The organism is Streptomyces sp. NPDC001604, assembly GCF_042893475.1.
Classification (GTDB): Bacteria; Actinomycetota; Actinomycetes; order Streptomycetales; family Streptomycetaceae; genus Streptomyces.
Window position 1 is genome coordinate 1 of the sequence record NZ_JBIAUY010000023.1, and the last position, 55,922, is coordinate 55,922.

The 55,922-nt window shown below is 70.5% G+C and carries 49 protein-coding genes and 2 pseudogenes (1 of these 51 running past the window's edge); 29 read left to right on the plus strand and 22 right to left on the minus strand.

The window, feature by feature from the left end:
• Nucleotides 1-445: 445 nt before the first annotated feature.
• The 4 genes and pseudogenes from ACFY1E_RS40995 (at nucleotide 446) to ACFY1E_RS41010 (ending at nucleotide 2,798) form a co-directional block, all read left to right on the plus strand.
• Nucleotides 446-1,282: an MBL fold metallo-hydrolase gene (locus ACFY1E_RS40995; protein WP_389085843.1), complete on the plus strand. Its 837-nt coding sequence runs from the start codon at nucleotides 446-448 to the stop codon at nucleotides 1,280-1,282.
• 432 nt (nucleotides 1,283-1,714) lie between these two features.
• Nucleotides 1,715-2,392, plus strand: a complete 678-nt coding sequence (locus ACFY1E_RS41000) for an N-acyl homoserine lactonase family protein (protein WP_389085845.1) — start codon at nucleotides 1,715-1,717, stop codon at nucleotides 2,390-2,392.
• Between the two features lie 9 nt (nucleotides 2,393-2,401).
• Nucleotides 2,402-2,575: pseudogene (locus tag ACFY1E_RS41005) on the plus strand (DUF664 domain-containing protein); the annotation flags it as partial.
• Nucleotides 2,576-2,618: 43 nt separating this feature from the next.
• On the plus strand, nucleotides 2,619-2,798 hold the full coding sequence (locus ACFY1E_RS41010; protein WP_389085848.1) for a hypothetical protein: 180 nt from the start codon (nucleotides 2,619-2,621) through the stop codon (nucleotides 2,796-2,798).
• A gap of 35 nt (nucleotides 2,799-2,833) precedes the next feature.
• Here ACFY1E_RS41010 and ACFY1E_RS41015 read toward each other — a convergent pair whose 3' ends face one another.
• Nucleotides 2,834-3,292 (minus strand): MarR family winged helix-turn-helix transcriptional regulator, encoded by a 459-nt coding sequence (locus ACFY1E_RS41015; RefSeq protein ID WP_389085850.1) that lies wholly within the window; start codon nucleotides 3,290-3,292, stop codon nucleotides 2,834-2,836.
• An 89-nt stretch (nucleotides 3,293-3,381) separates the two neighbouring features.
• On the opposite strand from ACFY1E_RS41015, the gene ACFY1E_RS41020 reads away from it, so the two are divergent.
• The 6 genes from ACFY1E_RS41020 (at nucleotide 3,382) to ACFY1E_RS41045 (ending at nucleotide 9,198) form a co-directional block, all read left to right on the plus strand.
• Entirely contained in the window at nucleotides 3,382-4,485 is a 1,104-nt protein-coding gene (locus ACFY1E_RS41020) for a substrate-binding domain-containing protein (RefSeq protein WP_389085853.1), read from the plus strand.
• 540 nt (nucleotides 4,486-5,025) lie between these two features.
• Entirely contained in the window at nucleotides 5,026-6,723 is a 1,698-nt protein-coding gene (locus ACFY1E_RS41025) for a purine-cytosine permease family protein (protein ID WP_389085854.1), read from the plus strand.
• Between the two features lie 377 nt (nucleotides 6,724-7,100).
• Nucleotides 7,101-7,316: a hypothetical protein gene (locus tag ACFY1E_RS41030; RefSeq protein WP_389085857.1), complete on the plus strand. Its 216-nt coding sequence runs from the start codon at nucleotides 7,101-7,103 to the stop codon at nucleotides 7,314-7,316.
• Between the two features lie 81 nt (nucleotides 7,317-7,397).
• Nucleotides 7,398-7,745 carry a DUF1775 domain-containing protein gene (locus ACFY1E_RS41035; RefSeq protein WP_389085859.1) on the plus strand — a complete coding sequence of 116 codons (348 nt, stop codon included), beginning with the start codon at nucleotides 7,398-7,400 and terminating at the stop codon, nucleotides 7,743-7,745.
• A gap of 458 nt (nucleotides 7,746-8,203) precedes the next feature.
• Nucleotides 8,204-8,419, plus strand: coding sequence for a hypothetical protein (locus ACFY1E_RS41040; protein ID WP_115913793.1), 216 nt, complete (start codon nucleotides 8,204-8,206; stop codon nucleotides 8,417-8,419).
• A 119-nt stretch (nucleotides 8,420-8,538) separates the two neighbouring features.
• Complete coding sequence (locus tag ACFY1E_RS41045; protein WP_389085861.1) at nucleotides 8,539-9,198, plus strand: zinc ribbon domain-containing protein; 660 nt, start codon at nucleotides 8,539-8,541, stop codon at nucleotides 9,196-9,198.
• Between the two features lie 223 nt (nucleotides 9,199-9,421).
• On the opposite strand, the gene ACFY1E_RS41050 is transcribed toward ACFY1E_RS41045, so the two are convergent.
• Entirely contained in the window at nucleotides 9,422-9,784 is a 363-nt protein-coding gene (locus ACFY1E_RS41050; RefSeq protein WP_389085864.1) for an ArsR/SmtB family transcription factor, read from the minus strand.
• 135 nt (nucleotides 9,785-9,919) lie between these two features.
• Nucleotides 9,920-10,993: a TerD family protein gene (locus tag ACFY1E_RS41055; protein WP_389085866.1), complete on the minus strand. Its 1,074-nt coding sequence runs from the start codon at nucleotides 10,991-10,993 to the stop codon at nucleotides 9,920-9,922.
• A 247-nt stretch (nucleotides 10,994-11,240) separates the two neighbouring features.
• Here ACFY1E_RS41055 and ACFY1E_RS41060 point away from each other — a divergent pair, with 247 nt between their 5' ends.
• The 8 genes from ACFY1E_RS41060 to pstB all read left to right on the plus strand — a co-directional run bounded on the left by ACFY1E_RS41060 (nucleotide 11,241) and on the right by pstB (nucleotide 22,338).
• Nucleotides 11,241-11,507 (plus strand): GlsB/YeaQ/YmgE family stress response membrane protein, encoded by a 267-nt coding sequence (locus ACFY1E_RS41060; protein ID WP_115910834.1) that lies wholly within the window; start codon nucleotides 11,241-11,243, stop codon nucleotides 11,505-11,507.
• Between the two features lie 420 nt (nucleotides 11,508-11,927).
• A complete protein-coding gene (gene pstC, locus ACFY1E_RS41065; protein WP_389085868.1) occupies nucleotides 11,928-12,977 on the plus strand; it encodes a phosphate ABC transporter permease subunit PstC in 1,050 nt (349 codons plus the stop codon).
• Between the two features lies 1 nt (nucleotide 12,978).
• Nucleotides 12,979-14,211 carry a phosphate ABC transporter permease PstA gene (gene pstA / locus ACFY1E_RS41070; RefSeq protein ID WP_389085871.1) on the plus strand — a complete coding sequence of 411 codons (1,233 nt, stop codon included), beginning with the start codon at nucleotides 12,979-12,981 and terminating at the stop codon, nucleotides 14,209-14,211.
• A complete protein-coding gene (locus ACFY1E_RS41075; protein WP_389085873.1) occupies nucleotides 14,211-15,851 on the plus strand; it encodes a phosphate ABC transporter substrate-binding protein PstS in 1,641 nt (546 codons plus the stop codon). The genes pstA and ACFY1E_RS41075 overlap by 1 nt, the downstream gene beginning before the upstream one ends.
• The gene (locus ACFY1E_RS41080) at nucleotides 15,848-18,442 is read left to right on the plus strand and encodes a hypothetical protein (RefSeq protein ID WP_389085876.1); all 2,595 of its coding nucleotides are present in this window, start codon (nucleotides 15,848-15,850) and stop codon (nucleotides 18,440-18,442) included. The genes ACFY1E_RS41075 and ACFY1E_RS41080 overlap by 4 nt, the downstream gene beginning before the upstream one ends.
• Before the next feature lie 116 nt (nucleotides 18,443-18,558).
• Complete coding sequence (locus ACFY1E_RS41085; protein WP_389085878.1) at nucleotides 18,559-20,541, plus strand: Ig-like domain repeat protein; 1,983 nt, start codon at nucleotides 18,559-18,561, stop codon at nucleotides 20,539-20,541.
• 80 nt (nucleotides 20,542-20,621) lie between these two features.
• A complete protein-coding gene (locus ACFY1E_RS41090) occupies nucleotides 20,622-21,512 on the plus strand; it encodes a sortase (RefSeq protein WP_389085881.1) in 891 nt (296 codons plus the stop codon).
• Between the two features lie 10 nt (nucleotides 21,513-21,522).
• Nucleotides 21,523-22,338 carry a phosphate ABC transporter ATP-binding protein PstB gene (pstB, locus tag ACFY1E_RS41095; RefSeq protein WP_389085883.1) on the plus strand — a complete coding sequence of 272 codons (816 nt, stop codon included), beginning with the start codon at nucleotides 21,523-21,525 and terminating at the stop codon, nucleotides 22,336-22,338.
• A 39-nt stretch (nucleotides 22,339-22,377) separates the two neighbouring features.
• On the opposite strand, the gene ACFY1E_RS41100 is transcribed toward pstB, so the two are convergent.
• The 3 genes from ACFY1E_RS41100 to ACFY1E_RS41110 form a co-directional block, all read right to left on the minus strand.
• Nucleotides 22,378-23,541, minus strand: a complete 1,164-nt coding sequence (locus ACFY1E_RS41100; protein WP_389085886.1) for a PP2C family protein-serine/threonine phosphatase — start codon at nucleotides 23,539-23,541, stop codon at nucleotides 22,378-22,380.
• A gap of 193 nt (nucleotides 23,542-23,734) precedes the next feature.
• Nucleotides 23,735-25,126: an ATP-binding protein gene (locus ACFY1E_RS41105; RefSeq protein WP_389085888.1), complete on the minus strand. Its 1,392-nt coding sequence runs from the start codon at nucleotides 25,124-25,126 to the stop codon at nucleotides 23,735-23,737.
• Nucleotides 25,107-25,832, minus strand: coding sequence for a response regulator transcription factor (locus ACFY1E_RS41110; RefSeq protein ID WP_389085891.1), 726 nt, complete (start codon nucleotides 25,830-25,832; stop codon nucleotides 25,107-25,109). Before ACFY1E_RS41110 ends, ACFY1E_RS41105 begins: the two co-directional genes overlap by 20 nt.
• Nucleotides 25,833-25,984: 152 nt before the next feature.
• Between ACFY1E_RS41110 and ACFY1E_RS41115 the strand changes: the two genes are divergently transcribed.
• Both ACFY1E_RS41115 and ACFY1E_RS41120 read left to right on the plus strand, forming a co-directional pair.
• Nucleotides 25,985-26,740 (plus strand): hypothetical protein, encoded by a 756-nt coding sequence (locus tag ACFY1E_RS41115; protein WP_389085893.1) that lies wholly within the window; start codon nucleotides 25,985-25,987, stop codon nucleotides 26,738-26,740.
• 141 nt (nucleotides 26,741-26,881) lie between these two features.
• The gene (locus ACFY1E_RS41120) at nucleotides 26,882-28,774 is read left to right on the plus strand and encodes a propionyl-CoA synthetase (RefSeq protein ID WP_389085895.1); all 1,893 of its coding nucleotides are present in this window, start codon (nucleotides 26,882-26,884) and stop codon (nucleotides 28,772-28,774) included.
• 87 nt (nucleotides 28,775-28,861) lie between these two features.
• Here the strand turns inward: ACFY1E_RS41120 and ACFY1E_RS41125 are convergent, their stop codons facing one another.
• From ACFY1E_RS41125 to ACFY1E_RS41145, 5 genes are all read right to left on the minus strand, one after another.
• Nucleotides 28,862-29,758, minus strand: a complete 897-nt coding sequence (locus tag ACFY1E_RS41125) for an intradiol ring-cleavage dioxygenase (protein WP_389085897.1) — start codon at nucleotides 29,756-29,758, stop codon at nucleotides 28,862-28,864.
• Nucleotides 29,755-30,810, minus strand: a complete 1,056-nt coding sequence (locus tag ACFY1E_RS41130) for a maleylacetate reductase (protein WP_389085899.1) — start codon at nucleotides 30,808-30,810, stop codon at nucleotides 29,755-29,757. Before ACFY1E_RS41130 ends, ACFY1E_RS41125 begins: the two co-directional genes overlap by 4 nt.
• A 2-nt stretch (nucleotides 30,811-30,812) precedes the next feature.
• Nucleotides 30,813-32,603, minus strand: coding sequence for an FAD-dependent oxidoreductase (locus ACFY1E_RS41135; protein ID WP_389085902.1), 1,791 nt, complete (start codon nucleotides 32,601-32,603; stop codon nucleotides 30,813-30,815).
• Between the two features lie 157 nt (nucleotides 32,604-32,760).
• A complete protein-coding gene (locus ACFY1E_RS41140; RefSeq protein WP_389085904.1) occupies nucleotides 32,761-33,711 on the minus strand; it encodes a helix-turn-helix domain-containing protein in 951 nt (316 codons plus the stop codon).
• 393 nt (nucleotides 33,712-34,104) lie between these two features.
• Nucleotides 34,105-34,569, minus strand: a complete 465-nt coding sequence (locus ACFY1E_RS41145) for a hypothetical protein (protein WP_389086227.1) — start codon at nucleotides 34,567-34,569, stop codon at nucleotides 34,105-34,107.
• A 181-nt stretch (nucleotides 34,570-34,750) separates the two neighbouring features.
• Between ACFY1E_RS41145 and ACFY1E_RS41150 the strand changes: the two genes are divergently transcribed.
• Nucleotides 34,751-37,198, plus strand: coding sequence for a SpoIIE family protein phosphatase (locus tag ACFY1E_RS41150; protein ID WP_389086208.1), 2,448 nt, complete (start codon nucleotides 34,751-34,753; stop codon nucleotides 37,196-37,198).
• A gap of 8 nt (nucleotides 37,199-37,206) precedes the next feature.
• Here the strand turns inward: ACFY1E_RS41150 and ACFY1E_RS41155 are convergent, their stop codons facing one another.
• Nucleotides 37,207-37,482 carry a hypothetical protein gene (locus ACFY1E_RS41155; RefSeq protein ID WP_389085906.1) on the minus strand — a complete coding sequence of 92 codons (276 nt, stop codon included), beginning with the start codon at nucleotides 37,480-37,482 and terminating at the stop codon, nucleotides 37,207-37,209.
• Nucleotides 37,479-38,300, minus strand: a complete 822-nt coding sequence (locus ACFY1E_RS41160; protein WP_389085909.1) for a phytanoyl-CoA dioxygenase family protein — start codon at nucleotides 38,298-38,300, stop codon at nucleotides 37,479-37,481. The genes ACFY1E_RS41155 and ACFY1E_RS41160 overlap by 4 nt, the downstream gene beginning before the upstream one ends.
• 82 nt (nucleotides 38,301-38,382) lie before the next feature.
• On the opposite strand from ACFY1E_RS41160, the gene ACFY1E_RS41165 reads away from it, so the two are divergent.
• Entirely contained in the window at nucleotides 38,383-39,198 is an 816-nt protein-coding gene (locus tag ACFY1E_RS41165; RefSeq protein ID WP_389085911.1) for a helix-turn-helix domain-containing protein, read from the plus strand.
• Here the strand turns inward: ACFY1E_RS41165 and ACFY1E_RS41170 are convergent.
• From ACFY1E_RS41170 to ACFY1E_RS41185, 4 genes are all read right to left on the minus strand, one after another.
• A complete protein-coding gene (locus tag ACFY1E_RS41170) occupies nucleotides 39,182-41,239 on the minus strand; it encodes an alpha-L-fucosidase (RefSeq protein ID WP_389085914.1) in 2,058 nt (685 codons plus the stop codon). The two genes, ACFY1E_RS41165 and ACFY1E_RS41170, sit on opposite strands and share 17 nt — an antisense overlap.
• A gap of 237 nt (nucleotides 41,240-41,476) precedes the next feature.
• On the minus strand, nucleotides 41,477-41,980 hold the full coding sequence (grpE, locus tag ACFY1E_RS41175) for a nucleotide exchange factor GrpE (RefSeq protein ID WP_389085916.1): 504 nt from the start codon (nucleotides 41,978-41,980) through the stop codon (nucleotides 41,477-41,479).
• 2 nt (nucleotides 41,981-41,982) lie between these two features.
• Nucleotides 41,983-43,851 carry a molecular chaperone DnaK gene (gene dnaK, locus ACFY1E_RS41180; RefSeq protein ID WP_389085918.1) on the minus strand — a complete coding sequence of 623 codons (1,869 nt, stop codon included), beginning with the start codon at nucleotides 43,849-43,851 and terminating at the stop codon, nucleotides 41,983-41,985.
• A 52-nt stretch (nucleotides 43,852-43,903) separates the two neighbouring features.
• Nucleotides 43,904-44,284, minus strand: coding sequence for a J domain-containing protein (locus tag ACFY1E_RS41185; RefSeq protein ID WP_389085921.1), 381 nt, complete (start codon nucleotides 44,282-44,284; stop codon nucleotides 43,904-43,906).
• A 349-nt stretch (nucleotides 44,285-44,633) separates the two neighbouring features.
• Between ACFY1E_RS41185 and ACFY1E_RS41190 the strand changes: the two genes are divergently transcribed.
• Nucleotides 44,634-45,854, plus strand: coding sequence for a peptidase S8 (locus ACFY1E_RS41190; RefSeq protein WP_389085922.1), 1,221 nt, complete (start codon nucleotides 44,634-44,636; stop codon nucleotides 45,852-45,854).
• A gap of 94 nt (nucleotides 45,855-45,948) precedes the next feature.
• Here ACFY1E_RS41190 and ACFY1E_RS41195 read toward each other — a convergent pair.
• Nucleotides 45,949-46,074 (minus strand): annotated as a pseudogene (locus tag ACFY1E_RS41195) (AbfB domain-containing protein); the annotation flags it as partial.
• Nucleotides 46,075-46,288: 214 nt separating this feature from the next.
• Between ACFY1E_RS41195 and ACFY1E_RS41200 the strand changes: the two are divergent.
• From ACFY1E_RS41200 to ACFY1E_RS41215, 4 genes are all read left to right on the plus strand, one after another.
• On the plus strand, nucleotides 46,289-47,722 hold the full coding sequence (locus ACFY1E_RS41200) for an amidase (protein ID WP_389085924.1): 1,434 nt from the start codon (nucleotides 46,289-46,291) through the stop codon (nucleotides 47,720-47,722).
• Nucleotides 47,723-47,748: 26 nt separating this feature from the next.
• Nucleotides 47,749-47,967 (plus strand): hypothetical protein, encoded by a 219-nt coding sequence (locus tag ACFY1E_RS41205; protein ID WP_365844041.1) that lies wholly within the window; start codon nucleotides 47,749-47,751, stop codon nucleotides 47,965-47,967.
• 143 nt (nucleotides 47,968-48,110) lie between these two features.
• Entirely contained in the window at nucleotides 48,111-49,598 is a 1,488-nt protein-coding gene (locus ACFY1E_RS41210) for a flotillin family protein (protein WP_389085926.1), read from the plus strand.
• Between the two features lie 95 nt (nucleotides 49,599-49,693).
• The gene (locus ACFY1E_RS41215) at nucleotides 49,694-50,140 is read left to right on the plus strand and encodes a type II toxin-antitoxin system PemK/MazF family toxin (protein WP_389085929.1); all 447 of its coding nucleotides are present in this window, start codon (nucleotides 49,694-49,696) and stop codon (nucleotides 50,138-50,140) included.
• Between the two features lie 40 nt (nucleotides 50,141-50,180).
• On the opposite strand, the gene ACFY1E_RS41220 is transcribed toward ACFY1E_RS41215, so the two are convergent.
• The 3 genes from ACFY1E_RS41220 to ACFY1E_RS41230 all read right to left on the minus strand — a co-directional run bounded on the left by ACFY1E_RS41220 (nucleotide 50,181) and on the right by ACFY1E_RS41230 (nucleotide 52,904).
• Nucleotides 50,181-51,557: a phosphatase PAP2 family protein gene (locus ACFY1E_RS41220; protein ID WP_389085931.1), complete on the minus strand. Its 1,377-nt coding sequence runs from the start codon at nucleotides 51,555-51,557 to the stop codon at nucleotides 50,181-50,183.
• 238 nt (nucleotides 51,558-51,795) lie between these two features.
• Nucleotides 51,796-52,227, minus strand: coding sequence for a hypothetical protein (locus ACFY1E_RS41225; protein ID WP_389085933.1), 432 nt, complete (start codon nucleotides 52,225-52,227; stop codon nucleotides 51,796-51,798).
• On the minus strand, nucleotides 52,227-52,904 hold the full coding sequence (locus tag ACFY1E_RS41230) for a helix-turn-helix transcriptional regulator (RefSeq protein WP_389085935.1): 678 nt from the start codon (nucleotides 52,902-52,904) through the stop codon (nucleotides 52,227-52,229). Before ACFY1E_RS41230 ends, ACFY1E_RS41225 begins: the two co-directional genes overlap by 1 nt.
• Before the next feature lie 106 nt (nucleotides 52,905-53,010).
• Here ACFY1E_RS41230 and ACFY1E_RS41235 point away from each other — a divergent pair, with 106 nt between their 5' ends.
• A complete protein-coding gene (locus ACFY1E_RS41235) occupies nucleotides 53,011-53,412 on the plus strand; it encodes a cupin domain-containing protein (RefSeq protein ID WP_389085938.1) in 402 nt (133 codons plus the stop codon).
• A gap of 154 nt (nucleotides 53,413-53,566) precedes the next feature.
• Here the strand turns inward: ACFY1E_RS41235 and ACFY1E_RS41240 are convergent, their stop codons facing one another.
• On the minus strand, nucleotides 53,567-54,397 hold the full coding sequence (locus ACFY1E_RS41240) for a TIGR02452 family protein (protein ID WP_389085940.1): 831 nt from the start codon (nucleotides 54,395-54,397) through the stop codon (nucleotides 53,567-53,569).
• A 288-nt stretch (nucleotides 54,398-54,685) separates the two neighbouring features.
• On the opposite strand from ACFY1E_RS41240, the gene egtA reads away from it, so the two are divergent.
• Nucleotides 54,686-55,922, plus strand: partial view of an ergothioneine biosynthesis glutamate--cysteine ligase EgtA gene (gene egtA / locus ACFY1E_RS41245; RefSeq protein WP_389085942.1) — the 5' portion only. It continues 83 nt past the right edge of the window; 1,237 of the gene's 1,320 nt are visible here — the first part of the coding sequence; its start codon is at nucleotides 54,686-54,688; its stop codon lies beyond the right edge, outside the window.

The window sequence follows — 55,922 nt, forward strand, 5'->3', positions numbered from 1 at the left end:
ATACCGAAAATCCTCGGCGCACCGAGTCGGCTCCGGAACCCCAACTCTTTGGGGTGTCCCGGCGCCCGTCTCTGGTTGCGCGGCGCCGCCCGACCGCGGCGAGCGCCCGGAACAGTTCCGGACCGTCCTGGTTCTGGTCCTGGCAGCGAGCGGGCCTGAACGTCAGGACCGCGTCCAGGACGTCCACCGCGGTCAGATCCTCGAGGCCGGGGACCGGCAGCAGGGGCAGTGTTCCTGCGCGGTCTGCTCGGCCTCCAGCGTGGTGCCCACACGGGCGGACGCCTTCGTGATCAGCGGCAGGCGGCACCGGGCCGGCCCGCCTCGATCCCTGCCTGGTGACGCTCGGCGAGGACGACCTGGCCGGGATGCGGGGCCGGAGGGAGGGGCAGATGATGGACGCATAGGCCGCGGCGCGATCACCATCCTGGGGGCATGGAGATGCGACATGCCGGTTCACAAGGTCCGCCCGAACATCAGCGTTCTCAATGACAGCATCGAGGTACCGGGGATCGGGCACCTACCGGTCAACGCCTTCGTACTGCTGGCCTCGCAGCCCGTCGTCATCGACACCGGACTCGGGCTCCCCGACAGGAACTTCCTGGAGGTGCTCGGTTCCGTGCTGGATCCCGCCGATGTGCGATGGCTCTGGCTGACGCACCCCGATCGTGATCACACCGGCGGGATTTTCGATCTGCTGGCCGCGGCACCCAAGGCGCGTGTCGTGACCACGTTCCTGTCCGCCGGGTTGATGTCCTGTGAGCGGCCGCTGCCACTCGACCGCCTGTATTTGATCAACCCAGGGCAGACACTGAACGTCGGCGACCGTACGCTCACCGCGTTCAGGCCACCGCTGTTCGACAACCCGGCCACGGTCGGTCTCTTCGACGACCGCTCGGGCGTCTGCTTCAGCTCCGACTGCTTCGGCGGGCCGATGCCCAGCACCGAAGCGGCACACGCCGATGACGTCGGTGCGATCGGCGTGGAGGAATTGCGGGCCGCGCAACTGCTGTGGGCCACGGTCGACAGCCCGTGGGTGCACAACGTAGACGTGGAGAAGTTCCTCGGCACCTTCCAGACGCTGCGGGACAGGGAGCCGGAGCTCGTCCTCTCCACGCATCTGCCACCCGCTCCGGGGATCACCCCGTCGATGATCGACACGCTCGGATCGGCAGCCGGGCAACCGGGTTTCGTCGGGCCGGACCAGGCGGCACTGGAGCAGATGCTGGCAGGGTTCGAGCCCACCGGCGGCGGGCACCGGCCTGCACCCGCCAGCCCGGGTTGAGTTCGGCGCCGCCTGCATCGGACCAGGACGAGGAGTGCAGACCGCGGCGTCCGTGCAGGGTGTTTCGAACCGCGCCCAGGGCAGTGTGCGGGCCGCGGCGAAGCAGCGAAGGTCCGGCCGCACCGTCAGGTCCAGATGGGCGGCGGGCGCTTGGGTGACGTACCGGATGCGGCAGCGCGGCGCGGACGACCCGGCGGCCGGCCCCAGTACCTCCGGGTGTCCCCTCGCCCGAGCCTGGAGACCAACGACAGCCCGCAGCAGAGTGGTCCTCCCGCACCCGCTCGGTCCAGGACCGCCGCCGCGCGAGACCCGATCCCATGGCGCGGGCTTCCGTCGCCGACCGCCGCCTTCAGTGCAGCCGACGGCATGGGGCGTGGTTCTGCTCTCGGCAGACCGCCCGACCGGAGCATCCGAACCCGCGAAACTGGCGGCATGGCGAAGAACATGGCGGTGCGTCGGCTTGACCTGGGGTACTTCATCCTCGCCTACCTGGTGCAACACGAGCACGGCCTGATCCTCTTCGACACCGGCATCGGCAAGGCGGATCCAGGGACCGAAGCCCATTACCGGCCCCGGCGGCGGGACCTACGGGATGCCCTGTCCGCGTCCGGAGTCGCTCTTGACGACGTCTCGCTCGTCGCGAACTGCCACCTCCACTTCGACCACTGCGGCGGCAACCCTCTCCTGGGCGGCAAGCCCATCCTGGTCCAGGACGTCGAGCTGGCCACTGCCCGCAACGGCGACCACACCTTCGACGAACTGATCGACTTCCCTGCCGCGTCGTATGAGGAACTCTCCGGTGAGGCCGAGGTCCGGCCGGGTGTCTGGATCATTCCGACACCAGGGCACACCCAGGGGCATCAGTCGCTGGTGCTCCGGCAAGAAGACGGCACGGTGGTCCTCGCCGGCCAGGCGCACGACTTCGCTTCGCATTACGCATCAGACCACTTGGCCCGGCAAGCGGCACGTGACGGCGTGGAGCAGCCGCTTCCCGCCTACCGGCACTGGATGGAGCGACTCGCCGACTTCGACCCACGACGCGTTCTCTTCGCTCACGACTGCTCGGTCTGGGAACCGTCGCGGAGCACCTTCCATGCAAGGTCGGACTAGGTGTGCTGTCTCAGCACGGGCGGGCTGGAGCAGCTCGGTGCCTACACCACCCGAAGCGGCGAACGCCCCAACCTCCGTCGCATTCTTCTTGACCTCATTGAGGAGTACGCTCGCCACGCCGGTCACGCCGACCTCATCCGTGAATCCGTCGATGGGCTCACGGGCGAGGATCCACCGAGGTGAACCGAGCGCAGGAACCTTCCGGGTCAAGGTCCGCGGCGGCAAGGTGACGGAGACGGTCGGCGTCGACGAGGACAGCCGGCTGCACGTGCGGAGGCTGCGCGGTGAAGTACCCACGATCGGCGGGCTGTTGAGACGGCTGGGGAAGGCCTGCAGCGACAACGCGCACACCGCCAGGGCGGAACCCCGTCATCCCGCCCGTACGCCGGCTGCACTCCCCCTCTGAGCACGCGAGTTTCTGCGCCGGCGGAGGGAGAACGCTCAGCCCTGCGGGCGACCTGGCACCACCGCGGGCAGCCCGTCCACCGTCGCCGTGAGGACGGACAGCAGGCGGGCGAGTTCTCCCTGGTCGCCCACGGCGTCGAGGAGCTGGGTCTGGTCGGAGTGGACGCGACGGGCGGCGCGGTCGTGGAGGATGCGGCCGCGGGCCGTCAGGTGGAGCAGGACGCGGCGGCGGTCGTGGGGGTCGGGGCGACGGTAGACCAGGTTGCCGGCGACCATGCGGTCGACCAGCTTGGTGAGACTGGGCGCCGGCATGAGGACGTGCTCGGCGATCTCGGTCATCGGATGGCCCTGACCATCAGCGACGGCCGCCAGGACACGCCACTCCTCCACCGAGCAGCCCTCCTGCGCCAGCACCCCCGCCAAGCGCTGCACGAGGCGTCGCTCGGCGTGGCTGAGCAGGTGGGCAAGGTCCGGCGAGGAGGATTCGGACGGCATTGCCGGTGTCCTTCCACTAGGTCTACTGTCAGGGCAGATTACGAGCCTCTGCGAGGGCGCCGGGGCCCGGACCGGGATCCGCGCGCCCAATGCCCTCACGGAGGTGGTCTGTGCATCCGGTGCCGCCCAGAGGGAACGGCGACTCGAGCACGACGCTGGTCGTGGCTCTGGTCGTGCCGTTGCAAGGGCCGGCCGGGGTCTTCGGCCCGTCCTGCGAACTGGCCGCGCAACTGGCCGCGGAAGAGCTCAACGCCGTGGGCGGCGTGCTGGACCGGGAGGTCCAGCTCGTCACGGTGGACGGCGGGACATCGCCCGAGCAGGTGGCTGCCGAGGTCGAGGCCCTGGTGTCGCTGGGCGCCGTCGACGGAGTGCTGGGCTGGCACACCTCGGCGGTCCGCCAGGCACTGCTGCCGCGGATCGCGGGCCGGGTGCCGTACGTCTACACCGCCCAGTACGAGGGCGGCGAGCGCACCCCCGGAGTCTTCCTGACCGGCGAGACCGATGCCGCCCAACTGCTCCCTGCGATGCGGCTGTTGGCCGAGGCGACCGGGGCGAGGCGTTGGTGCACGGTGGGCAACGACTATGTGTGGCCGCGGGTGACCGCTCGTACCGCGCGACGGTATGCCCGCGCCTGTGGCGGCCGGGTGCGGGACGAGGTCTTCGTCCCGCTGGGGACGCACGAGTTCGGGCCGGTGCTGCGCCGGATCGAGCGGAGCGAGGCCGACGCGGTGCTGATGCTGCTGATCGGGGACGACGCGGCCCGCTTCAACCGGGCGTTCGCCGCATACGGTCTTCACCAGCGGTGCCTGCGCCTGAGCACCCACATGGACGAGAACATCCTGCTGGCCACCGGCGCCGAGGCCACCGAGGGGCTCTGGGCGGCGGCCGGGTTCTTCGAGACGCTCGCGACCGCGGAGAGCCTGGACTTCAGCGCCCGTTACGCGGCCCGGTTCGGGGTGCAGGCACCCGTCGTGGGGAGCCTCGGCGAGTCGTGCTTCGAAGGGGTACGGCTGCTGGCGGCGCTGGCCGAGCGGACGCGATCGCTGGATGTCCGGGCGATGTGTGCCGTCGCGGACACGGTGTCCTACGAGGGCCCGCGGGGCGTGCTGCGGCTGGACGGCAACCATCTCGCCCAGCGGTTGTATCTGGCACGGGCGGACGCCTTCGACTTCCACATCGTCGCCCAACTCTGACTCCTCGCCCTCCAGTTGGGGCTGGTCAGCGCACCTCTCAGGCCGCTGTCCCGCGTGGCCGTTGACAATACCCTGCCGCAGAAATACTTTCTACGGGAAGTATCAAGCGTAGCAAGTCGCCATCCGTGACACAGACCGCGCCGGGCACCCGCCCTCCCGTCTTCCCACCCGGAGGCGCGAGACGGGCACCGACGAACCCCCGTCGGACCGTACGCAATCGCGAAATTCACCCCAACCTCCGTAAACAGCGTCACCCGCCCGGCCGCCCGCCAGAGAATTGCGCCAGGAATCCGCACGACACCCTCACCTTCAGCCGCGGGCAGCAACAAAGTGACCAGCTCAGAGAGCATGTCCAGACACTCTGACCAGCCTTGTTCAATTCCGGATACCCTATTTTCTACGCGCGTCACATAAAGGGCTCGTCAAAGAACTCCCTTTTAAAGAACGGGAAACGCCCGAGAAACAGAAGGACCTGACTCTTCCCTGAAAACACCCGGAGTCATCCGGGTCGTGGCCCTGCGTCCGGAAGAGGGAAGAGACGTGACGGAGATCGTCGACAAGGAAGCGCCGCCGGCGAGTGCGGGCGGACGGACGTACAACAACTGGGCGCAGAACGACACGTTGGAGGACTACTCGCTGCGCTACGCGCCGAAGTCCTTCCGCCGCTGGACCCCCTACGTGGTGGCGACCACGGCCCTGGGCGGCATCGCATACCTCGCCGACTTCGCCATCGGCGGCTCCATCGCCATCTCCAACGGCTTCTCCAGCGCCATGGTGGCCATCCTCGCCGCGGCAGTGGTCATCTTCCTGACCGGCATCCCGATCTCGTACTACTCGGCGAAGTACTCCATCGACATGGACCTGTTGACCCGGGGCGCGGGCTTCGGCTACCTAGGGTCCACGCTCACCTCGGTCATCTACGCCAGCTTCACCTTCATCTTCTTCGCCCTCGAAGGCTCGATCATGGCGCAGGCGCTGGAGCTGGGGCTGCACATCCCGCTCGCCGTCGGCTACTTGATCTGCTCCCTCATCATCCTGCCGCTTGTCATCTACGGCATGACGGCGCTGTCCAAGATGCAGGTGTGGACGCAGCCGGTCTGGCTGGTGCTGATGGTCGCGCCGTTCGTGTCCATCGCCATCCAGGAGCCGGACAAGTTCTCGCAGTTCACGCACTTCGCCGGCAACTCCCCCACCGGCTCCGGCATCAGCATGCTCGGTATCGGCGCGGGCGCCGGCGTGGCCCTGTCCCTGATCGCGCAGATCGGCGAGCAGGTCGACTACCTGCGGTTCATGCCCGACAAGACGCCCGAGAACAGCAAGAAGTGGTGGGGCGCGGTGCTCTCGGCGGGCCCGGGCTGGGTGGTGCTCGGCGCGGCCAAGCAGATCGGCGGGGCCTTCCTCGCCTTCTACATCGCCGGCAGTGTGGGCCTGTCCAAGGCCAACGAGCCCATCCAGCAGTACGTGCACGGCTTCAAGACCTTCGCCGCGCCCGTGGCCCTGGGCCTGGCCACGTTCTTCGTGATCCTCTCCCAGATAAAGATCAACTCGACGAACGCGTACTCGGGTTCGCTGTCCTGGTCGAACTTCTTCTCCCGGCTGACCCACCGTCACCCCGGCCGCGTCGTCTACATCTTCCTCAACGTCGGGATCGCCCTGGCCCTGATGGAGGGCGGCGTGTTCGGCTTCCTCAACACGGTGCTCGGCTTCTACTCCAACGTCGCCATCGCCTGGATCGGCGCTGTCGTCGCCGACCTCGTCATCAACAAGCCGCTGAAGCTCAGCCCCTCCTACATCGAGTTCAAGCGCGCCCATCTCCACAACTTCAACCCTGTCGGCTTCGGTTCGATGCTCATCGCCTCGGCCGTCTCCATCGCCGCGTACTTCAACGCCTTCGGCGACTACGGCAAGGCATACTCCCCGTTCATCGCCCTGTTCCTGGCCATGGTGCTCTCGCCGCTCTTCGCGGTGCTGACCAAGGGCAAGTACTACATCGCCCGGGTCGACGACCTGGAGGAGCCGCTGCTCGGCGCCGACGGCCTGCCGTCGGCGGTCACGCTCACCTGCACCGTGTGCACCACCGACTTCGAGCGGCCCGACGTGGCCAACTGCTCCTTCCACTCCGGGGCCGTCTGCTCCCTGTGCTGCAGCCTGGAGAAGGACTGCCACGACTCCTGCAAGAGCGGCGCCGGCGCCGGACCAGTCGTACTCGCCATGCCGACCGTCCGATCCGCGGACTGACCACCCACCCTCGCAACCATGGGTGATCGGCTCCGGCCCGCGTCCTTCGACACGGGCCGGAGCCGATGTCGGCTGTCCTTCGGGCGATGGCTCCGGGCCCCCGCCTGCGCACCACCGCCACCCGCGAACTGTCTGGAAAACCCGCCCCCCCATACAAGTCGGAGCTCCGTGCCGTTCAGTTCCCGACCGTCCCGGCGATATCGAGGCACCGGAAGCGCGGGAGGAGCACTAGCGCGCACCGGCCATCGACCGCGCATCAGCCCGGGGTGGGGGCGTGCGTTCGGCCGAGTCGCGCCGGGTATCCCTCGGGCAGTCCCTGCGGCCGACGGTTTCGGACACCGATGCGCCGCGCCCCCCATGCACGGAGGTGGAGCAGCATGCCCGAGACCAACGGACTGGAGCCCGTGGCGACCTTCTGCGGCAACTGCGACTGCGGTTGTCCCCAGCTGTTCGTCGACCCGAGCGCCCCCGCCGAACAGCGAATCATCCTGACCGACGACTTCGGCCAGCGTGTGCAGATGAGCGCTGACCAGTTCTCCGACCTGGTCTCCGATGCCAAGGCCGGCAAGCTCGACGGCATCGCCATGCCCTGATCCCCGGCTGCCGCTACTCCGGTCGTCGGCGGCCCCGGTGATCGCCGGCGACCACCCGCAAACGCCTCGGCGCATGCCGCCTTGCTGTTGACCGACCCCGCCGCGAACACCCAGGACTTCACCGTCGCCTTCGGGCAACTACCGAGTGGTACCGGCCAACTGGTGTTCAAGGCCCTGCAGAGCCATTCGGACGGCAAGATCGTCCGCTGGATCGAAGAACAGCAGCCCGGTAGGCCCGAGCCGGAGAACCCCGCTCCGACGCTGAAACTGACGGCAGCGACCACCTCCGACTTCAACTCACCGGGCGCCGCCTCGACGGCCGGTGACTCCACCGCCCGTGCCCTGGCCGTCGGCGGCTTCGTCGTCGCCGTACTGGCTCTGATCGCGGGTGGCCTGGCCTTGGCCCGAGCCCGCCGCGCCCGGCAGTAGCCGCGCGCGGTGCAGGGGCTCCGACCCGAATCAGGCGGTCGGAGCCCCTGCCTCGGATCTTGGTGCTGCGGATGGTTCAGCGGGGGCGAGTAGGCGATGGACTCGGCGAGCAGGGCGGCAAGGCGCCGGGGGACGGGCCCGGCGCTCTCAGGGGGTTGCGGCGTCGGCCGAGCAGGCCGAGGACCGACTCCGGGCAGGCGCCGACGGGTCGGACCCGCTCCGAACTGCAGCCGGAGTCCGAGGACTCCGAGTTCAAGGACTCCGAGTTCCAGGACCTGTATCCGAAGACGTCGGGGTCCGTGGCGCCCTTGACCCGAGGGCGGAGCTGGTGCAGGTCGCCGAAGCGGGGCGCGAAGCGGCCGACGAGATGCCGCGGGAGGATGCGACGTCAGGGAGCAGCACAGCAACGCATGTCGACTTGCGCAAGCCTTAAACTGACGGCCGTGGAAACGATCGGCATGACGGGATGGGAGACCGCGGTGCTCACCGGAGGACCCGCGGACGGACTGCGGATGAAGGTCTCCGACCGGCCGCGGGTGATCCAGGTGACGTATCCGTGCCAGGTGGAAGCCGGACCGGAGGGCCTGCGCGCGGAAGGGGTGTACCTCTACCGCCGCGACTACGGCGTCACGAGCGAACCGCTACGGTACGGCTTCGACATAGCCAGCCCCTGAGGGAGGGGCTCACGCCGGGCGCAGGGCCGACGACGTGACTTTTCGGCCATCGAGAACCAGTACTCTTCCGCCTGCGTCGTACGGCAGTGTGCCGACGGCTCGACCTGTGGGGGGACCACATGAGCAGCGAGATCTACTTCAGCAACAACTACCGTGACCTGTGTGAACGCAACGGTACCGGGGCGGGTTTCCAGTTCGAGTTCTCCTGCTCGCGCTGCTACGACACCTGGCGGTCGCCCTTCGAGGCGTACGTCGGCGAGCGGGCCGCCAGTTGGCTCCAGAAAGGCGCCGACGTCGCCTGGAGCCTGCTCGGCAACACGGGCAGGGGCGTGACGTCGGCGGCCGACGGGCTTGCGGGGGCCGGCTGGGGACAGGCCCGCGACCACGCCTTCCAGCGGGCGATCAACAATGCGCAGGGGCACTTCAACCGCTGCGCGCGCTGCACCAACTACGTCTGCGGACGCTGCTGGAACGCCGCACAGGGACTGTGCCTGCACTGCGCCCCCGACACCGCGGCCGAGGCCATGGCGGCCCAGCAGCGCGGCCTGAACGACATGGCCTCGCAGCGGTCCTACGCCGCGGGGCAGCAGGCGGGGCAGTCCTACGACCCGTCCGCACCCCGGCAGTTGGTCTGTCCTCAGTGCCGTACCGAGACCCATGGAGCCGCCTACTGCTCCGGCTGCGGCTACCACCTGGCCCAGTCCAACCAGTGCGCCTCCTGCTCCGGCGTCGTGCCGAACGGTGCCGCCTTCTGCCCGGGCTGCGGCACACGCCAGTAGCCGGGCCGGTCTCAACGCTCGCGCGCGGCGGGGCGGGACAGCCCGCTTGCCTTCCCGCGTCGGAGTCGGGCTCGGCGGCGGCAGCCGCGGATGGCCTCTCTTGCACCACGCCCCGTTGGCCAGCACCCTTCTGCAACAGGCGCATCAAGACCTGGGTGAGGTGCCGCTGTGTCCGCGCCGCGGCATGGTCCGGCCCGGCCCCGCCGTAACGGCCGCGGCGGTATCAGACACCTGCCGCGTTCAGTCGGCGTACCGGTGCGTCGGCCTTGCGCGTCCGGGCGGTCAGCTGCCCGACCATCACGCGGACCACGGTCACGACATCCGGGTCGTCGACGTAGTAGACCTGCCGACGGCCGTCGCGTCGGGCGCGGACGAGGCCTGCGAGCTTCAGCTTCGCCAGGTGCTGGCTGACTGCGGGCAGCGCGCCGCCGACCCGGTCGGCCAGATGGGTGACGTCGCTCTCGCCCAGGGAGAGCGCCCACATGATGTGCAGCCGGGCCGACGAGGCAAGCAGTCCGAAGGCCTCGGCCGCCTCCGCCAGGAGCTCGGCGGACGGGTCCTCATAGCCACCGACGTTCTGCGCCACAGTCGTCTCCCGCCCCAGCCTCGTCACAGTGCCCGCACACGTGCGCACCCAGTGTAGGCGTACGGCCTCGGTGCGCAGGTGGTACCGGGTACCCGGCCGTCCCCATCGAAGGCCGGGCAGGCCGCAGTCCGCCGGTCATTCCTCGTAGTAGTTGTTGACGATCACGTCCGGCTCGTCGTCGTCGAACGCCTCGCTCAGCAGCGCGCCACCGACCAGACCGGCCGCACCGGCGCCGATGAGCGCTCCGGCGCCGAAGCGGCGACCGCCGCCCTGCTGTTGGTGGTGGTCCGCGTACGGCTGCCCATGGCCCTGCTGGGGACAGCCCTGCGGCGCGGGCTGCGGGTAGCCCTGCTGGGGTGGCGTGTAGAACGGCGGCGGTGTGCTCTGCACGCGCTGCGCACAGCCGCCGCACGTCTGGATCGGCCGGGGCACGCCCCACTGCGGGGACCAGGTCACGGTCGTCGTGCCGGGGCCGTGGTCGGGGTCGAAGAAGCACGTCATGGGGGAACTCCCGGTGGGTTGCGGGGTGGGGGCGAACGCCGGTGGCGGCGGGGAGACGACGGTCGGGGTGGGAGCCGCGGGCGGCACGTACGCAGGAGTGCTCGCCGGCGCCGAGTTGCTGGGAGCCGAGTTCGGGGGCGTGTCGCGCAGGACGTTCACGCCGTAGTCGGTGGCGATGCCGGCCAGCCCGGAGGCGTAGCCCTGGCCCACCGCTCGGAACTTCCACTCCGCCCCATGTCGGTACAACTCGCCCACGACCAGGGCGGTTTCGCCCGACATGCCGCCGGAGGCGAGGTCGTAGCGGGCCAGTTCGGTGCCCGCTTCCCGGTCGAGGACGCGGATGTGGGCGCGGTGCACCTGTCCGAAGCTCTGGCCGCGGGAGGCGGCCTCATAGAGGGAGAGGAGGAACACGATCTTCGTGACGCGGTCCGGGACCAGGGCGAGGTCGACCTGGATCTGCTGGTCGTCCCCGCCGACCGCACTGCCGCCACCGGAGTGACGGACCGAACCGTCGGGACTGGTCAGGTTGTTGAAGAAGACGAAGTGCTGGTCGGAGAGCACCTTCCCGGACGGGTCGCACAGCAGGGCGCCGGCGTCCAGGTCGCAGCCGGTGTTCGTCTGCCAGCCCAGCCCGACCGTGACCGCAGTCAGGCCCGGGGCCTGCTTGCTCAGCGACACGTTGCCGCCCTTGGTCAGGGACACACTCATGCACGTCCTCCGCAGTTGCCGGTTCCGCTCTCCGCGGTCCTCTTGGTCAACTCGACCCTAACTCTTCCACTTGCCGGCTTGCGCAAATGTCTTGATCAGGTGACAGAACCTCAACGGCTCATCCGCAGTGACCAGCAGGCCCTCGTCAACGCGACGCGACCGTTCCTAGGATTGCGCAACCAAGCAACACGCAGCATGGGGCACCCGGCGGACTGCGCCCGGCCCCACCCGACTGGAGGACAACACCGTGGGCATCATCAGCTGGATCATCCTCGGCCTGCTCGCCGGAGCGATCGCGAAGATCCTGCTGCCCGGCCGCGACCCGGGCGGTCTGATCGGCACCACCCTCATCGGCGTCGCCGGCGCCTTCGTCGGCGGCTGGCTCTCCGCACGCTTCCTCGACCGCCCGGTGGAGAAGAACTTCTTCGACCTCTACACCTGGGGCGCGGCCATCGGCGGCTCCCTGGTCCTGCTCATCGCCTACCGGATCCTGTTCGGCAACTCGCGCGACTGACCCGCCCACCGGCCCGCCGTCCCGGTCCCAGATGGCCGGCCCCTGAGGCCGGCCACTGCCGACTTCCCCTCGGTCTCGGCCTCCCGCTCTCGACGGACGTGCCCTCCACCTTCCTGACCTCCACGGCGTACTTGCCGGGACCGCCGCTGACCGGAGAGGTCGCAGAAGGCCAGGGCCGCGCGCCGGCCAAGTACCCGGGATCCTCGAACCCGTCCGGCCGGCCGACAGCCGCAACCCCTTTGCAACGAATGCCGCGTTTCCGTACGGCGACTTCCACAGCAGCCCCACCGAAGTGACATGAGTCGTTCACCGATCATCCAGATTTCACGCCTCGCAGCGACAGGATTCGGCCATTGACTCTCACCGCGCGGCGCCCGCTCGGAGCCGTGTGGGGCCATTCGTTTCCCTGTGGAGGCGCACGTGCTGTCCGCTCAGGAGGACTCCGGCAGAACGGGGTCCAACGGATCGGAGTCCGGTGAACCGGAGTCCGACAGACCCGTACCGCGTCGGCCGTACACGGCCCGTGGGTTCGGAGACCGGGTCTTCCGCTTCCAGTTGACGGCCACCGGGGTCGTCGTCCTCGGCATCATGGCGGCCGTCGGACTCTTCCTTCTCCTGCGGGCCGTCCAGGCGCTGCGCGCCACCGGCCCCTCCTTCCTCACCACCGCCCAATGGCAGCCGGACGTGCACCACTTCGGTATCGCGGCCGTGCTGACCGGCACCCTGCTGATCGCCGCCGTCGCCGTCACGATCTCGGTGCCGCTGGCGGTCGGAACCGCGCTGTTCATCTCCGACGTGGCACCGCGCAGCCTGCGCCGCACGCTGGTCACGATGGTCGACCTGATGGCGGCGGTGCCCTCGGTGGTGTACGGGCTGTGGGGGCTGTTCTTCCTCCAGCAGCACGTCATCGGCCTGTCACGGTGGCTGTCGGACTGGTTTGGCTGGATACCGCTGTTCACGGTGGACGGCACTCAGCCGGGTGAACCGCTCGCCTCCGAGAGCGTCTACACCGCGTCGGCCTTCGTCGCCGGGATCGTCGTCGCGCTGATGGTCGCGCCGATCCAGTGCTCGGTGATGCGCGAGGTGTTCGCGCAGGCGCCGGCGGGCGAGCGCGAGGGGGCGTACGCACTGGGCGCCACCCGTTGGGGCATGATCCGCGCGGTCGTCCTGCCGTACGCCAAGGGCGGCATGATCGGTGGCACGATGCTCGGGCTCGGGCGGGCGCTGGGCGAGACCATCGCCGTGTACCTGATCATCTCGCCGGTCTTCGTGATTCAGCCGCACATCCTGCAGACCGGCTCGAACTCGGTGTCCTCGCTCATCGCCCTGCACTACGGCGACGCCTCCGCCTTCGGCATGTCGGCGCTCATGGCGGCGGGCCTGGCACTGTTCCTGCTCACCCTGGCGGTCAACTTCACCGCCTCCTCCATCGCGGCCCGCTCCCGGTCCGGCGCACTGAGTGAGGCATGAGATGACCGTCGACACCGTCGTGGAACAGGCCGCACCCGCCGCCGAGGCGGCTCCCCCGGATCTCACCGACCGCCCTCGCCGCATCGGCGGCGCCACCCGCTCCGGCGTTCTCTCCCTGTGCGGGGCCGCCGCCTCCGGCCTCTGCATCACCCTTCTGCTCTTCGGCCGACTCGCCCCGTTCTCGGGCGCGTTGGGCTTCGTCGTCACCGCCTACGTCGCCTTCCTCGTCGTCTACGCCGTACTCACCGGCCTCGAGGAGGATGCCCAGGCGGTACGGGACCGGGTGATGACGGTCGTGCTGTGGACGGCGGCCGTGGTGCTGTTCTCGGGTCTCGCCCTGGTCGTCGGCTTCACGGCCTGGCGTGGGCGGGAGGCGCTGCCGCACGGCAACTTCTTCACCCAGGACATGCAGGCGGCGGGCCCGCTGGACCCGCTCACCAACGGCGGCATCGCCCACGCGATGCTCGGCACCCTCATCATGATCACGATCGCGCTGGCGATCACGGTGCCGCTGGGGCTGGCCTGCGCGGTCTACCTCACCCAGATACCGGGCCGCTTCTCGCGGTTCGTCCGGACGATCGTCGAGGCGATGACCGCGCTGCCGTCGATCGTCGCGGGTCTGATGGTGTACGCGATCTGGATCCTCGGGCTCGGAATGCAGAAGTCGGGGCTCGCGGCCGGGTTCGCGATCAGCGTGATGATGCTGCCGATCGTGATCCGGGCGGCGGACGTGGTGCTGCGCCTGGTACCCGGCACGCTGACGGAGGCCGCCGAGGCGCTGGGCGCCCCGCGCTGGCGCACGGTGTGGCACGTCGTCCTGCCGACCGCCCGATCCGGCCTCGCGACCGCCGTCATCCTCGGCACCGCACGCGGTATCGGCGAGACCTCACCGGTGCTGCTCACCGCCGGGTTCACCGCCGCGCTCAACGCCGACCCGACGAGCGGCCCGATGGTCTCGCTCCCCCTGGCCGTCTTCAACTTCGTCAAGTCCCCCCAGCCCACGATGATCGCCCGCGGCTTCGGCGCGGCGGCCGTGCTGATGGCCCTGGTCCTGGTCCTGTTCGTGATCGCCCGGGTGATCGGCGGCCGCGGACCGGGCCACCAGAGCAGGCGCCAGGCCCGCCGCACGGCTCGCGCCTCACGCCGGGACGTGGAGCGGTTCGCCGAACTGCACGCGCCGGCCCCGCAGCTGTTCGCCACCGAGCAGACCGACGACCCCGGAGACACCCACTGATGTCCAGCCCCGTCATCAACGCCCTGCGTCGGCTGGGCATCCTGGCCGTGCTCCTGGGCACCCTCACCGGCCTCCCCGTCACCCCCGCCGCCGCCGACAGCTACACCCCCATCGCGGGAGCCGGCTCGACCTGGGCGGAGAACGCCGTCGACGAGTGGCGCCGAGCCGTCAACCAGTACGGCATGCGCATCTCGTACGCCGGTACGGGCTCCTCCGACGGCCGCCGCCAGTTCCTCAGCGGCACCGTCGACTTCGCGGTCTCGGACATCCCGTTCCAGACCCACCCCACCGACGGCAGCGCGGCCGAGCGGCCCGGCACGGGCTCGTACGCCTACATGCCCATCGTGGCGGGCGGCACCGTCTTCATGTACCACCTGACGGTCAACGGCAAGCGGGTCACCAACCTGCGCCTGTCCGGAGACGTCGTCACGAAGATCTTCACGGGGGTCGTCAAGACCTGGGACGACCCGGCAGTCAAGGCCGACAACCCCGGCCTCCAACTGCCCCATCGCCAGATCGTGCCCGTCGTCCGCTCGGACGGCTCGGGTTCCACCGCCCAGTTCACGATGTGGATGGCCAACCAGCACAAGGCCCTGTGGCAGGCGTACTGCGGGCGCGTCGGCCGTTCGGGAGCGTGCGGGCAGACCTCGTACTACCCGACCGTCTCCGGCATGATCGCCCAGTCCGGCGACCTGGGCGTGGCCGGCTACGTCGCGCAGAACTACGGCGAGGGCGCGATCGGTTACGTCAACTACTCCTACGCCCTCAACGCGCACTATCCGGTCGCCAAGGTCCTCAACCACGCCGGCTACTACACCGAGCCGACCCCGCGGAACGTGGCCGTCTCGCTGCTCAAGGCGAGGATCAACACCGACAAGAGCTCGCCCGACTACCTCACCCAGCAGCTCGACGGCGTCTACAACGACAGCGACCGGCGCAACTACCCGCTGTCCAGCTACTCGTACATGATCCTGCCGTTGAAGGTGCAGGGCACCTTCACCAAGGCCAAGGGCAAGACGCTCGGCGCCTTCTCCTACTACTTCATGTGCCAGGGCCAGCAGCAGGCACCCGATCTCGGCTACTCGCCGCTGCCCATCAACCTCGTGCAGGCCGGCTTCGACCAGATCCGCCGGATCCCCGGTGTGCAGACGCAGAACATCAACATCAAGGGCTGCAACAACCCGACCTTCACCGCCGACGGCCGCAACAAGCTCGCCGAGACGGCGCCCTACCCGGCGGCCTGCGACAAGCAGGGCGCCGCGCCCTGCACGACGGGCAGCGGGGGCGCCAAGTCCCACGGTGCCAGTGGGAGTTCGGGCGGCGGTTCGGGCGGTGGTTCGGCGAGCGGCGGCTCCGGCACGGGTGGTACCGCAGCGGGCGGCGGATCCGGCGCCGGCACGCAGCCGTCGGTCGACCCCGACACGGGCCAGATCCTCACTGCCGAGGGCAGCGGTGGCGGCTCCGCGACCGCGGGCGGCACCGTCGCCCTGGCCCAGCCCGTCGCGGTCGCCGGGCGCAGCGGCTGGACGAGCACACAGACGCTGATGGTGCTCGCCGCCTTCCTGGTCCTCGGCCTTGTCCTGCTGCCCTCGGTGGTCTCCCGGATGATCCGGCGCGCCTCGGGCGGAGGCCCGCGATGAACCGCCTACGACGTCTGCTCCTCCGTGTCGTCGCCGGAACCGCCGTCGGCGCGCTCGCCGGGTTCGCGGTCGCCCAGTCCGCGCCGCCCGCGACGGCCGCGGACACCGGGTCCGCCGTCACCGTCTCGGGCCGCGGCGAGTTCAAGGACATGAAGTTCACCGTCGGCCAGACCACCCATCTCACCAGCCAGGCCATCACGGTCTCCTGGACGGGTGGCACCCCGACCACGTTCGCGGGCACGCTGTTCAACACCGACTTCGTGCAGATCATGCAGTGCTGGGGCGACGACGACGGCACGGTCCCGTCCAACCCCGGCCCGCCGCGCACCCAGTGCCAGTACGGCGCCTCCCCGACCACCGGCCGGGGCAGCTGGCCGGGCAACGACTACGACGACACCCGCCAGGTCTTCTACAGCGCCGAACCCACCAACTACGGCCAGGACGAGCGGTACGGGGCGACCAACCCCAACGCTCCGGGCGAGGTCCCCTTCAAGCCGGTCAGCGGCGCCACCATCACCAGCAACACCCAGAACAACCCCTACTTCAGCCGCAACACCACCAACGAGGTCGACTTCGCCCGCACCGGTGCCGACGGCAGAGGCACCGAGAACTTCGAGGTACAGACCGCCAACGAGGCCCCCCACCTCGGCTGCGGCGAGCCGGTGAGGACCAACGGCGTCACCAGGCCCCGCTCCTGCTGGCTGGTGATCGTCCCGCAGGGCCACCTCGACCTGGACGGCAAGCCGTACGCCGACCACAGCCAGGTCAACGCGGGCTCCCCGGTCTCCTCCACCAACTGGAAGAACCGCGTCGCCATCCCCTTGGACTTCAACTCGGTCGGCACCAACTGCGCCCTCGGCGCGAAGGAACGCCCCACCACGGGCAGCGAGCTGGCCGCCGACGCGATGACCAGCTGGCAGACGGCCCTGTGCCCGACCGGGAAGGTCTACGGCTACACCGAGCTGGGCGAACCCGACACCCGCGCACGTCTGGGCAACGACGGCTCCTCCGGACTGGCCTTCACCACCCGGGCCTTGGGCGCCGACGCGGGCACGACCGCGCCCGGCGACAGCACCGTGTACGCGCCCACCGCGCTCTCGGGCACCGTCATCGGCTTCACCATCGAACGCCGGCCCAAGGCCGGAGCCTCCACGGCGACGCAGCGACTCGCCGGAAGCAAGGTCACCTCCATCGACCTCAACCCCCGGCTGGTCGCCAAACTGCTCACCGAGTCCTACCGCAACTCCCCCTGGGGAGCGGTCGTGGGCTCCACCGCCGCCAAGGGCTACGGCTGGGCGAAGAACAACCCGGCGGGTCTGGCGAGCGACCCCGAATTCATCGCGCTCAACCCCCAGTTCGCCGAGCTGTCGGTCGCCGAGACCCCGGCCACCGACACCGACCTGCTCACCTCGCTCGGCCACAGCGACTCGGCCCGCGCCGTGTGGCAGTGGATCGCCGCCGACAAGGACGCCCGCAACTTCCTCGCGGGGGTGTCCGACGACTGGGGCATGCGGGTCAACCCGTACTTCTCCACCAACGCCGACCTGAACCCGACCGGTTTCGCCTTCACCCCGGCCGACACCGACACCTACCCGAAGAGCGACCCCTGGTGCACGATCCCGCCGGGCACCGGGGCCACCGAGAAGCAGTGCATGATCGACTTCCATCCGTATGTGCCGGACATGCACGCCGGCGCGCTGCACACCCTGCGCGCCGACAGCCTGTGGAAGGCGAACTGGGACCCGCTGTCGAGCCCGCCCGCGTTCAAGACACCCGGCCCGCAGACCGTGGGCTCCCGGTTCATGATCACGATCACGGACGCGGCCTCCGCGGCCCGGTACGGCCTGCAGACCGCCCGGCTGCGCAACGCGGCGGGCGAGTTCGTGGCGCCGACGACCGCCTCCCTGACCACGGCCGCGAAGAGCGCCTCCGGCAAGGGCGTCGCCGAGATCAGCCCGTCGAACGTCAAGGCGAAGGGCGCCTTCCCGCTGGCCCAGCTGGTCTACGCGGCCCTCCGCCCGGCCAAGCTCGAGGCCGGCGCCCGCAAGGACTACGCGGCCCTGCTGACGTACGCGGCCGGCAGCGGACAGGTCAGCGGCGCCGACCCGGGCCGCCTGCCCGCCGGGTATGCCCCGCTGTCCAAGGCCCTGCGCACCCGCACGGCCCACGCGGCCGCCGCCCTTCTGCACTACACCGGGCCCTCCTCGGGCAAAGGGGGATCCGCCGGGACCGGCGGCTCAGGCACCGTCGGCACGGGCGCAAGCAGCGGCTCCGCCGGTGCGGCGGCAGGCGGTACGGGCGCCGGTGCGGGCGGCGCGAGTGCCACGCCCAGCGCGCAGGCGTCGTACGGCGGCGGGAAGGCCGTACAGACCACGGCCGCAGGCCGAACGCCCGCCGACCCGGCCAACCCCCTGCGCTATGCCGTACCCGTCGGTGCCGCCCTCGGCGCCGCGGCCGGCGCAGGCGCCCCCTTCGCCGGCGGAAACCGGCTGCGGCTGCCCCTGCGGGTGCCGCTCCCGGGCGGCCGCACGGTGACCGTCGTACCCCGGCTCGCCCTGCCCCAGCGGCTGCGCAGGCTGCTGCGGCCTTGAGAACGGGCGCCGAAGGGCGCCCCCACAGACGGCCGCCCGCCCCGAAAGGCAGTCGGGGCGGACGGCCGGTACCACCCTGCCAGATCCTCCCCTTCGCACAGTCACGGAGACTCTCGATGCGCAGAACGCGCTCTACGGCGGCGCTGGTCGCCGCCGCGGTGGTGGCCGGCGGCCTGGCTCTCGCGAGCCCGGCATACGCCGACCCGACGCCCGCCGGGACCTTCCGCCAGCTCGTCGGCGTGGGCTCCGACACCACCCAGGACGTGCTCAACGCCCTGGCCGGCGACACCGTCAACGGCAAGAGCTACGCCACGACCGCCGTGAAGTCGGCGTCCGGAGCGGGCGTCGCCTCCTACGACGCGATCGGCTCCGGCACGATCCAGACCCGCTCGGCCGGGCCGACCTTCACCCGGCCCAACGGCTCCGGCGCGGGCCGGCAGGCGCTCAGCGCGTCGCTCGACGGTGACAAGTTCCCCAACGGCGACGGTGTCGCCATCACCGGCCAGGTCGACTTCGCCCGCTCCTCCAGCGGCCCGACCAACTCCGGCACCGCGCTGACCTACATCCCGTTCGCGCGGGACGCGGTCGGTGTCGCCGTGCGCGGCTCCGGCCTGGACAACCTGTCCGCCGACCAGCTGCACGACATCTACAAGGCCGGCGGCGTGCGCACGCTGAACGGCCAGACCCTGCACCCGGTCCTCCCGCAGGCCAACTCGGGCACCCGCAAGTTCTTCCTCGCGGCGATCGGCCTGGACAGCAACACCGTCGACACGTCCCTGCCGACCGTCCAGGAGAACCAGGCGAACGCCGCGCTCACCCAGGACGGCACCCTCGTCCCGTTCTCCGTGGGCAGCTGGATCGCGCAGATCAACGGCGTCGCCCCCGACTACAGCAAGGACGCGGTCGCCACCGGCGCCCACCTGGCCAGTATCCAGCTGCCGGGCGACACCGGTGCCACCAGCCCGGTGACCACGGTGAACGGCAAGCTGGTCCCGGTCTCCGGCTACTACGAGAACGCCACCTTCGGCCGCGACGTCTACAACGTCGTCCCCACCCGCGCGGTCGACCCGACCAGCATCTTCTTCGACAAGGACCTCTACGACGTCTTCGTCACCAGCGGCAGCCACACCGCGGGCCTGGCCTCCGACGGCGCCGAGCACGTCATCTCGGACTTCGGCTTCCTGAACGAGTCGTACAACGGCTCGGTCAACCTGGCCAAGCACGCCAAGCAGGGCGGCCTGGAGAACGCGGGCGCCAACCTGGCCACTCCGGGCGCACCCACCCTGAAGGCGACCCCGGGCGACAAGAGCGTCAAGCTCAGCTGGAGCGCGCCGAACCCGGCCCCCGCCAACCCGGTCACCGACTACCGCGTCACGCTCAAGGACGCGGACGGCGCCGTCGTCGCCACCAAGGACGTCCCGGCGACCACGACGACGTACAGCTTCACGGGGCTGGCCCTCGGCACGTACACCGCCACCGTGACCGCCGCGAACGTCAACGGCCTGGGCACGGACGCCACTTGGACCGGCCCGGTCAAGTACACCAGCACCACGAGCGCCGCCGTCGCCACGACCCCGTACGGCAAGGCCCCGAAGGTCGCCGTCACCGTCACCGACAGCCACGGGATCGTCCCCAGCGGCACGGTGACCGTGAAGGAGGGCACCACGGTCCTCGGCACCGGCACCCTGAACACCTCCGGCAAGGCCACCATCGCCCTGTCGAACCACCTCAAGGTCGCCACGCACACGCTGACCGTCTCCTACGCGGGCAACGGCAAGCTGTACTCGTCCTCGGCGACGGCCACCCTGAAGGTCACCAAGGCGACCGCGTCCATCAGCACCACGGCGCCCACCTCGGTGAGCCACACCTCGCAGGCCAAGGTCACCGTCAAGGTCACCGCGACCGGCACCACGCCGGGCGGCACCGTGAAGATCTACGAGGGCACCAAGGTGATCGCCACCGGCACGCTGAGCGGCGGCAAGGTGACCCTCACCCTGCCGAGGCTGAGCCGCGGCACGCACACCCTGCACGCCTACTACGCGGGCTCCGCGACGGTCGCCGCCAAGTCCGGCGCCAACTTCACCGTCAAGTCCACCTGATCCACCTCCCACCGGGCTGCCGGGGAGGGCCCCTCCTCCCCGGCAGCCCCCCTCGAACCTCGCAAAGGAGGCGGGCCGCCGTGACGGTCGCCGTACCCCTCACGCTCACGCGCGCCCGGAGCGTCACCGTGGTCCGCCACCTCGCCCGGGGCAGCCTGCTCAGCCTGGCCGCCCTGCTGCTCGGCATCACCGCACAGCTGCTGCTGGTCAGCGGCGTCCAGGAACACTCCGCGCAGCACGCCGCGTTCGACGAGCTGCGCGGGCAACTCGCCCTGGGCACCGCCCCGGTGGCCCAGACCGACCAGCAGGGCAGACTGCTCGCCCCCGGCACGCCGGTCGCGATCGTCGACGTGCCCAGGCTGGGGATGACCCAGGTGGTCCGCGAAGGCACCGACTCCTCGGTCCTGACCGACGGCCCCGGCCACCGCCGGGACACCCCGATGCCCGGCCAGTCCGGCACCAGCGTCCTGATGGGCCGTGCCGCGGCCTACGGCGGCCCCTTCGCGAGACTCGCCTCGCTCACCGCGGGCGACAGGGTCACGGTGATCACCGGGCAGGGCAGGGCGACGTACCAGGTCCTCGACGTACGACGGGCCGGTGACCCGGCGCCCGCCGCCGCGCCCGCCGGCAAGGGCCGTCTCGTCCTGGTCACGGCCACCGGCGCCCGCTTCGTGCCGGCCGGCGTCCTGCGCGTCGACGCCGATCTGGTCTCCGCGCCGTTCCAGACCCCGCCGGCGGTGATCCGCTCCGGCACACTCCCCGGCTCCGAGGAGCCGCTGGCCCGTCCGTCCGGGGTGCCGTGGCCGCTGGTGATGTGGTTGCAGGCGCTGCTGCTCGCCGCGGTGGCCGCCGTATGGGCCTGGCACCGCTGGGGCCGCCACCAGACATGGATCGTCTTCGCCCCGGTCGTCGCGGTGCTGGGCCTCCAGGTCGCCACACGTATGACCGAACTCCTGCCCAACCTGATGTGAGGTGACCGCTATGACCGACACGATCGTCCTGCCGGCGGTGCAGACCGCCGCCCCCGCCACCCTCGAAGCCCGCGCCGTCTCGGCCTGGTTCGGCAGCCACCAGGTGCTCAGCCGCGTGTCGCTGACCATGCCCGCGGGCCGGGTGACCGCACTGATCGGCCCGTCCGGCTGCGGCAAGTCGACGTTCCTGCGCACGCTCAACCGCATGCACGAGCTGATCCCGGCGGCGCAGTTCGGCGGCGAGGTGCTCTTCGAGGGTGAGGACATCTACGACCCGTCCTGGCGCCTGACGGACGCCCGCCGGCGCATCGGCATGGTCTTCCAGAAGCCCAACCCCTTCCCCGCCATGTCGATCTACGACAACGTGGTGGCGGGCCTGCGCCTGACCGGCCGGCGCGTGGGGCGCGGCGAGAAGGACGAGCTGGTGGAGGAGTCCCTGTCCCGGGCCGGCCTGTGGAAGGAGGTCCACGACCGGCTCCGCAAGCCCGGCGGCGCGCTCTCCGGCGGACAGCAGCAACGCCTGTGCATCGCAAGGGCGTTGGCGGTACGCCCCCGAGTCCTTCTGATGGACGAGCCGTGCTCGGCCCTCGATCCCACCTCCACCCGCCGCGTCGAGGAGACGATCCAGGAACTGGCCGACGAGGTCACGGTCGTCATCGTCACCCACAACATGCAGCAGGCCGCCCGGGTCTCCCAGCAGTGCGCCTTCTTCCTCGCCGAACAGGGCACCCCCGGGGGAATCGTGGAGGCGGGCCCCACGGAGGACATCTTCGGCACCCCGCAGGACCAGCGCACGGCGGACTACGTGTCGGGCCGCTTCGGCTGACGCCCTTCTCCGACGTGGGCAGGCACAGGTGCAGGGTGTTCAGCGTCGCGCGTCGTAGGGGCGATGGTGCAGCCGGGCGGCCAGGACGGCCACGTCGTCCTCGGCGTGGCCGGCGTCGAGGCGGGCGAGCATGGTGTCGAGGACGGCCTCCACACCCGCGCCGCCTTCGATGCCGACGCCTGACAGCCTGGCCAAGGACTGATCGATGTCCTCGCCGCGACGCTCTACGAGCCCGTCCGTGAAGAGCATCAGCGTCTGGGACGACTCCAGCCGGTACGTGGCCGATTCGTAGCCCCCCAGGCCGGTGCCCAGCGGCGGGCCGACAGGAATCGGCAACAGGGCGGTACGACCCTGTCCGTCGATGACGGCTGGGGGCAGGTGTCCGGCGCTGGCCAGGGTCACCTGGCCGCGGTTGGGATCGAGGCGCGCGATCAGACAGGTGGCCGGTCGGCGGTCCGGCTCCCTGGAGGCGATGTCGTCGAGCTGGCGCAGCACGCGGTGAGGCGGCAGGTCGGCGGAGGCGATGTAGCGCAGAGAGGAGCGGTAGGCGGTCATGTCGACGGCCGCATCCAGGCCGTGCCCCATGACGTCGCCGACGATGAGCAGGGTCCGGCCGAAGTGCAGCCGGACGGCCTCGCACCAGTCGCCGCCGACCACGGCGCTCTGCCCGACCGGCAGGTAGCGGATGGCGACGTCCAGGTTGGGGTGCGGGCGGCCGGGGTCCGCGAGCAGGGCGCGCTGCAGCTTGCCGACGATGCCGCTGACCTGGTCGTGCTCCCGGGCATGCCGGATGTGGGCGGCGGCGTGCTCGGCGAGAAAGGCGAGGAATGCCGCCTCCAGGCCGGTGAAGGGTGCGACGCCCCGGGCGCACACAAGCGTGCCGTAGTGGTGCCCGTGGGTGGCCAGTGGCACGCACAAGGCGGGGCCGGGCCCGCCCGGCACCGGGCAAGCGGCCCTGTTCTCTTCCGGCCCCGGCGCCTCTTGTGTCGCAGGGGCGGCCCACCGGGCATCAGGCAGCACGGCCGGGTTCCCGCTGACGGCCTCGTATGCGATGCCGGTCTGCGTTCTCGGCCGCAGCAGCGCCGCGGTTCCGCCCGTCTGCCTGGCGGCCTCACGAGTCAGCTCCCCGCACGTGGTGCCTTCGTCCAGCGTGGTGCCGATCCGAGCCGCCGCCGTACGCAGCGCGGCCAGCTGCGATGACACGCCGAGGTCCTGGGCGGGCAGGCCCGGGTGCGCGACAGCCTCCTCCGCCGCCGGTTTTCGAAGCGAGTGGAACCATCCCACGACACCGAACACCCCAGAAAGGAATAAACAGACATAAAAAAGCTACCTGACGCCGAACGCCCGCACGGATCACGCGCGGGCCGGCGCCCAGCGGCGGGCGCAGGAGACGGCCTCAGGCATGCGAGGTCGGCAGGCTCACGGTGACGAGGGCTCCGCCCGCCGGCCGGTTGGCCAGGGTCACCCCGCCGCCATGGGATTCGGCGATCATCCCTACGACGAACAGGCCGAGCCCGGCGGCCTGCGCATCGGGGAGCCGGTCCGGTGGTGGACCGGCGAGCACGGCGCGCGGGAAGCCTTGGCCCTGATCGTGCACGCGCAGGTGCATCACGCCATCGACGCGGTCGGCGCCCAGGGTGATGCGGCCCGGGCCCGAGGGTCCTGAGTGGCGCAGGGCGTTGTCCAGGAGGTTGTGCAGGACCTGGCGCAGGCGAACCGGATCGAGGTCGGCCGTGGCTTCGGGGAGGCCGGGAGGTTCGACGGCGATGGTCGCTCCCTGGGCGACGGCACGGGTCCGGAACGCGTCGGCCGCGTGGGTGAGCAGCGGCTCGAGCGATACGGGCTCGCGACGCAGCGGGAGTCGGCCTCCTCGGGTACGGGCGAGGACGAGGAGGTCCTCGGCGAGGCCGACCAGCCGGTCGGTCTCGGCGGTGGCCGACCGTACGGCGGCTTCCAGCTCGGCCCGGTCGCGCGGACGTGCCGTGGCCAGTTCGAGCTGGGCCCTGAGCAGCGCCAGGGGCGTGCGCAGTTCGTGTCCGGCCATGTCGACGAAGCGGTGCTCGCGCTCCAGGGCCTCCTGGAGGCGGGCGAGCATGGCGTTGAGCGTGTCCGTGAGCCGGGCGAGTTCGTCCCGGGCCGGCGGAACGGTCAGCCGCCGCTCGGGCTCGGTCTCGGAGATCGCGGCAGCCTCCCGGCGGATGCGCTCGACCGGGCGCAGCGCGGCGCCTGCCAGCAGCCATCCGGCGTACGAGGACGCGAACAGGGCGAGCGGGCCGCCGGCGAGCAGCAGGACAAGGAGTCGGTGCAGGGCCTCCGCGCGGTCGCCGAGCGGTGCACCGACCACGAGGACGGCGTGCTGAGAGACCGCACCCGGCAGCCGGACCGGTACGGCGAGCAGCCGGGCCGGATCGTCGACACCCACGACTCGGCGGTCGAGGAAGACCGGCTTGTCGACGATACGGGTGGTGCCCGGCGGCAGCATCGGCGCCGCCGCGACGGCGGGGGTCGTCTCCACCACGTCGCCGCTCGGCGACAGGATCTGGCCGAACGACTCGTCGGGGTCGATGAGCCCGCGTCCCGCGTCCAGCGGCGCCCGCTCACGCTGGGTCAGCGAGCTGACCGAGGCCGCGGCCCGTGCGCGCAGGTCCAGGTCGATGGCGCGGGTCAGTTCCGTACCCATCCGGGTGTAGAGGAAAGCGCCCAGCGCAGTCATCAGCGCCGCCATCCCCAGGCAGAACGCGAGCGTCAGCCGGAGTCGGACGGGCAGCCTAGAGAACGCCGTGAGCATGGCCGGCCTGCTTCGCGCGCACTGTCCGGTCGGCCGAATCGTCGCGCAGCCAGTAGCCGGCGCCACGGGATGTGCGCAGGGACTGCCGTCCGAAGGGCCGGTCGATCTTCTGCCGGAGATAGCCGACGTACACCTCCACGACATTCGAGTCCGCGTCGAAGGTGAAGTCCCAGACGTGCTCGATCAGTTCGGACTTGGAGAGCACCTGGCCGGGCCGCCGCATCAGGCATTCCAGCAGGGCGAACTCCTTGGCCGTCAAGGTGATCGGCCTGCCGTCGCGGACCACTGAGCGGGTCGCCGGGTCGAGGCTGAGATCGCCCACGGTCAGCACGGCGGGCCGCTCGCGGGCGCCACGGCGCATCAGGGCACGCAGCCGGGACAGCAGCTCGGCGAGCGCGAAGGGTTTGACGAGGTAGTCGTCCGCGCCCAGGTCGAGGCCCCGTACACGGTCCTCGACGGCATCGCGCGCGGTGAGCAGCAGCACGGGCGCCCATGAGCCGGCGGCGCGCATCTCGCGCAGCACGCCGAACCCGTCCTTGCCCGGCAGCATCACGTCCAGGACGATCGCGTCGTAGTCGCTCTCCCCCGTGTACCAGAGGCCGTCCTCGCCGGTGGGGGCCACGTCGACCGCGAAGCCGTTCTCCGCAAGGCAGCGTCGCAGCAGCTCCGCCATGGGGGCTTCGTCCTCGACCACGAGAATCCGCATGGCGCCTCCTCGGACAGGCCCTGCTGTGTCCAGCGTAGTGCGCGTGGTTAAGAGGACGCTGAGTCGGCCGGGTGGGGCGCGTGGCCCGTCTCAGGGTCCCCTTAGCCCCGGGCGAGCAGGCTGGAAGCCCACCGCCTGACCAGGGAGTCGCCATGATCCGCATATCCACGGGCCGCTCCGATGCGGTGCGCACGGCGCTGGCTCTCACCGCCGTCGGCTGCGCGGCCGTACTCGTCTCGACGGCTTGTTCACCGGGTTCGAGCCCGCACCACGAGGCCACGGCGGCCACCCCGTCTCCGCACAGTTTCTCGGCGACCGTCGACAACCCGTGGTTCCCCCTCACCCCGGGACGGACCCTGGTGTACAGCGGCGTCAAGGACGGGGCGAAGTCCACCGAGTACCTCACCAGCAGCCGGGAGACCCAGAAGATCACCGGCATCCGCTGCCGTGTCGTACTGGACCGCCTCTACGTCGGCCGCACGCTTCATGAGGCCACGCGCGACTACTACGCCCAGGACGCCAACGGCAACGTCTGGTACTTCGGCGAGGACACCGCCGAACTCGATGCCCAGGGCAACATGGTCTCCACCGAGGGAACCTGGCACGCCGGCCAGAACGGCGCCCGGCCCGGCATCTTCCTCCCCGCCCACCCCGTGCCCGGGGCCGGCGGGCAGCAGGAGTACTACCCCGGCCAGGCCGAGGACCACTTCCAGGTCCTGAATCTCACCTCCCGCGTGTCCGTCCCGTACAAGAGCTTCACTGGCACCCTCCGCACCAAGGAATGGACACCACTGGAGCCCGGCGTCGTCGACAACAAGTACTACGCCAAGGGCATCGGCACGGTGAAGGAGATCACCGTGAAGGGCGGTCCCTTCGAAGAGAACGTGCTGGTCGCGGTCAGGGGTTAGGGGCGCGGGAGCACCTGGCGAAGGAGGGGGGACCCGGGGTTCTACTGGCCGGCCCGCCATGGTGACGATAGAAAAAGCCTGCGCCTACAGCGTTCTGCACGCCGTTGCCCACCTGCCCCCGATGCCACCGAGGAGTGCGCGATGGGAACGTACGAGGATGTCTTCCGCTCCAGTACCGAAGACCCGGACGGCTTCTGGCTGAGGGCCGCGGAGGGCATCGACTGGGATGTCGCTCCGCAACGCGCCCTGGATTCCTCCGGTGCGCCCTTCTACCGCTGGTTTCCCGACGGGCGGCTCAACGTCTGTTTCAACGCGCTCGACCGGCACGTCGAGGCCGGCCTGGGTGATCAGCCCGCTCTCGTCCACGACTCCCCCGTCACCGGCACGCGGCACACCTACACCTACGCACAGCTGAGGGACGAGGTGGCGGCCTTCGCCGGAGGCCTGACGCGGCTCGGCGTGGGGCACGGCGACCGGGTGGTCATCTATATGCCGATGATCCCCGAGGCGGCCATCGCCATGCTGGCCTGTGCCCGCATCGGTGCCATCCACTCGGTCGTCTTCGGCGGGTTCGCGCCGCCGGAACTCGCCGTCCGCATCGACGACGCCGCCCCGAAGGTGATCGTCTCCGCCTCGTGCGGCATCGAGGGCAAGCGGGTCATCCCGTACAAGCCGCTGCTGGACCGCGCGATCGAACTCGCCGGACACCGGCCGGAGAAGAGCGTGATCGTGCAACGGCCGCAGGAGCGAGCCGAGTTGGGGCCCGACGACCTCGACTGGGCCGAACTGGTGGCCACCGCGAAGCAGGTCGACTGTGTGCCGGTGGCCGCGACGGATCCGCTCTACATCCTCTACACGTCCGGGACGACGGGAAAGCCCAAGGGAGTCGTCCGCGACTGCGGCGGTTACGCGGTGGCCCTGCACTGGTCGATGGGCGCCGTGTACGACATCGGCCGGGGCGAGACCATGTTCACCGGCTCCGACGTGGGCTGGGTGGTCGGGCACTCGTACATCGTCTACGGCCCGCTGCTGGCCGGCGCCACGACCGTGCTGTACGAGGGCAAGCCGGTCGGCACGCCGGACGCGGGCCAGTTCTGGCGCGTCGCCGCCGAGTACGGCGTCAAGACCATGTTCACCGCGCCGACTGCCTTCCGGGCCATCAGGAAGGAGGACCCGAAGGGCGCCCTCGCCGCGGAGTACGACCTGTCCCGCCTGCGCTACCTCTTCCTCGCAGGCGAGCGCCTCGACCCCGAGACCTACCACTGGGCGAGCGCCCTCCTCGACATCCCGGTGATCGACCACTGGTGGCAGACGGAGACCGGCTGGCCCATCGTCGCCAACCCGGTCGGCATCGAGGCCGCCCCGGTCAAACCCGGTTCCCCCACCCGTCCGCTGCCGGGCTGGGACGTCCGCGTCCTGGACCCCTCCGGGCAGCCCGTGCCACCCGGTGTCGACGGCGCGATCGTCGTCAGACTGCCCCTGCCGCCCGGTGCGTTGCCCACTCTCTGGAACGACGACGACCGTTTCATCGGCTCCTACCTCTCGGCCTTCGACGGCTACTACCTCACCGGCGACAGCGGGCACATCGATGCCGACGGCTATGTGTTCGTCATGGGGCGCACCGACGACGTCATCAACGTCGCCGGACACCGGCTGTCCACCGGCAGCATGGAAGAGGTCCTGGCCACCCATCCCGACGTCGCCGAATGCGCCGTCATCGGCGTCGCCGACGCCCTCAAGGGACAGATCCCGCGCGGCCTCGTCGTCCTGAAGGCGGGCACCGTCCGCGAACCGGCCGAGGTCGAGGCCGAACTCGTCCAGCTGGTCCGCGAACACATCGGTGCCGTCGCCTCCCTCAAGGACGTCGCCGTCGTACGGGCCCTGCCCAAGACCCGCTCCGGAAAGATCCTGCGCAAGACGATGCGCGGCATCGCCGACGGCCTGGACGAGCCCATCCCCTCGACGGTGGACGACCCCAACGTCATCGAGGATCTGCGCCCTGTGCTGCGCCGCGGTCCCGGTCGCAACGTGTGAGCAACGCTCCTCGCCGGCGGGCCGGATCGGTGACGCGGGCCCGTGCGTGGTCGTCCGCGGCAGGCGGGACCCTGCCGCGGACGCGGGTCATCCCCGGCCGTCGGCGGGGGCGAGGACGATGTCGAAGCGGACCTGGGTCCAGGTGCCGTCGACGGCCCGCCCGTCGGGTGTCGGCGTGCCCGCCGGACGCCGGTCGAAGTCCTTGACCAGGGACTCCTTGACGCCGAAGACCGTGTCGGAGTCGAGCAGCTCGTCGCCCCGGACGAAGATGTGCGTGACCAGGGTGCGGCACCCGGGCGCCTCGACCATGAAGTGCAGGTGCGAGGCACGCATCGGCGAGCGGCCGGTCGCCGCCAGCATCCTGCCCACGGGGCCGTCGTGCGGGATCGGGTACGGCGTCGGTGTGACGCCCCAGAAGCGGTAGCTGCCGTCGGCCTCCGTGAACAGGTGCGCGCGGGCGGCCACCCGGTCGTCGTCGTACTGGACGTCGTAGAACCCGTCCTCGTCCGCCTCCCACACCTCGATCCTCGCCCCGGCGATCGGGTTGCCGTCGGCGTCGGAGACGGTCCCCTCGACCCAGCAGGGCTCGCCGGCGGCCCCGAAGGACAGGTCCCCGCCCGGCTCGACCCTCGGGGAGCCCTCGACGAAGAAGGGGCCGAAGACGGTGGCCTCGGTGGCGTCGCCGTAGGCCTCGTTGTTGATGGCGATCGTCTGCATCGACGCCCCGAGCGTGTCGGAGAGCAGGATGAACTCCTGGCGCTTGTCGTCGGTCAGATGACCGACGGCGGTGAGGAACTCGATGCCCTTGTTCCACTCCTCCTCGGTGAGGCGGACGTCGCGCAGGAAGGCGTGCAGGTGCTTGACGATCGCCTGCATCAGCTCCTTCAGGCGCGGGTCCTGGCAGGCGTCGAAGGAACGCTGTACGCGCGCGACCAGGTCTTCCTCCCTGGCCGCCTGCTCGGAGGACACATCGTGGAGCGTCATACGGGGTCACTTCCTTCCCAGGCCGCGCGCAGCAGCGCGGTCAGGTTCTCCTCGGTGACGGCAGTGGGGTTGCCGACGGGAACGGCGGCCAGGACGGGAGCGACCGCGCGGGCGATGCCGTCCTCGGGCATGCCGTAGTCGCGCAGCGCGCGCGGGGCGTTGAGCGTCTGGCGCAGTGCGGTGAGGCCTGCCACCGCCGTCCGGCTGCCGAAGGCCTCTGCGATGCGCCGCTCGGTCTCCGGTACGGCCGGGGCGTTGAAGGCGAGCACGTGCGGCAGCACCACGGCGTGGGTCTGGGCGTGCGGCAGGTTGAACATGCCGCCCAGCACATGGCAGATCTTGTGGTGCAGGCCCGAGCCGGCCGAGGCGAAGGCGACGGCGGCCAAGTAGGCGCCGTACAGCGTCTGTTCGCGCCCCTCCAGTCCGGCCGGGTCGGCGGCCACGGCGGGCAGGCCCTGGGCCAGGCCGCGGATTCCCTCGGCCGCCAGGGCACGGTCGACGGGGTCGGCGCGTGGCCCCCACATGGAGTCGACGCAGTGGGCCAGGGCGTTGAGCCCGCTGGCCACGGACATCTCCACCGGCAGGCTCGACAGCAGCGAGGCGTCGTAGACGATCGAGCGCGGCAGGACCCGCGGGTCGACCCCGGTCGTCTTCACCTCGCCCTCGGTCAGGCCCCAGACGTTCGTCGCCTCCGAACCGGCGTACGTGGTGGGGACGGCCACGATCGGCAGGCCGGTCGTCAGCGCCACCGCCTTGGCCAGGCCGGTCGTCGAGCCGCCGCCGACGCACACCAGCGCGTCCACGGAACCCTCCGTCGCGGCCTTCCGGGCGCGCTCGGCGACGTCGACCGGGACATGCATGACGACCTCGTCATGGCGCACCGCCACCGGCAGGTTCGCGCCGAGGCGGTCGGCGAAGGCCGCCTCCGCCGGTGCGGCGATCAGCATCACCTTCGTCGCCTTCAGCGCGGCCACCTCGGCGGCCACCGCGGCCGGCGCCGCGCCGGGGGCGAAGACGACCCGCTGCGGCAGGGTCTCGTGGATGAACCGCACGGTCACGCCTTTCCGAGCAGCTGGACGAGGGCGCCGCGCAGGGCCGCCTCGGGGTCGTCGGCGAGGCTCATCGAGCGCCAGGCGACGTGTTTGTCGGGGCGCACCAGGATCGCTCCGGACTCCTCGACCTCGCGCAGCTTGGCCCAGTCGTAGTAGAGGTCCGTCACCTCGCGGCCGGGGCCGATCACCACGGCTTCGATCGGGATACCGAGGTCCTGCGCGACCTTCTCGGCGGCACCGGCCCAGTCCTCACCGGCGATGCCCGTGAGCAGGGTCCAGCGGGTGTACGGCGCCAGGTCCATCAGGGCGAGTTTGGTGACGTTGTCGCCGACCCAGGCGTGCGGGAGGTGCGCGCCGGGGCTGGTGGACATGACGTGGTAGAGGTCCTCGTCCCTGCTCGGGGCGGGGCGGGTGCCGTCGGAGACGACGGCGGCGGACTCGTAGAACTGGCCGAGTTCGACGCCGTGCGCGTTGAACTCGTAGTTCTTGGTCTCCATCGCCGCCACCAGAGCGGCCCGCTTGGCCGCGCCCTCGGGGGTGTTGGCCTTCCGCTCCTCGATCAGGGCCCGCATCTCGTCCTCGTCCTTGGCGTCGAGGACGCCGAGGGCCCGGAAGATGTCGACGAACTCTCGGCTGGACTTGTTGGCCCGGGTGACGATCCGCTTCGCGACGGGCGCGCGCTCCACGGAGTACGTCTCCAGCAGCGAGGGGTCGGCCTGCCCGCGCAGCACGGCCGCGAGCTTCCAGGCCAGGTTGTAGGAGTCCTGGACGCTGGTGTTGGAGCCCAGGCCGTTGCTCGGCGGGTGCCGGTGGACGGCGTCGCCCGCGCAGAAGACACGGCCCTTGTGCAGGTGGGTGGCGTACATCTCGTTGTTGCCCCACAGGCTGGTGCCGGTGATCTCGACGTCGAGGTCCGGGATGCCCAGCAGCTGCCGCACGATGCGGATCGCCTCGGCCTCGTCGACCACGGGGGGCTCGGAGTCGATGTCGTAGCCCCACACGATGAGCCACTCGTTCCAGGGGCGGACCATCCGCACCAGACCCGCGCCGATGCCGCCGACGTTGGCCCCCGGCTGGATCACCCAGTAGAGGACGGACGGCCGGTGGCCGACGTAGGAGGCGATGTCGGCCTTGAAGGTGATGTTCATCGAACCGGCGATGTCCATCGCGCCCTCGTAGGGCAGGCCGATGTCCTCGGCGACCCGGGAGCGGGCGCCGTCGGCGCCGATGAGGTACTTCGCCCGGATGTCGTACTCCTGGCCGGTGAGCCGGTCACGGACCCGGACGGTGACGCCCGTGTCGTCCTGCGTGTGCGAGAGGTACTCCGTGGAGAAACGGGTCTGGGTGCCGCGGACGGTGGCGTTCTTGACGAGGATCGGTTCGAGATAGGTCTGCGGGATGTCGACGGTGAGACAGGGCGAGGCCAGCCGGTAGTCCGCCTCCCGGTCGGGCCGGGTGCCCCAGGTGTGGATACGGCCGATCTCCTCGCCCGCGATGGAGGTGCAGAAGACGGTGTCACCGACGAGTTCGTGGCCGGTGGCGTCGGCCAGCACCTGGTCCTCGATCCCCATGTCGCGGAAGATCTCCATCGCCCGCTGGTTGGTGATGTGCGCGCGGGGTGTGTTCGCGGTCCACCGGTACTTGGTGATCACGATGTTGTCGATGCCCAGGGTCGACAGGAACAGCGCCGCCGAGGCGCCGGCCGGGCCGGAGCCGACGATCAGGACATCGGTCTCGACGTGCGCCGATGTCGGGAGTCCGGTCTCTCGCTGACCGTCGTTGAACTCGGGCATGGGGCCTCTCGCCTTCTTCTCGCGGTGCTTTGAAGGCAGCGTGCCCCCGGCCGCGACCGCATCCGGCAGGACGGGGTGGAGGACGGCCGAAATCCGTATGACACGGCTGTTTCGAGGGCGCTTCGTCCTTGTGGCGCCCGTTGTCGCCTGCTTTCGTTCAATCCCGCTTCGCGGCCGTACGACGCAACTCGCCCGCGGTGATGCCGAACCGTGCGTGGAAGGTCTGCGAGAAGTGGGCGACCGAGCTGAATCCGCACCTGGCCGCAACGGTCGCCGTGCGCAGCTCGGCGGCGCCCGGCCCCGTCAGCAGGCCGTAGGCGACTTCGAGACGCCGGCCGAGAACGTAGCGCGGGAACGTCGTGCCCGCGTCGGCGAAGACGCGGGTCAGCTGACGGACGCTGATGCCCACGCTTTCGGCGACCTCGGGGGCCGACAGGCGCGGATCGTGCAGTCGGTCCTCGACGAGGGCGCAGGCGAGCGCGCGGTGGACGACGGGCGGACGCGTGGCCCCGTCGCTCACCAGCACGGACGCGAGGTCGACGAGGGCCTGCTCGTCCGGCCGGGTCGCGCCCTGGACACCGACGGCGCGTCCGACGAGGCGGGCGAGCGCGCGGCCGTACGGGTTGCTCTCGTCACGCCGGACGATGACCGGTTCCCCGAGGTGCACACCGTCCGGCAGCGCACCGCGGTCCACTCGCACCGCCAGTTCGTCCAGGCCCTGGCCGAACCCGCGGACGAAGCTGCCGTCGGCGTCGCAGACCAGGACGTCGCCGGGGCGGACGACCTGCCGCCGGCCGGCCTGCTGGAACAGGGCCTCCCCGCGCAGGGAGACATAGATCGCGACGGAGCCCGTGGGCCGCCGTTCGATGAGGTCGGCAGGACGCTCGACCACGTGCGCCGTGGTGCGCACGCGCGCCAGATGCACCCGCCCGAGGTCGAGGTTGTCCTCACGCGCCCGGAAGTCCTCACCTCCCGGTGCGCGACACATCAAGGCGATCAGGGCATCGGCGTTGTGCTCCTCCCAGGCCCGCAGCCGCTCCGCCGGCGCAAGGCGCGCCGTCGAGAACACCTGCGCCGGGCGGGGCGTTGCTGCGGGTGCCGGGTGCATGGGTCAGAGAGTAGGACCGCAATCCGGGGTTCCCAACCCGTCAGGCGAAGAAGGCGATCAAACGGGCCGAGAGTCACGACGTGTACGCCCGGATCCGCACCACGAAGTGACCGAAAAAGTTCCCGGCTCACGGCAACCCTGTGCAAGGCCTGTGACAACAAGGAAGCAGATCCGGCCGGTTCCGTGGGCCGGGGTCCGGCTTTCGGCTCATGAAGGGCATGCAAGGAGAACAGTCCTCCATGAACAACCCCACGAACGGCGGGCGCCGCGGGCGTCACCGCCGCCGCTGGACCGCCACCGGTCTGCTGCTCGGCGTGCCCGCCGTCCTCGTGCCGTATCTCCTGTACGCGCAGGAGGGGACTCGCAGGCCGCGACGGTCGACGGCGACGCCTACTACCGCCGGTCAGGCGCTTGCCCGCGAAGTAGACCCCCCGGCACCGGCCGCCACGACCGCGAGACCCGCCCCGCGAACATGGGAGTGCTGCTCGACGCGCCGGTCTCGGCGAGATCCCTGTTCGCGGTCGGACTGTTCGCCCTCGCGCCCGTGCCCGTGCCCGTGCCCGTGCCGGGCGCCGGCGTGGCGGACTCGCTGGGGCTCGGCGCCCCATCCGCACCGGGCGTGGCCGACTCACTGGGAGTCGGGGACGGGCCGGGCCCGTCGTTCTCCGCGAGCACCGCCGCGAAGGCGCCGGCGATCACCTCGTGGCCGTCGGCGTTGAGGTGCGGGTCCTTCTTCGTGCATGCCGGCCCATGCAGGCGGCCCCGTCCGGGGCGACGTGCCCGGCCGGTCATCTCGGCGGTGATCCGCTCCAGGTCCTCGCCGACCTGTTTGACCTCCTGGTACGTGAAACCGTTCACCCGGCTTCTCGGCGCCCAAGCAGCACACCGGCTCGGACGCCCCAGGCCACGGCAGGACACATTTCAGCCCGAACGCACCGGCCGGAGCGCCGTGCAGCGGGGGACGATCTAGGCTGGAAGCAGCCGCTGGAAACCAGCCCTGACGGGCACGGATGTCCGGACGGAGGCATGGCGCGTGGAGATGGCCGGCAACGAGGACGCCCCCACTGCCGTTGCCGTGGTGGGCCCCGACGGTTTGGTGAGCGGCTGGAGCGAGGGAGCCCGGCTGCTGCTGGGCTGGACGGCGCAGGAAACCGTCGGCCGCCCCGTGGCCGATCTGCTGGTCGACCCGCCGCCGCCCGGCTTTCCGGAGGGCTACGGCGTCGGCCCCGCCCCCACGGGCTCCATCCCCCTGCGCCACCGGGACGGCTCCACGCTGGACGCCGTGGTGGCGGCTCACCCGTTGTTCGGCCCCGACAGCCGGGTGCTGGGCCACGCGCTGACCATCCAGCGCTGGGGGCGGCGCCCGGTGATCGCCGACCGGGCCTTCGAGCAGAGCCCCTTCGCTCTGGGCGTGTACGACCCCCAGCTGCGGTTCCTGTGGATCAACGCCTCGTCGGCCCGGGTGATCGCCCACACGGAGGAGCAGGTGCTCGGCAAGAAGTACCGCGAGCTGTTCCCCGAATTCGACCGCACGCTGTTTCCCGAAAGGGACGACAAGCCCTACACAGACGCGCTCGCCCAAGTGGCGAGGACGGGCGAGCCCATGCGTCTCATCACCGTCTTCCAGCCGCTCGGCAGCAACTACGCCAATGCCTGGGCCACCAGCATCTGGCCCGTCCGGGATGCCGAGGGGAGGGTCCGCGCGGTCGCCAACTGGGGATTCGACATGAGCGCCGAGTACTGGGCCCGGCAACGCCTGCTCCTCCTCAACAAGGCCAGCGGCGGCATCGGCCGGACACTCGACGTGATCGGCACCGCCCAGGAACTGGCCGACACATCCGTGCCGGGATTCGCCGACCTCGTCACCGTGGATCTCTTCGACGAGGTGCTGCGCGGGGAGGAGCCCCCTTCCGTGTCCGCGTCGGGCCCCGGAGAGACGATCGTGCTCAGCCGTGCCACCCGGCACAGGGCGAACGAGGACACCGAGCCCGCCTCCGGTCCCACGACGCCGGTCGGCCACCCTCGCGGTTCTGTCGCCGCCCGCTGCATGACCACGGGCAGGTCCACGGTGGAACTCGCCGGCGAACCGGGCGAGGGCGGCGAATGGGCCTTCGGGCCCGGTCTCGCCGCCGACCCGGCCCACTGGCCGCCGGACAACCCGGTGATCGACGAGTCCCTTGCCGCGGAAGGGCTGACCGGCAGGATCACCGTGCCGCTCCGGGCCCGTGGCGCGCTGCTCGGCGTCGTCGCCTTCTCCCGCCTCGACCGGCCCGAGGCCTTCACCGCCGACGACCTGATCCTCGCCGAGGAGCTGACCGCCAAGGCAGCCGTGGCCATCGACAACGCCCGCCGGTACTCGCACGAGCGCACGACGGCGCTCACCCTGCAGCGCAGCCTCCTGCCGCAGGGGCTGCCCAGCCAGGAGGCGGTCGAGGTGGCATCCCGCTACCTGCCCGCCGGGACGGGCGCGGAGGTGGGGGGTGACTGGTTCGACGTCATTCCGCTGTCCGGCGCCCGGGTCGCCCTGGTCGTCGGCGATGTCGTCGGTCACGGACTGCACGCCTCGGCCAGCATGGGCCGACTGCGTACGGCGGTGCGTACCCTCGCCGACGTCGACCTGCCGCCGGACGAGCTGCTGACCCACCTGGACGACCTGGTCCTGCACCTCGCCAGCGACCTCCAGGCCATCGGCGACTTCCAGCCGACGGGCGAGACGGGGGCCACCTGCCTGTACACGGTCTACGACCCGGTCTCCCGCCGCCTCACGCTGGCCAGCGCCGGCCATCCCCTGCCATTGATCATCTCCCCGGACGGCGCCAGGAGCCCGGTACCCGCCCATGCGGGGCCACCGCTCGGCATCGGGGGTCTGCCTTTCGAGGCCACCGAGCTGGAGCTGCCCGAGGGCAGCCTGCTGACCCTCTACACCGACGGACTGCTGGAAAGCCGCGAGCGCGACGTCGAGGAAGGGATCGCCGAACTGCATCGGGTCCTGAACCGCTCGACCACCTCACTGGAGGCCCTGTGCGACACGGTGATCGACGCCATGCTCCCCGAACGCCGTACGGACGACGCCGCCCTGCTCCTCGCTCGCACTCGCGCGCTGGATCCCCGCCACGTCGCCGACTGGGACATCGAGCCCGACACCGCCCAGGTGCCGCGGGCCAGGAAGTTCGCCGTCGACCAGGTGGACGCCTGGGGCCTGGAGGAGGCCGCCTTCGTCACCGAACTGGTCGTCAGCGAGCTGGTCACCAACGCCATCCGATACGGTGAGCCGCCGATCAAGCTGCGGCTGATCCGCGACACCTCCCTGATCTGCGAGGTCTCCGACGCCAGCAACACCGCTCCGCACCTGCGCCGGGCCCGCGCCTTCGACGAGGGCGGCCGGGGCCTGTTGCTCGTCGCCCAGCTCACCCAGGGCTGGGGCACCCGGCACACGACCAACGGCAAGACCATCTGGTGCGCGCAGTCCCTCCCCGAGCCGCACTGATCGCCGGGTCAAGGGCCGGAGCCGTCCTCCAGCTTCTCGAAGAAGAACTCGTGTTTGAGGAAGGAGACGTCGTACTCGTGGCCGGGCTGCGGTGGCAGCAGTTGGGCGGCCTGGAACAGGCGCCAGCCGTCGTGCAGTGCGGCAAGACCTGTGGCGTAGGGCGGCTCGTCGCTGTCACCGGTCGTCGGACGGGTCCGGCCGGTCCCGTCGTACCGGGACCAGCCCACCACGTGGGAGTCCAGCGCGGACGTCGCGAGATAGAGGACCAGAACCTGCTGCCTCATGCGTGACTCCTGCTCGGGATCGGCCGGTTGCTGACGCGCGTGACCCAGTACTCGACGTCGAACGAGTCGTCACCGGTCAGGGCCCGCCACAGCAGGACCCGGTTGTAGATCTCCAGTCGGGCCGTGGCCTGCTCGTACCAGGGGAAGTACCTGTTGAGTTCAGCGGTCACCGCAGGGTCGTGCAGGTCGGAGAGGTCCCACAGACGCACCTGCGGCACGGTCGGATTGAGCCGGAGCTTGTACATGTACCGACGGCCCGCGGTGTCGTTGCGGCGGCCACCGTGCCAGATGCCGTGGTGCACAAGGACGACGGTGCCTGCCGGGCAGGTCAGACGGGTCTGCCCCTTGAGGTTCTGGACGCGGCCGACGTCCGTCTCGTTGATCCTGCGCAGATGGCTTCCGGGCACGCTGAGGGTGCCGCCCATCTCGGCGGTCACCTCGTGCGGGTAGTACATGAGCTGGATGTCGAACGCGTCCGGCCGCACATCGATGATCGCATCTGCGTGCAGCGGCTGCGCCTGTCCCTCGTGCGGCTCGCGCACATGAACCGCATGGTGGTCGACGGTGGGCTCGGGGCCGACCAGGCTCTCGACGGCGCCCGCGACGACCGGCAGGGCGAGCAGCTCGTGGACGAAGGTGTCCGGCGCGAACGCCCCGCCCAGCGGAGTGCCGTAGGGCACTTCCGGCAGGCCCTCGGTCAGGGCCGCGATGGCCCGATCATTGATCTCCTGTGGCACCACCCCGTCCAGGCGCAGGAATCCCTGCGCGACGAAGCGCGCCACCTGAACCGATGTCAGGAGTCGCTTGCTGGTTGACATACGACGAACGTACGTGCCGGGTCCGTTCCGGTCGTGGGCTGAAATCATCCAGTGCTGGTAGTTTTCCATCCTCGTGAAACACGTGACATTGCGGCTCGACGAGGCGCCCACCGTGGTCGCTGCCGGTATCGGGGTGCACGGCGTCTCCACCACCCACGACGTCTTCCGGCTGCCCGATCTGTGGCAGCTGCATCTCTACCACTACGAGGGTGCTCTGTCCCTCGGGCAGTCGGTCCACCCCATACGCCCCGGCCACGTCAGCCTGGTGCCGCCGAACACCGAGGTGCACTTTCACTACCGGGGCAGGTCGGAGCATTTCTACGTCCATCTGCGGCTGCCCGACGGCGGAACCACGCGGGTGGTGCCGGTGATGCAGGACGCCGCGGCCGAGAGCACCCGCCTGGCCGATCTGCTGCGACACGCCGTCACGGCCATGCCGACCTCTCCCCCGCGAGCCACGGCCGAGGTCTGGACCGCTCTGTGGCGCATCGCCGAGTTGGCGAGGGGCGAGGGAGCCGGGCGCCGCCATCCCTTCGTGGCCGCCGCACAGGCCTATGTCGAGGAACACCTGGCCGGACCGGTGTCCGTGCCGGACGTCGCTCACGCCGTCGGAATCTCCCACACACACCTGACGCGTGTGTTCCGTGCCGAGACCGGCCTGACGGTCGTGTCGTACATCCGGCACCGACGCCTTCAACGCGCCCGCCACCTCCTGTTGTCGTCCACCCTTTCCATCACCGCCGTCGCCGCGGCCGTGGGCATCGCCGACCTCCAGGCCTTCAACAAGGCCTGCCGCCGTGAACTCGGCGCGAGCCCACGTGACGTACGTGCCCACGCCCTTGCGGGGCTGGACGTCAGGGATGCCGCCGGGGCGGTGCCGGTCAGCCGACCGGGCTGAACGTCCACAGCAGGTTGGTGCTCTGCTGCCACGTCCACTGCTTGGTCACGGACCCTTCTGCGACCATTCCGCCGCCGTCGAGGACCAGTCCCGTGCTGCGGTTGGCGATCGAGTACTGGCCTTGGCCGCGGTGGATGATCTGCCACTGCTGGGTGTTGCTGCCGTCCCACGCCTTCTGCCGGGCCGGGTCGCCGTTGCCGGTGGCGCCCCAGCCGTCGGCCACCATGCCGTTGGTGCGGTTGACGAGCCGGTAGTAGCCGTTTCCGAGTTCGACTGCCTGCCACTGGAGATTGGTGCTGTTCACCGCCTCCCACTGCTTCAGGTTCGAGCCGCTCGCGACATTGCCACCGCTGTCCAGCACCAGGTGGTTGGTGACATTGGTCAGGCGGTAGAACTTGTCGGGCCTGAACGTCACCTTCAGTGATCTGATCGCGTCATTGTTGCCGGTCGCCACGAGGTCGGGGGTGTTCGAGGTGAACGTCCAGGCGGTGCCGGTGAAGTTGTCGCCGGAGTAGCCCGTCACCTGGTAGCCGTCGGGTACCAGGACGGAGGAGGCCATGGCGGGCCCCAGCCCGGCGGCGGACAGCTGGGAGGAGGTGTAGCCACCCAGCGGCAGAACGGCGCTGGTGCCCTGGTAGTCGACGTTCTGGAACACGGCCGCGGAAACCCTGATGGGCATGCCCAGGACCTCGACGCACACCACACTGACGCTGGCGTCCGGCGCGGTGGCCGGCACGGTGACGTCGATGGTGCCGCCGCCGACGGTGTACGGAAGCGGGGCCGAGGGGTCGTTCAGCAGATAGACGCGGCGGATCGTGTTGTCGAGCGCCGGGATCTGGAGCCGGCCGTTCGTGGGCCAGGTGAAGACGTGGGCGAAGAGCTTGCCGTTCTTCTTGGTCACCTTCCCCCACGCCGGTTCGGTGGCGAACGGGCTGCCGCTGGTGCCGTGAATGCTGTCGCTGTACGTCGACATCCACGAGGCCAGGCCGTTCAGGACGGTCTCCGTTCCGGCGGTGACCAGGCCCTCGCCCGTGGGGCCGATGTTCAACAGATAGTTGCCGTCCCGGGAGACCACCGTGACGAGTTCCCGGACGAGGTCCTTCAAGGGCCGGTAGCGGGTCTCATAGCTCGCGTTGTAACCCCACGAGCCGTTCATGGTGGCGCACTTCTCCCACTGCCGGTCCATCGGCTGGGCAGGTATCCCGAACTCCGCGACCGCGTAGTCGCCGAGACCCAGGTCCCGCTTGACCCGTTCGTTGACGATGAGGCCGGGCTTGCGGGCGATCAGCCAGTTGTAGAGGTCGACGCCGTCCGATTTCAGCCACCAGTCCGTAAGGGTGGGGCTGGAAGGCTCGCCGGACCAGTCGCCGTCGAACCACAGCAGCGCCGGGTCGTAGCGGTCCAGGAGTTCCTGGAGCTGCGCCTTCATGTCGGCGATGTAGGCGGTGCGGGCGGCCTGCGAGGACATCGTGGTGAGACCGCCCTGGTGACGGTCGACCTGTGAAGGATGGTTCCAGTCGAGGATGGAGTAGTACAGGCAGAACTTGATCCCACGGCTCTCGCACTCCCTCTTGAGGTCCCCGAGCAGGTCGGTCTGGAAGCCGCTGTAGTCGTGCAGGTTGTACAGCTTGGTGCCGGTGGTGTCGGTGAAGCTCGCCACGTCGGAGTTCCACATCGCGAAGCCCTCGTGGTGCTTGGCGGTGATCACGAGGTACTTCATGCCGGCGTTCTTGGCCAGTTCGGCGACGGCGGCGGCGTTGAACCGGGTCGGGTTGAAGTTCTTGCTGACCTGGGTCTGGTAGTTCTCCTTCGTCCACCGCTGACTGTCGAAAGCCCACTCCCCCTGGCCGAGCTGCGAGTAGGACCCGAAGTGGATGAACATCCCGAACCTGGCCTGGTACCACCAGTCCATCTTCGAGGGGACGGCGTACGCCTCGGCGGACGAGGGCCACAGGATCTGCGGCAGTCCGAAGGCCGCCACTCCCCCGGCAAGGGCGGCGGCCTTCATCAGAGAGCGTCTGCTGAGGGAGGCAGAGGACATGGGGCGGCTCCATGGATCGGGGGATGACGGCGTGATACATCGGATGGATTTATAGGAGACGTAGGATGGCAGCGTCTATAGCCGGGGCGAGATTGACTCAAAGTGGGGAACTGGCCAGCGTTTTGGAAGGCTTAACGTCCCACTTGACCAACAAATGAAGCGCCATACATAGGATCTATCAGGTGACAGGTGGTTCGTGTCCTGGAGCCGTGTCAGATCCTCGTCGGCGATGTCGCATCAACGGCGGGCCACCGGCGGTGGGGGCGCTTCCGCGCGGGTTCCTCGCGGCGGAGCCGGCCCCGTGACCTCCACGGTGGCCGGACGCAGCAGTTGCTCGCCGAGCCGGTAACCGGAGCGGAGGACGGTCGAGCACACCAGGCGGTCCCGGTCGGAGACCTGGTACGTCAGGGCGTCGTGACAGGCGGGGTCGAACGGATCGCCCACCTCACCGAACGACGTCACGCCCAGCGAGCCGAGCTGGTCCTTCAGGCTGTCGGCGATGTCCTTGAGGCCGGGCGTGAGCGGTTCGTGCGCGCACGCCCGGTCGACGGCGTCCAGGACCGGCAGCAGCGCCCGGAGCACGTTGGCCACCGCGATCTCGCGGACGGCCAGGCGGTCCCGCCGCACCCGCTTGCGGTAGTTGTCGTACTCGGCCTTCACCCGCTGCAGGTCGGCGGTCCGCTCCTCCACCAGGCGCCGCAGTTGCTGCAGTTCGGTGCTCTGCGGCCCACTCCCGGTCATCGTCAGCCGGCCTCCGGCTTGTCGTCGTCGACGATCTCGGCGTCCACCACCTCGTCCTCCGACGAGCCACCGGCCGTGCCCCCTGCCGGCTCCCCGGCCGCCGTCGGCTGCTCGGCCCGCGACTTCTCGTACAGGGCGGTGCCGATCTTCTGCGCGGCCTGAGAGGCACGGTCGATCGCCTGGCGGATCGCCGCCGTGTCCGTGTTCTCGTCCTTCAGCTTCTCCTTCAGGTCGGCCAGCGCGGTCTCCGTCTCGCTCTTCGCGTCGGCCGGGATGTTGTCCGCGTTGTCCGTGAGGAGCTTCTCGGTCGAGTAGACGAGCTGCTCACCCTGGTTGCGGGTCTCGGCGCCCTCCCTGCGGCGCCGGTCCTCCTCGGCGTGCTGCTCGGCCTCGCGGACCATGCGGTCGATGTCGTCCTTGGGCAGCGCGGAGCCGCCGGTGACGGTCATCTTCTGCTCCTTGCCGGTACCGAGGTCCTTGGCGGAGACATGCATGATGCCGTTGGCGTCGATGTCGAAGGCGACCTCGATCTGCGGCAGCCCGCGCGGGGCCGGGGCGATGCCGGTCAGCTCGAACATGCCGAGCTTCTTGTTGTACGCGGCGATCTCGCGCTCGCCCTGGTAGACCTGGATCGTCACCGACGGCTGGTTGTCCTCGGCCGTGGTGAAGATCTCCGAACGGCGGGTCGGGATGGTCGTGTTGCGCTCGATCAGCTTGGTCATGATGCCGCCCTTGGTCTCGATGCCGAGGGACAGCGGGGTGACGTCGAGCAGCAGGACGTCCTTGACCTCGCCCTTGAGCACGCCGGCCTGCAGGCTGGCACCGACGGCCACGACCTCGTCCGGGTTGACGCCCTTGTGCGGGTCCTTGCCGGTCAACTCCTTCACCAGCTGGGTCACCGCAGGCATGCGCGTCGAGCCGCCGACCAGGACGACGTGGTCGATGTCGGACACCTTGATCCCGGCGTCCTTGATCGCGTTGTGGAAAGGTGCCTTGCAGCGCTCCAGCAGATCGGCGGTCAGCTGCTCGAACTGGGCCCGGGTCATCCTCTCGTCGAGATGCAGCGGGCCCTCGGCGGACGCGGTGACGTAGGGCAGGTTGATGGTGGTCTCCGACGAGCTGGACAGCTCGATCTTCGCCTTCTCCGCCGCCTCGCGCAGCCGCTGCACGGCCATCTTGTCCTTGGACAGGTCCACGCCGTAATGGTTCTTGAACTGCTTGACCAGGTGGTCGACGATCCGCTGGTCCCAGTCGTCACCGCCCAGGTGCGTGTCGCCGTTGGTGGCCTTCACCTCGATGACGCCCTCACCCATCTCCAGCAGCGACACGTCGAAGGTGCCGCCGCCGAGGTCGAAGACGAGGACCGTCTGGTCGTTCTCCTTGTCCAGCCCGTAGGCCAGCGCGGCGGCCGTCGGCTCGTTGATGATCCTCAGGACGTTAAGACCAGCGATCTCACCGGCCTCCTTCGTCGCCTGCCGCTGGGCGTCGTCGAAGTACGCGGGCACGGTGATCACCGCGTCGGTCACGTCCTCGCCGAGATAGGACTCCGCGTCCCGCTTCAGCTTCTGCAGCACGCGTGCGGAGATCTCCTGCGCGGTGTACCGCTTGCCGTCGATGCTGCCGTGCTCCGGGAACCGCCACGCGTGGTCCCCCATGTACCTCTTCACGGAGCGCGCGGTGCGCTCCACGTTCGTCACGGCCTGCCGCTTGGCGACCTCGCCGACCAGCACCTCGCCGTTCTTGGCGAACGCCACCACCGAGGGCGTGGTCCGCGCGCCTTCCGTGTTCGTGATGACCGTGGGCTCGCCGCCCTCGAGGACCGAGACCACCGAGTTCGTCGTTCCCAGGTCGATACCGACCGAGCGCGCCATCTCGCTCTTCCTCCTCACCCATGCGCTGCTTCACGTCTCCGGTCAGTCGGCGTCATCCGGACGGCCGCTTCCACCGGACGGGACCGGCGCGCAGCAGGGGCTCGGGACGGGCCTCCCCCAGCACCACCACGTACCGCGGGGCGGGACCGGCCGGCCGCACGAAGACAGGTCCGCGGTCGTCTGCCCGCTCCGCCGTTCGTTCGTACGTCCGGTCGTACGTCCGGTCGTAGGCCGCGCGCAGGACCGGATCGCGGAGCGTCTCGTACGCCGCCCGTGCCTCACCGAACCGTTCGGCGGTGGCCGCGTCCACACGCGTGTCGGGACGCAGTTCCCACACCCGGGCCCGGAAGGCGGCGGTGATCGCCTCGGCCGTCGCCGAGGGCTCCACCCCCAGCACCGCATACAGGTCCGCTCCGCGATCTCGTGCCTGCATTCCCGGCCACCTCCTCACCTGCTGCGAGCTGCGGCTTCATCCTCACTTGCCTTCAGTCCTGAAATAAAACTTGAGCCCGTCGTTGTCAAGGCTTGCTTTGGAGCACCGGTCACGCCACGCCACATCGGTCAAGCCATGATCGGGCCGAATTTCGGCCACGACTTGCTCAGAAACAGCACATCAATGCCTCAGGAAGGGCAAAGAAACGTCCCTGATTCAACTGCCACCTTGTTGTCGTGACCGCGACATCCATACGTTCTGCGCGATCACGGTGCACACCCCGCACCGAGGTCGCACCGCGCACCCCCCACAGCCCTTCCCGGTTCACCCACGATGTGAAGGACGTACGTTGCGCAGAACCGTTTCCCTCACCGCCGTGGCCACGCTCGCCACGGCCGCCCTCGCTCTGACCGCCCCGCTCGGCCAGGCAGCCCAGGCCACCACCACCCCGTCCCACGGCGTCACCGTCGCCCACGCCTGTGCGACACCGACGAAGAAGGGCGAGATGGCCTGCAACGCCCTTCAGGTCACCTCCGGCACCCCGAAGTCGGCACACGCCGAGAGCGACCTGACGGCCGCCGCCGCGCCCTCCGGCTACGGCCCCGCCTCGCTGCAGTCGGCGTACAACCTGCCCTCCGCGAGCGGAGGTTCGGGCCAGACGGTGGCGATCGTCGACGCCTACGACGACCCCAACGCCGAGGCCGACCTCGCCACCTACCGCTCCCAGTACGGCCTGCCCGCCTGCACCACCGCCAACGGCTGTTTCAAGAAGGTCGGCCAGAGCGGCGGCACCAGCTACCCGCGCGGCGACTCCGGCTGGGCCGAGGAGATATCCCTCGACCTCGACATGGTCAGCGCGGCCTGCCCGAACTGCAAGATCCTGCTGGTGGAGGCCAGTTCGGCGAGCATGACCAACCTCGGCACGGCCGTCAACACCGCCGTGCGGCTGGGCGCGAAGTTCGTCTCCAACAGCTACGGCGGCTCCGAGTCCTCCAGCGACGCGACGTACGACTCCAGCTACTTCAACCACCCGGGCGTCGCCATCACCGTCTCCTCCGGCGACAACGGCTACGGCGTGGAGTACCCGGCCGCGTCCAAGTACGTGACGGCGGTGGGCGGTACGTCCCTGAAGACCGCGTCGAACTCGCGCGGCTGGACCGACACCGTGTGGAGCGGTGCGGGCTCCGGCTGCTCCACGTACGACGCCAAGCCCAGCTGGCAGAAGGACACCGGCTGCACCAACCGCACGGTGGCGGACGTGTCCGCGGTCGCCGACCCGAACACCGGTGTCGCGGTCTACGACAGCTACCGCTCGGCCACCGGCTGGATGGTCTTCGGCGGCACCAGCGCCTCCTCCCCGCTGATCGCGGCGACCTACGCACTGGGCGGCGCCCCGTCCGCCGGCTCCTACCCCGCATCCTTCCCGTACGCGCACACCTCGGCGCTGTACGACGTCACCAGCGGCTCCAACGGCAGCTGCGGCGGCTCGTACCTCTGCACCGGCACCACCGGGTACGACGGTCCGTCCGGGCTCGGTGTACCGAACGGGACGGCCGCGTTCACCGGCTGAACACCCGTATGACGTGAACCGGTCGGAGCCGACGGCGACGTCGGCTCCGACTCAGCCCCAGGCCCCCACCGGCACGAACGAACTGCCCTGCCGGGAAGGTCGGGGTGCCGTCGTTCGCGTCGAAGCGGCTCCGGAAGTCGTAGCGGCGCAGGTGGTTGCCGGACGCGTCACGGAAGGAGAAGGCGTTCGAGTCGGCCAGGCCCGGCACGACCGTGAAGGTGACCAGATGTCCGATATATCGAGCATGGTTCGACATATCGGCCAAAAGGTGAAGGTGGGGGCCGTGTGCGTCAATGGATTGAGCAGGGCCGGATGGCACCTGTGCGACGGTTGCGTTCCCGGCGAATCGCCGCCGAGGGAAGGGATGTTCGAGATGCCGTACCGCTTCGGCCCATAGGACGTTACCGTTCAGTAGACAACGCCGTTCCGGAGAGGTGTCCCGTATGACGCTCGACCGTGCCGCAGGCCTGGCGGAGTCCGCCCGAGCCCTCGCCGAGGGGGAGACCACCTCCCGCGCGCTCGTCGAGCAGGCCCTCGCGCGGATCGAGGCGACGCAGTCCACCCTCAACGCCTTCCGGATCGTGCGCGCCGAAGCCGCCCTGGCCGAGGCCGACGCGGCGGACCGGCAACTGGCCGCCGGGGTGCGCACACCGCTGCTCGGCGTGCCCGTCGCCGTCAAGGACGACATGGACGTGGCCGGCGAGCCGACCGCCTTCGGCTGCGACGGGGAGTTCCCGCCGGTCGCGGAGGACGGCGAGGCCGTACGCCGGTTGCGCGCGGCCGGGGCTGTGATCGTCGGCAAGACCAACACCTGCGAGTTCGGGCAGTGGCCCTTCACCGAGGGGCCCGCCTTCGGCGCGACGCGCAATCCGTGGCATCCGGAGCACACGCCCGGCGGCTCGTCCGGCGGGTCGGCCGCGGCCGTCGCCGCCGGTCTGGTGCCCGCCGCGCTCGGCTCCGACGGCGCCGGATCCGTGCGCATCCCCGCCTCCTGGACCCACCTCGTCGGCATCAAGCCGCAGCGCGGCCGCATCTCCACCTGGCCGCGCGGCGAGTCGTTCCAGGGCATCACCGTCAACGGCACCCTCGCCCGCACGGTCGCGGACGCGGCCCTGCTCCTGGACGCCGCGAGCGGCAACCACGAGCGCGATCCGCACCGGCCGGAAGCCATCAACGCCCTGGAGGCGGTGGGCCGCGAGCCCGGGCGGCTGCGTATTGCGCTCTCCCTCAAGCCGCCGTTCACCGCCGTGCCGGCCCGCCTCCAGCCGGAGATCCGCGCCCGCGTGCTCCAACTGGCCGAACAGCTCAGCGCGTTGGGGCATGTCGTGGAGGAGGCCGACCCGCCCTACGGGCAGATCGGGCTCACCTTCGTCCCCCGCGCCACCGCCGGCATCGCAGAGCGCGTGGCCGAGACGCCGTTCCCCGCACTCCTTGACCGGCGCACCCGTGAGGCCGCCCGGCTCGGCCGACTGCTCGGCGGGGTGCCGCTGAAGGCGGCGCGGCGTGCGGAGGCTGTGCTGCAGCGCCGTATCGGCACCTTCTTCGAGTCGTACGACGTCGTCCTCGCGCCCACGACCGCCGCTCCCCCGCCGCGCATCGGCGCGATGCTGTCGTTGAGCGGTTTCGCCACCGATCGCGCGATGATCGCCGCCTGCCCGTACGCCTGGCCGTGGAACGTGCTGGGCTGGCCCGGGATCAACGTGCCCGCCGGGTTCGTGAACGGCGGGCTGCCCGTGGGGGCGCAGCTGCTCGGGCCGGCCGGCAGCGAGCCCCTGCTGATCTCGCTCGCCGCGCAACTGGAGGGGGAGCTGCACTGGCACGAGGCGTGGCCGCCGCTGCGGGCCGTCACGGACTCCCCGGCGGCGTAGGCGGGTTCGGCCCGTACCCTGTGACCATGGACGATGCGTCGATGGTCGGGCTCATGGGGCGGGTCACCGGTACGGTCGGGCCCGGTCTCGTCGGCGAGGTGATCGTCCGGGTGCGGGGCGGGGCCGAGCACTTCCTCGCGTACGCCGCCACCGGAAGCGACCGGATCGAGCGGGGCACGGTCGTGATGGTCGTCGAGTACCTGCCGCCCAGGACCGTCTACGTCACCGCCGCATACGACAGTTGAGCATGCTCCGCCCCAGGTGAGAGCCCTGGCAAGAGGTGGGCGTCAAGAAAACGACAAGGATTCACCGGCGTCTTCTCACCGGCCTCGCGCAGGAGCACACTCCCTTCGTTCGGTGCCGAAAGGGCACCATGCAAAGGGGGCGTATGCCGATGGTTGTCGGCGTCGTTGCGGGAGTGGTGGTTGCCTCCATTCTCGTTCTGATCGGTCTGTTCAAGCTCATGTGGCGCGTCGCCGAGCCCAACGAGGCGCTCGTCATCTCCGGCTCGAAGCACAAGACGGAGGGGCTCGGGGAGGGTATGGGATTCCGCATCGTCACCGGGCGCGGCACGCTGGTGCTGCCCGGTGTGCAGGCGGTGCGCAAGCTCTCGCTCGACCTGAACGAGACCGAACTGCATGTGGACTGCGTGACCCACCAGGGCATTCCGCTCAAGGTGCGGGGCGTGGTCATCTTCAAGGTGGGCGACGACTACGTGTCGATCGCGAACGCGTCCCGCCGCTTCCTCGACCAGCAGAAGCTGATGGCGGAGCGGGTGCACAACGTGTTCGCCGGTCATCTGCGCTCCATCGTCGGCGGCTTGACCGTCGAGGACATGATCCGCGACCGGGAGAAGCTCACCGCGCAGACCCGGGCCGCCTGCGGCACGGAGATGGAGAAGCTGGGGCTCATCGTGGACTCCCTGCAGATCCATGAGATCGAGGACCCGACGGGGTACATCCAGAACCTGGCCGCGCCGCACGCCTCCGCCGTCCAGCGGGACGCGCGGATCGCGCAGGCGGAGTCGAACCGGCTGGCCACCGAGGCCGAGCAGCAGTCGTTCGCGCGGATGGCGGAGGCCACCCGGGACAGCGAGATCCTGCAGGCCGGTTACCAGGCCGAGCGGGACAAGGCCGCCGCACAGGCGCGGCAGGCGGGTCCGCTCGCGGATGCCGCGGCCCGGCAGGAGGTCGTCGTCCAGGAGACCCGGGTCGCCGAACTCGAGGCGCACCGGCGGGAGCAGCAGCTCCAGGCGGACGTCCGCAAGCCCGCGGACGCCAAGGCCTACGAGAAGCGCACGCTGGCCGAGGCCGAGCGCGACGCAAGAATCTCGGCGGCACAGGCCAAGGCGAAGGAGACCGAGCTGGCGGCCGCCGCCGAGGCGACCCGGGTCAAGACGGCCGCGAGTGCCGAGGCCGAGGCGACCAAGGCACGCGGTGCCGCGGCCGCCACGGCGACCAAGGCCACCGGTGAGGCCGAGGCGGCCGCCGCGCAGGCCAAGGGCCTGGCGGACGCCGAGGCCACCAGGGCCAAGGGCCTCGCCGAGGCGGAGGCCATCAAGGCGCGGGCCGCGGCCCTCGCCGAGAACCAGGAGGCGGTCGTCGCCCAGCAACTCGCCGAGAACTGGCCGGAGATCGTCAAGGCGGGCGCGTCCGCGTTCGGCAGCGTCGACAACATGGTGGTGCTCAACGGCGCGGACGGCATGGCCGACATGCTCGCCAAGGCACTCACCATGGGCGGCACCGGCCTCGGCCTGGCCCGCCAGCTGCTGGCCTCGATGAACCAGAACGGGCAGACCCCGCACGGCACTTCGCCGTCCCTGAACGGGGTGGCGGTACCGCCGTCGCAGAAGGTGCCCGTGGAGAAGGAGGGATAGCCGCACCGGCAGCGGTGCGGACAGCAATCCCGGGGGCCCTCGGTTTCGAGGGCCCCCGGCCTGCTGGGGTGTCCCCGCCCCTCTAAGGTGCCTGCGTGACTGCGTTTACCGATGAGAACGTCCCGGGCCGCTTCGGCCCCACCGCCACCACCGAGGCCGACCCCCGCCAGGTCGGCAGGGTGCGCACCGAGTACTCCCCCGCGCACGACGGCGACCCCGACCCCGGCGAGATCGTGTGGACCTGGGTGCCCTTCGAGGAGAACGACGGACGCGGCAAGGACCGCCCGGTGCTCGTGGTCGCCCGCGAGAGCGCCGGCACGCTGCTCGCCGTGCAGCTGTCCAGCAAGCGGCACGACGACGACCGGGAGTGGGTGGCGATCGGCAGCGGGCCCTGGGACCGGTCGGGGCGCGACTCGTGGGTCGACGTGGACCGGGTGCTGCGGCTGCACGAGGACGGCATGCGCCGCGAAGCCTGCGCCCTGGACCGCGGCCGGTTCAACCTGGTGCGGCAGCGGCTGGCGGAGCGCTACGGCTGGAGCTGAACGCGAGGCCCCGGCCTGACGGGCCGGGGCCCCGCGCCTGTCACGCCGGTTCGGGCTGGGGCTCCAGTTGCCGCGTCGGAGCTGCCGTCGGCTCCCACGCTCCGGTGGTCCGTACATAGTCGTAGATCACCGAGATCATCGCCAGCAGGAGCAGCGGCCCGAACAGCCACGCGTGCCTGGCCATGTCCATCGGCAGACAGCGGTACGACACCAGCAGTGCGGCGAAGACCGTTGCGCCGTGGGCGACCAGCTGGATGCCCGACCGGTCCCAGCCGCGGGTGTGCGCGCGCAGAGCTGCCTCGATGGTGAGCGTGAACACCGCGCCCGCTATGAGGTCCGCGCCGTAGTGGTAGCCGAAGCCCAGCGTGGCGCAGAGCGTCGCGATCAGCCAGAACGTGCCGGCGAAGCGCAGCGCCCGTGGGCCCTTCCGGGAATGGATGAAGATCGCGGTGGCCCATGCCGTGTGCAGGCTGGGCATGCAGTTACGTGGGGTGTACGCGTCGAACGGCATCGGGTGCGGGGCGTTGAGGGACGGCATGGTGTGTGGCCATATGTCGGCCACCGCCCAGTGCACGGTGGGCGGTGCGTCCACCCCCATGTCAGGGCTCGGCCAGTGGTCGGTGCCGACGCCGTACGCGAAGATCGGCCCGACCACCGGGAAGATCATGTAGATGGCCGGTCCGAGGAGGCCGATCACCAAGAACGTGCGTACCAGATGGTGGCTGGGGAAGCGGCGCTCGGCCGCCACATTGCGCAGCTGGTACAGAGTCACGACGACGGCGGCCACCGCGAGCTGGCCGTAGACGAGGTCGAGAAGATGGAAGCCGACCGGGCCGGTGGCCTTGACGAGCCGGCCCACCAGCCACGACGGATTGCCCAGCGCGTGATCGGCGGTTGCCACGTACTGGTCGAGCACCATGTGGCGGGACTTCGAGGTGATGAGCAGCCAGGTGTCACCGGTCTTGCGCCCGGCCACCAGCAGCAGGGCCAGCCCGACGCCCTTCAGCAGCAGGACACGTTCCCGGCCGGTGCGGCGGGTGACGGCGATGACGGCGCAGCCCAGAATGACCCACAACGCGCCGTTGCCGAACGGATGGTGCCCCTCGGTCACCTTGACGTCGCACGCCCAGCGCACCACCACGAAGACGATGTCGATGCCGATCGCGGTACCCGCCGCGATGTACCGCTCCCGCCGGGTGAGCACCACCATCATCAAGCCCATGCTGGCGTACAGCAGGAATCCCGACTTCGGGGGCAGTACCACCTCTTGCACCTGGGTCGTGAGTGGCCCCGGCAGGCCGTAGTGGCGCGCGGCGACCTCCAACGCGAGGAGGAATCCGAGCACCACTACACCCGCCGCGGTCCACAGCAGCGTCCGCGGCCGCCGCCAGGTGGCGAAGGTAGAACTGGATCTCATTCGCGGGGACAACCGCGATTCTCTGGGTATCAATTGGCTGGCCGATTTTTCAGATGGTGGTTGGTCAGGTCGTTTTCGTGCTGGCCGGCAAGGTTTCTCGGTAGAGGGCGGACTGGGCGGCGATCGTCGTGGGCTCGAACATGCTATCGGGGTGGCGCAAGTGGGTTTCGCTGGTCACGGGCGGCCGCTCGACGCCCGCCCCGAGTGAGAAGACCCGTTCGACCCGAAGAAGGTTCCCTCACCCGGCAGTCAGCAGACCGGTTCCCAGGGCGATCAGAGCCGCGACCTTGGCGGCCTCGAGGGCGACGTAGTACAGGTGGTCTCGCGAGCGGGGCAGGTCCTCGCCCGCCAGGACCCGGTCGGACCTACGGTTGAGGCGCGGGCGTACCGCGAGCAGTTGTGCGAGGAGCAGCACCGCCGCGGCGGCGACCGGCCCCACGACCCGGCCGGGCGGATCGCCCGCCGCGACGGCGGCCACGACCACGACGGCGAGCACGGCCTCGGTGAGGTTCAGCGCCCGGAAGACCAGCCGGCCGATCCCCAGCCCGATGGGAATGGTCACGCCCGGCGCGCGGAACTTCAGCGGTGCTTCCAGGAAGGAGATCGCCAGCACCATGCCGAGCCAGACGAAGGTGGCCGCGACAGCCACTGCGGCCCACGTCGGATGCATCAAGGATGCCTTTCTGCCGTCCGCCGCGCTGCGGGCGCCACGTGGACCAGGCACACATCGGGTTCGGCGAACGGTTCGAGATCGGTCGCGGTCAGCGGGGCGCGCAGCTCGGCCAGTGCGCCCTGCATCAGCGCCAGATGCAGCGGGCAGACCAAGTGGCCGTACTCCTCGGCGAGTTCGAGGAAGGGACAGTGCCGCAGCCGGATCCGTGCGGGGACCTTGCCGCCTTCCGGGTCCGGGGCGAATCCCAGGCCGTCCAGCAGCTCGACGAGCCGGCCCGCCGACTCCTCGGGGGTGGGCCGACTGGACGGGGGCGGCGCCTCGACCAGGGAACGGCCCCAGGCCCGTCCCGCCTCCATCGCGGTGGACCGCGCGTCGGGACCCGTGGCGGCGAGCCGGCCGAGCAGCATCTGCGCGAGCAGCCGATAGCTGCGGGTTCCGCCACGGTCCATGCCCGGCCTCGGGGCGTAGACGGTGCGCGGTCGCCCGGGCCCGGAGGGCTCCAGCACGCGCCGCTCGACCAGGCCCTCGCCGGTCAGGGCCTCCAGGTGGAAGCGAACGGTGTTGGGGTGGACGCCGATGCGCTCGGCCGTCTCCGCGACGCCGAGCGGGGCCGCGGCCGTGCGCAGCACATCGAGGATCTCGCGCCGGCGCGGGCTTCTGTGCGCCCCTGACATGCCCCTTACTCCCCTCCCACCTGCGACCATTTTCTCCAAATAATACTTGTAATAATTGGTGGGCAAGCGGCACGGCCGGCGAGCGCGAACAGACGGAGGGGAGCCGATGAGCAAGGCCGAGAGGCGGGCCGGCCGGGGGGCGGAGGCGGCGGTCCCGCGCGTCCTGGGCAACACCGCCGCCTTGAGCGCCACGGCTTCGAGGGATACCGCGGTGCTGTGGAAGCTCGCCGAGAGCGGACGCCAACTCGACGCCAATGTGGTCCGGTTGACTCCGGGCCGCCGTATCGCCCCGCACGCGGAGCCCGACCTCGACGTACTGGTACTCGTCGTTGCAGGCGACGGCGTCCTCGGCGCCGGTCGGCAGGACGAGCCACAGTCCCTGACCACCGGCACCCTGCTCTGGCTCCCCCACGGCTCCACTCGCAGCATCACCGCGGGGGACGACGGCCTCGCCTATCTGACGGTCCACCGTCGCCGCCCCGGCCTGCAGATCGGCCAGACTCCCTGAGACCGCACCAGTCAGGACCCATAGCGCACCACTCAGGACCTATAAGGCCTGTGCGAAAGCAACGACAAGCAAAGTACCGGAGCGGGGAACGCGGACCGTCTTTCGTCCGTCTTCCGGTGTGAGTCCCCCGCAGCATCCCCCGTCTGCGGGGGGCTCACCGACTCGGCTGCGGCTGCGCCACCGGAAACGCATGTGCGAACGCGCCTCGGACCGTATGGCCCGTCGTGCGGTCCAGGATCCCGAACGTCACCCGCTCGAAGGTCCGGGCGAATCGGCCGTCGGGGCCGAGCAGCGTCCGGAAGGCGCCCGCCACCTGCGCCGGATCGTTCTGGAAGACCCCGCAGCCCCAGGCGCCCAGCACCAGTCGCCGGTAGCCGTGGACGGCGGCCGTCTCCAGCACCCGCTCGGCGCGGGCGGCCAGGGCGTGCGGCAGTTCGGCCGCGCGCTCCGGCGCCGTACGCCTGATCACTCCCGCGTTCGGGGCGGCCGCGGTCAGGAAGCCCGCGGTGTACGGCTCGTCCAGCAGGCGGCCGTGGTCGTCACGGAAGACGGGCACCGCCGGCGAGTGGATGACCCGGTCGGTGTGGAACGGGTCGCGGTGGGTGCGGTGGTGGTCGTAGAACTCCGGGGCCCGCAGCAGGCACGTGTACAGCGCGGAGGCGCGGCACAGGGCCTCTTCCTGGGCCTGGGCGCCGTTGAGGAAACCGCCGCCCGGGTTGCGGGCCGAGGCGAAGTTCAGCACTGCGACCCTCCCACCGATCCGGCGCGCCGCCTCCAGGCTGCTCTCGCCCGTGACCTCGAAGAACGTGTCGACAGGGGCGGCCGGTGACACCTGCACGGGGCCCGGCCCGTACATCCGCGTACCGGACCGCGCCGCCTCCACCGCCGCGGCAAGGGACACCTCGCGCCCGTCGGGCGCCCGATACGCGCCCGCCGCCACGATCTGTTCCGTCTGCTGCGCGATGCCGCGCAGGCGCGCGCTCATGGCGCCACCCCCGTGTGCGCCATGCTCGCGCGCCGTGCGCGCTCCCCCGTCGTGCTCATGGACCGATCGTGGGCGATCCTGGACGTGCGGTGCAACAGAGTTTCCGCGTCCGCGAACGCCCAGGAAAGCCACAGGAAACGCCCGGAACGAGGAGATTACCGAGCCGGAACATGCCGATACGCACCCTTGTGCGATGCGGCGGGAGGGTCTTGGGTGGGACGAGTGCTGCCGTCCGGGTACCTGACGGGCCTGGTCGGCGACACGGTCGAATCTCAGGAGGTTCCCGACATGTCAGATACGCCGAGCGCCGCTCCGGCAAGCGACTGTACGGAGCCCCGCACCGCCCTCACCCCAGCCGAGGTGGAGGCACTGGTCCGGGGCATCTGTTTCAAGACCGGCCCGCCCCGCACTGTCGGGGTCGAAGTGGAATGGCTCGTCCACGAGCTGCGCAGACCGCAGCTCCCCGTCACACCCGAACGACTCGAAGCGGCCTACGCCGCACTGCGGACCGTGCCCCTGAGGTCGGCGCTCACCATCGAGCCCGGCGGCCAGCTGGAGCTGAGCTCGCCGCCCGCCGCCTCCCTGATGGAGTGCATCGGTACCGTCTCCGCCGATCTCGACGCCGTCCGCTCGGTCCTCGCCGGGCAGGATCTCGGCCTCGTCGGCATCGGCCACGACCCCTGGCATCCGCCCCGCCGCTTCCTGCACGAGCGGCGCTACGACGCCATGGAGACCTGCCTGGACCGCACCGGGCCGTCCGGGCGCCGCATGATGTGCACCTCGGCCTCCGTCCAGGTCTGCCTGGACGCCGGTCACGAGGAGCCCGGCCCCCTCGGCCACGGCCGCCGCTGGTGGCTGGCGCACCAGCTGGGCGCGGTCCTGGTGGCCGCCTTCGCCAACTCCCCGCTGGCCGGACACGAACCCACCGGCTGGCGCTCCACCCGGCAGCTGCTGTGGCTGGAGATCGGCCCCGGCCGCGCGGGCGCACCCCCGCTGGACGGCGATCCCCGCCGGACCTGGGCCCGGCACGTCATGGACGCGCCGGTGATGTGCATACGGGGGGACGACGGGCCCTGGGACGTTCCGGAGGGGCTGACCTTCCGGGAGTGGACCAGGTCGGGGGCGCCGAGACCGCCCACCCGTGAGGACCTCGACTACCACATCACGACACTGTTCCCGCCGGTCAGACCGCGTGGGTTCCTCGAACTGCGCATGATCGACGCACAGCCCGGCGAGGACGGGTGGATCGTCCCGCTCGCCGTGACGAAGGCGCTCTTCGACGACCCGGAGGCCGCCGAGACCGCGTACCGCACCGTGAAGCCCCTGGCCGAACGGACGCTGACACTGCCGGCGCCGCACAATCCGCTGTGGATCGACGCGGCCCGAGAGGGCCTGGCCGACCCCGAACTGCAGGAGGCGGCCGTCACCTGCTTCAGGGCAGCGCTCGAGGCCCTGCCCCGGCTCGGCGCCACCACCCAGGTCACCGATGCCGTATCGGCGTACCTGGACCGTTATGTCAGCAAGG

Excerpts from the sequence above, each read along its gene's own strand:
- ACFY1E_RS40995 (WP_389085843.1), top strand. The coding sequence starts at position 446 with ATGCCGGTTCACAAGGTCCGCCCGAACATCAGCGTTCTCAATGACAGC.
- ACFY1E_RS41000 (WP_389085845.1), top strand. The coding sequence starts at position 1,715 with ATGGCGAAGAACATGGCGGTGCGTCGGCTTGACCTGGGGTACTTCATC.
- ACFY1E_RS41015 (WP_389085850.1), bottom strand. The coding sequence starts at position 3,292 with ATGCCGTCCGAATCCTCCTCGCCGGACCTTGCCCACCTGCTCAGCCAC.
- ACFY1E_RS41020 (WP_389085853.1), top strand. The coding sequence starts at position 3,382 with ATGCCCTCACGGAGGTGGTCTGTGCATCCGGTGCCGCCCAGAGGGAAC.
- ACFY1E_RS41030 (WP_389085857.1), top strand. The coding sequence starts at position 7,101 with ATGCCCGAGACCAACGGACTGGAGCCCGTGGCGACCTTCTGCGGCAAC.
- ACFY1E_RS41040 (WP_115913793.1), top strand. The coding sequence starts at position 8,204 with ATGACGGGATGGGAGACCGCGGTGCTCACCGGAGGACCCGCGGACGGA.
- ACFY1E_RS41045 (WP_389085861.1), top strand. The coding sequence starts at position 8,539 with ATGAGCAGCGAGATCTACTTCAGCAACAACTACCGTGACCTGTGTGAA.
- ACFY1E_RS41055 (WP_389085866.1), bottom strand. The coding sequence starts at position 10,993 with ATGAGTGTGTCCCTGACCAAGGGCGGCAACGTGTCGCTGAGCAAGCAG.
- pstA (WP_389085871.1), top strand. The coding sequence starts at position 12,979 with ATGACCGTCGACACCGTCGTGGAACAGGCCGCACCCGCCGCCGAGGCG.
- ACFY1E_RS41075 (WP_389085873.1), top strand. The coding sequence starts at position 14,211 with ATGTCCAGCCCCGTCATCAACGCCCTGCGTCGGCTGGGCATCCTGGCC.
- ACFY1E_RS41080 (WP_389085876.1), top strand. The coding sequence starts at position 15,848 with ATGAACCGCCTACGACGTCTGCTCCTCCGTGTCGTCGCCGGAACCGCC.
- ACFY1E_RS41085 (WP_389085878.1), top strand. The coding sequence starts at position 18,559 with ATGCGCAGAACGCGCTCTACGGCGGCGCTGGTCGCCGCCGCGGTGGTG.
- pstB (WP_389085883.1), top strand. The coding sequence starts at position 21,523 with ATGACCGACACGATCGTCCTGCCGGCGGTGCAGACCGCCGCCCCCGCC.
- ACFY1E_RS41105 (WP_389085888.1), bottom strand. The coding sequence starts at position 25,126 with ATGCTCACGGCGTTCTCTAGGCTGCCCGTCCGACTCCGGCTGACGCTC.
- ACFY1E_RS41110 (WP_389085891.1), bottom strand. The coding sequence starts at position 25,832 with ATGCGGATTCTCGTGGTCGAGGACGAAGCCCCCATGGCGGAGCTGCTG.
- ACFY1E_RS41115 (WP_389085893.1), top strand. The coding sequence starts at position 25,985 with ATGATCCGCATATCCACGGGCCGCTCCGATGCGGTGCGCACGGCGCTG.
- ACFY1E_RS41120 (WP_389085895.1), top strand. The coding sequence starts at position 26,882 with ATGGGAACGTACGAGGATGTCTTCCGCTCCAGTACCGAAGACCCGGAC.
- ACFY1E_RS41125 (WP_389085897.1), bottom strand. The coding sequence starts at position 29,758 with ATGACGCTCCACGATGTGTCCTCCGAGCAGGCGGCCAGGGAGGAAGAC.
- ACFY1E_RS41135 (WP_389085902.1), bottom strand. The coding sequence starts at position 32,603 with ATGCCCGAGTTCAACGACGGTCAGCGAGAGACCGGACTCCCGACATCG.
- ACFY1E_RS41140 (WP_389085904.1), bottom strand. The coding sequence starts at position 33,711 with ATGCACCCGGCACCCGCAGCAACGCCCCGCCCGGCGCAGGTGTTCTCG.
- ACFY1E_RS41150 (WP_389086208.1), top strand. The coding sequence starts at position 34,751 with ATGGCCGGCAACGAGGACGCCCCCACTGCCGTTGCCGTGGTGGGCCCC.
- ACFY1E_RS41155 (WP_389085906.1), bottom strand. The coding sequence starts at position 37,482 with ATGAGGCAGCAGGTTCTGGTCCTCTATCTCGCGACGTCCGCGCTGGAC.
- ACFY1E_RS41160 (WP_389085909.1), bottom strand. The coding sequence starts at position 38,300 with ATGTCAACCAGCAAGCGACTCCTGACATCGGTTCAGGTGGCGCGCTTC.
- ACFY1E_RS41170 (WP_389085914.1), bottom strand. The coding sequence starts at position 41,239 with ATGTCCTCTGCCTCCCTCAGCAGACGCTCTCTGATGAAGGCCGCCGCC.
- grpE (WP_389085916.1), bottom strand. The coding sequence starts at position 41,980 with ATGACCGGGAGTGGGCCGCAGAGCACCGAACTGCAGCAACTGCGGCGC.
- dnaK (WP_389085918.1), bottom strand. The coding sequence starts at position 43,851 with ATGGCGCGCTCGGTCGGTATCGACCTGGGAACGACGAACTCGGTGGTC.
- ACFY1E_RS41185 (WP_389085921.1), bottom strand. The coding sequence starts at position 44,284 with ATGCAGGCACGAGATCGCGGAGCGGACCTGTATGCGGTGCTGGGGGTG.
- ACFY1E_RS41205 (WP_365844041.1), top strand. The coding sequence starts at position 47,749 with ATGGACGATGCGTCGATGGTCGGGCTCATGGGGCGGGTCACCGGTACG.
- ACFY1E_RS41210 (WP_389085926.1), top strand. The coding sequence starts at position 48,111 with ATGCCGATGGTTGTCGGCGTCGTTGCGGGAGTGGTGGTTGCCTCCATT.
- ACFY1E_RS41220 (WP_389085931.1), bottom strand. The coding sequence starts at position 51,557 with ATGAGATCCAGTTCTACCTTCGCCACCTGGCGGCGGCCGCGGACGCTG.
- ACFY1E_RS41225 (WP_389085933.1), bottom strand. The coding sequence starts at position 52,227 with ATGCATCCGACGTGGGCCGCAGTGGCTGTCGCGGCCACCTTCGTCTGG.
- ACFY1E_RS41230 (WP_389085935.1), bottom strand. The coding sequence starts at position 52,904 with ATGTCAGGGGCGCACAGAAGCCCGCGCCGGCGCGAGATCCTCGATGTG.
- ACFY1E_RS41235 (WP_389085938.1), top strand. The coding sequence starts at position 53,011 with ATGAGCAAGGCCGAGAGGCGGGCCGGCCGGGGGGCGGAGGCGGCGGTC.
- ACFY1E_RS41240 (WP_389085940.1), bottom strand. The coding sequence starts at position 54,397 with ATGAGCGCGCGCCTGCGCGGCATCGCGCAGCAGACGGAACAGATCGTG.